This is a genomic window from Kingella potus, from assembly GCF_900451175.1.
GTDB classification, from domain to species: Bacteria; Pseudomonadota; Gammaproteobacteria; order Burkholderiales; family Neisseriaceae; genus Neisseria; species Neisseria potus.
In genome coordinates this window covers 1,317,024-1,369,878 of sequence record NZ_UGJJ01000001.1, presented here as the reverse complement: position 1 = coordinate 1,369,878, position 52,855 = coordinate 1,317,024, and the positions used below count along the sequence as shown (strand labels likewise).

Below are 52,855 nucleotides of genomic sequence, written 5' to 3'. Positions count from 1 at the left end.
CGGCATGTTCGATTTCAACGTCGGCTTCATCACCAGCGCGGTACTCGCCGTCGTCTTCCTCGCATTGGGCGCATACGTCCAATACGGCAACGGCGAAGCCGTACAAATGAAAGGCGGCCAATACGTCGGCCAGCTCATCAGCATGTACACCTCCCACCATCGGCGGCTGGTCGCGCCCCCTGGTCGGCTTCATCGCCTTTGCCTGTATGTTCGGCACCACCATCACCGTCATCGACGGCTACGCCCGCGCCGTTGCCGAATCCGTCCGCCTCGTACGCGGGCGCGACCGCTTCCGCACACTCGAACTTTTCGGCTGGATCGCCTGGATTTCCTGCACCGGCCTCGCCCTGATTTTATGGTTTGACAGCGCACTGGCCGAACTCCTGAAATTCGCCATGATCTCCGCCTTCCTCGCCGCCCCCGTATTCGCCTGGCTCAACTACCGGCTGGTGCGCCATGACGACAAACACAAAATCACGCCCGCCATGAACGCCCTCTCGCTGGCAGGCCTCGCCTACCTCATCGGCTTCGCCGTACTGTTCGTCTTAAACTACGCCGGCATACTGGCCTGAAAAAACAGCTTTCCGCCGCGCACACATTGGCCGAAAGTCCGGACAGCCGGCCGGCAAACGCAAACCGCCTGCGCCGCTGTACGGCAGCCTGCGCCAAAGGCCGTCTGAAACCGATTTTCAGACGGCCTGTTTTGTACTCCGACTCCCATGAATCAAAAGTAGGGTGTGTCGCCCAAAGGCGACGCACGCACCCCCATCGTTTGCAGGCCGTCTGAAATCTGCCATGCCGTTTTGCTTAGCCAATATCCTATTTTCAGACGGCCTGTTTTATATTCCGACTCCCATGAATCAAAAGTAGGGTGTGTCGCCCAAAGGCGACGCACGCGCTCCCCATCGTTTGCAGGCCGTCTGAAATCTGCCATGCCGTTTTGCTTAGCCAATATCCTGTTTTCAGACGGCCTGTTGCTCTTTCAATCCATTTAGCAGGAGCCAATCCATAGCAAACAAGAAACGCGTGCGTCGCTGCGCTACACACCCCACTTGCGGCATTGGGACGGTATAAAAAACAGGAGGCCGTCTGAAAGCGCAAAACCACAGCTTTCAGACGGCCTTATATCCCGTCTTCCAATTGACGCACAAACAGCCACGACCGCACGTGCCGACGCGCCGCACCCTGCCTAAACGGCAGAGGCCGTCTGAAAAAAGATTTTTCAGACGGCCTCCCGTATGTATGTCATGCGTGATATACGCCGTTTACGACGGACGCTGCGTCAGCACCCAGCTTTGGATGGTACGCGCGTCGTTTACGCGCGTGGTGGTGGTGGGCGAGTTGAGCAGGACGATGGTAACGGGTTCGCTGCCGATTCTGGCTTTGACTACCATCGAGCGGCCGGGATTCGCGGATATAGCCCCGTTTTCTGCAATTCGATGTCCCAAGTGCCTTCCGCGCACCAGGGTGTTGGAGTTTTTTAAAGTTCTGCTGCCTGCCCGCACTGGTGTACACCGAGCCGTAAGTAGACGTGCTGTTGCTGCGGGATTTGCGGATATTTGGCGGCAGCGGCAACCATTTTGCTCAAATCGCCGGCTGTGGAAACATTGCGGTAATCGAGGCCGGTCGGTTCGTAAAAGCGGCTGTCCGCCATGCCCAAACTCTGGGCTTTGGCATTCATCGCGGCAACAAATGCGTCCATACCGCCCGGATAGGTGCGCCCGAGCGCGTGTGTGGCGCGGTTTTCACTCGACATCAGGCTCAGGTGCAGGAGCTCGGCGCGTGTCAGTTGCGTGCCGATGGAAAGACGGCTGCCGGTGCCTTTGATGCGGTCGATTTCATCTGCGGTAATCGTGATGACTTCGTTCATGTTCAGCCGCGCATCCAGCACAACCATGGCCGACATCAGCTTGGAAATCGAAGCTATCGGCATAACTCTATTCATGTTTTTCTGATACAGCACTTCACCTGTACGGTTGTTCATAATCAGGGCAGATTGGGAGGAAAGCAGCGGCCCGGCAATTGCGGCCTGCGCTTCGAGCATATCGATCGGATTGTTGGCAATGAATGTCCCCAAAGGGTCTTGCTCGGTAGGAAGGTTTTGTTGCAGAAATTGGCCGAGTACGTCTATGTCGTCGGCACAAACAGGCTGGGAGAATAAAAACAGGCCGCAAAAAACAGCGGCGGCTTTCTTGTAATATGAAATTTGAAACATGGGAAAATCCGTAAAACGTCGGTTGGCAGGGTGTTTTTTGGCGAAAGGCCGTCTGAATAAACCATGCGACGCGCAAAGCGCATTCCGCACGGCAGTAAAAATTTTTTATTCCGCTTCATTGTGTTAGCAGCAGAAATTTTGCATATTGTCGGTTAAAGTAAGGTTTTCTGTAAAGCCTGAGGGCAAATTTTTGCATGAGTTTTCATTTTCCCGCGCCGTGTTTCCGGTAGGTTTCGGGACAAGCCCGCTGAAAGGCCGTCTGAAAAACGCGGGAATACCGCAGGCCGTAGCTTCATTTGTCTGTTTCACTATATAATCGCCGCTTTTTTCAGACGGCCTGTCCGTTGCCATCATAGGGTAGAATCCATGACTACAGAAAACCGCCACTGCTCCTTTTGCGGCAAGTCCGAACAGGAAGTAAAACACCTGATTGAAGGAGAATCCGATGCGTGCATCTGCAACGAATGCGTGGAAACCTGCGGCGTAATGCTGAATACGGACGAGCCGCCGCCTTCAAGCCCGGACAGCACGTCCGACAACAAACTCCCCTCCCCCGCAGAAATCGTAGCCAACCTCAACGATCATGTTATCGGCCAGGAACAGGCGAAAAAGGCTCTCGCTGTGGCCGTGTACAACCATTACAAACGCCTGCGCCACCCGAAAGCCTCGGACAATGTCGAGCTGTCGAAATCCAATATTCTGCTTGTCGGCCCGACCGGATCGGGAAAAACCCTGCTGGCACAATCTTTGGCACGCAAGTTGGATGTACCGTTTGTCATGGCCGATGCCACCACGCTTACCGAAGCGGGCTATGTCGGCGAAGATGTGGAGCAGATTATTACCAAGCTCTTGGGAAAATGCGATTTCGACGTAGAAAAAGCACAGCGCGGCATTGTTTACATTGATGAAATAGACAAGATCTCACGCAAAAGCGACAACCCTTCCATTACCCGTGACGTATCCGGCGAAGGCGTGCAGCAGGCATTGCTGAAACTAATCGAAGGAACTGTAGCCAGCGTTCCCCCGCAAGGCGGACGCAAACACCCAAACCAGGATTTTATCCAAGTCGATACTACCAATATCCTGTTTGTCTGCGGCGGCGCATTTGCCGGTTTGGAAAAAGTGATCCGCCAACGTACTGAAAAAGGCGGTATCGGCTTTGGCGCATCGGTTCACAGCAAAGACGAAAATGCCGACATCAGCGAATTATTTGCAATCATCGAACCCGAAGATTTAATCAAATTCGGCCTTATTCCGGAACTGATCGGCCGCCTTCCCGTTATTGCCACATTGTCCGAATTGGATGAAGATGCCCTAGTCAATATTCTGACCGAACCCAAAACGCTTTGGTAAAACAGTATCAGGCTCTAATCCGCATGGAAGGCGCAGAACTCGAATTTGAAGAAGCAGCCCTGCGCAGTATCGCCAAACTGGCGATGACCCGAAAAACAGGTGCGCGCGGCCTGCGCTCAATAGTCGAACGCGCCCTGCTCGAAACAATGTACCGCCTGCCGGAACTGCCCCAAATAAAAAAAGTGGTTGTTACAGCAGAAGTAATCGAAGGAAAACGATCACCTCTACTGCTTACCGAAGACGGCAAAGAATATGCTATTGCCGCCGATTCGACCTGTTAGCAATTTCTTGCCTAAACCAACTTAGATTTAGTACAAACTCAATCATTCTACAGTTTGAGAAACTGACATACTTCCAACCGAAATTTAACCGTTTTAGCTGCAAAAAACGTGGCAACTTTGGTTTTTTGAAACCAACTTAACGGCAACATACTTTCCTTACTTCCGATAGAGCAACTTCTTTGACGGGGTGCCGGCAGGCCGTTGTGCCGGATTACGGGGCAGGTTGGAGGCGCAGTAAAACCGGCCGGCAGTATTTGGTCTGCCGGCCGGTTTTGTCTTTACGGTATGGTGTTATGCGCTTTTACGGTTTTTTGGCGGCCGGGACGGCGGCCTGTGCCGGTTTTGCCGGTTTGGCGGCGGGAGCCGCACCAACCGTTGCCTGATCCTTCAATTTGCCCAAAATACCGTCGCCTATTCCTTTGACCTTTTTCAAATCGTCCACCGATTTGAACGCACCGTTTTCCTTACGGTAATCCACAATCGCCTGCGCCTTCGCCTGACCGATACCCGGCAGGGCCTTCAACTCCTCCGCTGTGGCCGTATTGATGTTGACTGCAGCCGAAACCAAAGCCGCTGCGGCATACGCCAAAAGACCGAACAAAGATTTTTTCAGATTCATCACTCACCTTTCAATCAAAATAAAAAAACGAGAGCCATCATAATCAAGAACCCGTATCAGGCAAGCCTGTCTCACCGACCCCGGTTTGCTTCCGTCCCTGCACGCAAACAAAAACCCCGCCGTTAAAGGGCGGGGTTTGCAATAAGTGCCTGGCAGTGACCTACTTTCACATGGGAATCCACACTATCATCGGCGCTGGTTCGTTTCACTGTCCTGTTCGGGATGGGAAGGAGTGGGACCAAACCGCTATGGCCGCCAGACTAAAACTGTCAAATCGGTAAAGCCGGGGTCGGAAGGCATCTGCCTGTCCAACCGCAATCAACTGTGATGAAATATATCGGAACAAGTCCTATGTAGGCTTTGTCATCAAAGGATACAAAGTCCTTCAAATGATAGAGTCAAGCCTCACGAGCAATTAGTATCGGTCAGCTTCACGCGTTACCGCGCTTCCACACCCGACCTATCAACGTCCTGGTCTCGAACGGCTCTTTAGGAGGATTAAATCCTCAGGGAAGTCTCATCTTCAGGCGAGTTTCGCGCTTAGATGCTTTCAGCGCTTATCTCTTCCGAACTTAGCTACCCGGCGATGCGACTGGCGTCACAACCGGTACACCAGAGGTTCGTCCACTCCGGTCCTCTCGTACTAGGAGCAGCCCCCGTCAAACTTCCAACGCCCACTGCAGATAGGGACCAAACTGTCTCACGACGTTTTAAACCCAGCTCACGTACCACTTTAAATGGCGAACAGCCATACCCTTGGGACCGACTACAGCCCCAGGATGTGATGAGCCGACATCGAGGTGCCAAACTCCGCCGTCGATATGGACTCTTGGGCGGAATCAGCCTGTTATCCCCGGAGTACCTTTTATCCGTTGAGCGATGGCCCTTCCATTCAGAACCACCGGATCACTATGTCCTGCTTTCGCACCTGCTCGACTTGTCGGTCTCGCAGTTAAGCTACCTTTTGCCATTGCACTATCAGTCCGATTTCCGACCGGACCTAGGTAACCTTCGAACTCCTCCGTTACTCTTTGGGAGGAGACCGCCCCAGTCAAACTGCCTACCATGCACGGTCCCCGACCCGGATTACGGGTCTGGGTTAGAACCTCAAAGTCACCAGGGTGGTATTTCAAGGACGGCTCCACAAGAACTGGCGTTCCTGCTTCTAAGCCTCCCACCTATCCTACACAAGTGACTTCAAAGTCCAATGCAAAGCTACAGTAAAGGTTCACGGGGTCTTTCCGTCTAGCAGCGGGTAGATTGCATCTTCACAACCACTTCAACTTCGCTGAGTCTCGGGAGGAGACAGTGTGGCCATCGTTACGCCATTCGTGCGGGTCGGAACTTACCCGACAAGGAATTTCGCTACCTTAGGACCGTTATAGTTACGGCCGCCGTTTACTGGGGCTTCGATCCGATGCGCTAACATCTTCAATTAACCTTCCAGCACCGGGCAGGCGTCACACCCTATACGTCCACTTTCGTGTTAGCAGAGTGCTGTGTTTTTAATAAACAGTCGCAGCCACCGATTCTCTGCGACCCTCCTATGCTTACGGAGCAAGTCCTTAACATTAGAGGGTATACCTTCTCCCGAAGTTACGGTATCAATTTGCCGAGTTCCTTCTCCCGAGTTCTCTCAAGCGCCTTAGAATTCTCATCCTGCCCACCTGTGTCGGTTTGCGGTACGGTTCTGATTCAACTGAAGCTTAGTGGCTTTTCCTGGAAGCGTGGTATCGGTTACTTCGTGTCCGTAGACACTCGTTATCACTTCTCGGTGTTAAAAAGACCCGGATTTGCCTAAGTCTTACACCTACCGGCTTGAACAAACTATTCCAACAGTTTGCTAACCTAACCTTCTCCGTCCCCACATCGCATTGAATCAAAGTACGGGAATATTAACCCGTTTCCCATCGACTACGCATTTCTGCCTCGCCTTAGGGGCCGACTCACCCTACGCCGATGAACGTTGCGTAGGAAACCTTGGGCTTTCGGCGAGCGGGCTTTTCACCCGCTTTATCGCTACTCATGTCAACATTCGCACTTCTGATACCTCCAGCATACCTTACGATACACCTTCTTCGGCCTACAGAACGCTCCCCTACCATGCCTTGCGGCATCCGCGGCTTCGGTTACAGATTTGAGCCCCGTTACATCTTCCGCGCAGGACGACTCGACCAGTGAGCTATTACGCTTTCTTTAAATGATGGCTGCTTCTAAGCCAACATCCTGGCTGTCTGGGCCTTCCCACTTCGTTTACCACTTAATCTGTCATTTGGGACCTTAGCCGGCGGTCTGGGTTGTTTCCCTCTTGACAACGGACGTTAGCACCCGCTGTCTGTCTCCCGAGGAACCACTTGATGGTATTCTTAGTTTGCCATGGGTTGGTAAGTCGCAATGACCCCCTAGCCATAACAGTGCTTTACCCCCATCAGTGTCTAGCTCGAGGCACTACCTAAATAGTTTTCGGGGAGAACCAGCTATCTCCGAGTTTGTTTAGCCTTTCACCCCTATCCACAGCTCATCCCCGCATTTTGCAACATGCGTGGGTTCGGACCTCCAGTACCTGTTACGGCACCTTCATCCTGGCCATGGATAGATCACTCGGTTTCGGGTCTACACCCAGCAACTAGTCGCCCTATTAAGACTCGGTTTCCCTACGCCTCCCCTATCCGGTTAAGCTCGCTACTGAATGTAAGTCGTTGACCCATTATACAAAAGGTACGCAGTCACCCCTTACAGGGCTCCCACTGTTTGTATGCATCAGGTTTCAGGTTCTATTTCACTCCCCTCCCGGGGTTCTTTTCGCCTTTCCCTCACGGTACTGGTTCACTATCGGTCGATGATGAGTATTTAGCCTTGGAGGATGGTCCCCCCATCTTCAGACAGGATTTCTCGTGTCCCGCCCTACTTGTCGTATACCTAGTACCACCAACGAAATTTCGAATACGGGACTATCACCCACTATGGTCAAGCTTCCCAGCTTGTTCTTCTATCTCATCGGCTATCGTATACAGGCTCCTCCGCGTTCGCTCGCCACTACTTGCGGAATCTCGGTTGATTTCTTTTCCTCCGGGTACTTAGATGGTTCAGTTCTCCGGGTTCGCTTCTCTTGTCCTATGTATTCAAACAAGGATACCGTACAGAATACGGTGGGTTTCCCCATTCGGACATCACCGGATCATAGCTTTATTGCCAGCTCCCCGATGCTTTTCGCAGGCTTACACGTCCTTCGTCGCCTATCATCGCCAAGGCATCCACCTGATGCACTTATTCACTTGACTCTATCATTTGAAGTACCTTTCTGACTTCGGTGCTTTGCCGTTGACTAACTCGGCACCTTCAGGCCTCTACTTTGATACAGCCTACTGCTTGTTGTGTCCCGATCCTGCCTTTTGTGCTTCAGAATCGGGTCGATACAATCACCACCCAAATTTTACCGTCTGATTCTTTGATGCTTAAACCATGATTGCAACAATGATTTAAACCAAATCAAACGACTTTGTCTTTGTTTGTTGATTTCGGCTTTCCAATTTGTTAAAGATCAATGCGTTGTTTTCGCAAATTAAAACAGTCTGTCTTTCTTTCAGACTGCTTTGATTTGGGAAATCCTGGTGGAGGCAAACGGGATCGAACCGATGACCCCCTGCTTGCAAAGCAGGTGCTCTACCAACTGAGCTATGCCCCCAGTCTAGCTTGGTGGGTCTGGTAGGACTTGAACCTACGACCCCACGCTTATCAAGCGTGTGCTCTAACCACCTGAGCTACAAACCCTTTGTAACGCTCTCTACGATTACCGATAAGTGTGGATGCACCCGCCCCTTTCTCTAGAAAGGAGGTGATCCAGCCGCAGGTTCCCCTACGGCTACCTTGTTACGACTTCACCCCAGTCATGAAGCATACCGTGGCAAGCGGCCTCCTTGCGGTTAGCCTACCTGCTTCTGGTATCCCCCACTCCCATGGTGTGACGGGCGGTGTGTACAAGACCCGGGAACGTATTCACCGCAGTATGCTGACCTGCGATTACTAGCGATTCCGACTTCATGCACTCGAGTTGCAGAGTGCAATCCGGACTACGATCGGTTTTGTGGGATTGGCTCCGCCTCGCGGCTTGGCTACCCTCTGTACCGACCATTGTATGACGTGTGAAGCCCTGGTCATAAGGGCCATGAGGACTTGACGTCATCCCCACCTTCCTCCGGTTTGTCACCGGCAGTCTCATTAGAGTGCCCAACTTAATGATGGCAACTAATGACAAGGGTTGCGCTCGTTGCGGGACTTAACCCAACATCTCACGACACGAGCTGACGACAGCCATGCAGCACCTGTGTTACGGCTCCCGAAGGCACCCTTCCGTCTCTGGAAGGTTCCGTACATGTCAAGACCAGGTAAGGTTCTTCGCGTTGCATCGAATTAATCCACATCATCCACCGCTTGTGCGGGTCCCCGTCAATTCCTTTGAGTTTTAATCTTGCGACCGTACTCCCCAGGCGGTCGATTTCACGCGTTAGCTACGCTACTAAGCAATCAAGTTGCCCAACAGCTAATCGACATCGTTTAGGGCGTGGACTACCAGGGTATCTAATCCTGTTTGCTACCCACGCTTTCGGGCATGAACGTCAGTGTTATCCCAGGGGGCTGCCTTCGCCATCGGTATTCCTCCACATCTCTACGCATTTCACTGCTACACGTGGAATTCTACCCCCCTCTGACACACTCTAGCCTGCCAGTTCAGAACGCAGTTCCCAGGTTGAGCCCGGGGATTTCACATCCTGCTTAACAAACCGTCTGCGCCCGCTTTACGCCCAGTAATTCCGATTAACGCTCGCACCCTACGTATTACCGCGGCTGCTGGCACGTAGTTAGCCGGTGCTTATTCTTCAGGTACCGTCATAAGTTCATGGTATTAGCACAAACCCTTTCTTCCCTAACAAAAGTCCTTTACAACCCGAAGGCCTTCTTCAGACACGCGGCATGGCTGGATCAGGCTTGCGCCCATTGTCCAAAATTCCCCACTGCTGCCTCCCGTAGGAGTCTGGGCCGTGTCTCAGTCCCAGTGTGGCGGATCGTCCTCTCAGACCCGCTACTGATCGTCGCCTTGGTAGGCCTTTACCCCACCAACTAGCTAATCAGACATCGGCCGCTCGGATAACGCGAGGCCCAAAGGTCCCCCGCTTTCCCCCTCAGGGAATATGCGGTATTAGCCTTCCTTTCGGAAAGTTATCCCCCATTATCCGGTACGTTCCGATGCATTACTCACCCGTTCGCCACTCGCCGGCAGTAGTGCAAGCACTACCCCGCTGCCGTCCGACTTGCATGTGTAAAGCATGCCGCCAGCGTTCAATCTGAGCCAGGATCAAACTCTTATGTTCAATCTCTAACTTACTTAACTTCTGGTCCGCTTCAAAGAAACCGACAGGAAATAAAAATATTCCTTGTCTGTTTTTCGTCGCAGTATGGGGCCAAACGCACCCACACTTATCGGTAATCATCTTGTTAAAGAACTGCGCCGCCGAAGCAGCAAAGACGCACACTATACCCAACAGAAAAAAAACAGTCAAGCAGTAAAACCAAATGCCTCTGCCAAAATACGCCATGTACACGGAAAAAAAGAAAATTTTTTATCAAAGGAAATCCGGCTTATTATGCGTATAATCGGTTTTTCCGTAATTCCGCATCTCCCGCTTTCAATCAAAAAACTTTAATGAAAGGAAATTTGCCATGAACTTTCCACCGCGCCATGTGCCTGCCGCCCGTTTGCGCCGTATGCGCAAAGACGGTTTTTCACGCCGCCTGATGCGCGAACACTCGCTTACTGCCGACGATTTGATTTATCCCGTTTTCGTTTTGGAGGGGCGGAATCACGAAGAAGACGTGCCTTCAATGCCGGGCGTGAAACGCCAAAGCCTCGACAAGCTGCTGTTTACCGCCGAAGAGGCTGTAAAACTCGGTATTCCCATGCTTGCACTGTTTCCCGTAGTTACGCAAAACAAAACCGAGCTGGCCGAAGAGGCATACAACCCCGAAGGTTTGGTGCCGACTGTTGTCCGCAAGCTGCGCGAAACTTTCCCCGAGTTGGGCATTATGACCGATGTCGCACTCGATCCCTATACCGTTCACGGGCAAGACGGCCTTACCGATAAAACCGGTTATGTTTTAAACGACGAAACCGTCGAAGTTTTGGTTAAACAGGCTTTGTGCCACGCCGACGCGGGTGCGCAGGTGCTGGCACCTTCCGATATGATGGACGGGCGCATTGCCGCCATCCGCGAGGCTCTCGAAGAGGCAGGCCACATCCATACGCGCATTATGGCCTATTCCGCCAAATACGCTTCTGCGTTTTACGGCCCGTTCCGCGATGCGGTGGGCAGCTCGGGCAACTTGGGCAAAGCCGACAAGAAAACCTACCAGATGGATCCGGCCAACACCAATGAAGCCCTGCACGAAGTCGCACTCGACATTCAGGAAGGAGCGGACATGGTTATGGTCAAACCCGGCCTGCCGTATTTGGATGTGGTGCGTCGCGTAAAAGACGAGTTCGGCGTACCGACCTATGCCTATCAAGTATCAGGGGAATATGCAATGTTGCAGGCTGCTATTCAAAACGGCTGGCTCGACGGCGGGAAAGTCATTTTGGAAAGCCTGCTTGCATTCAAGCGCGCGGGCGCGGACGGCATTCTTACTTATTACGCACTCGAAGCGGCCAGACTGCTGCGCAAATAATCCGTCAAGCCGTTTCCATACAAACAGGCCGTCTGAAAACCTTGTAAAACGGGTTTTCAGACGGCCTGTTGCCATTGCGGCAAAACAGTCAGCGGATGCCGCTGCCGATGCGGCTTAGTTCGCCGAGATTCATCCAAATGAAGAAGGCTTTGCCGACAACCAGTTTGTCTTCGACGAATCCCCAATAGCGGGAATCCGCGCTGTGGTCGCGGTTGTCGCCCATCATGAAATAGCTGCCCGCCGGCACTTTGCAGGTAAAACCGCTGCCGTCGGCTTCGTATGTACAATTTTGATGCAAAGTGTCGGTTTGGGCGGACAGGCCTTTGTCGGCGGCGGTTTTGGCATAGTAGCCGAGCGATCCGGTGTGTACGGCGGGATCGCCTTCCGTTTTCAATACGTCGAATCTGCGTCCGGAAAAGTCCGCGCCGAAGCGTTGCGTATCGATTTGGATTTGGGGCTTTTCGTCGTCGGGGTAGGCATAGCTGCCTGCTTCCGTATCGATCTCTACAATATTACCGTTTACTTTCAATATCTTGTCCTTGTATTCCACAATATCGCCCGGCAGGCCGACGGCCCGTTTGATGTAGTTTGTGTCGTCGAGCGGATAGGCGAACACCACCACGTCGCCGCGTTCCACTTTGCCGGTGTCAATCAATACATTGTTGATTACAGGCAGGCGTATGCCGTAGGAAAACTTGCTGACAAGAATAAAGTCGCCTTTTACCAGCCCCGGCCGCATCGAGCTGGACGGGATTTGGAAAGGCTCGGCCACAAAGGTGCGCAGCACGAATATCACAAGAATAATGGGGAAAAAACCGCCCATGTAGTCGCGGAAATGGTTGTCGTCGTCCAGCGAACCGCTAAGGACTTTCTGGCCTTTTTCATCGGTGGCGATACTGCGCTCGGGCTTGAACGAGAGCTTGCGCCACAGCCACACCGCGCCGGTGAAAACCACGAATATCAGCAGCACGGCAGTGAAGCTGAGCTTGATGGCCAGCACGCCGAACACGCCGACCATAATCAGCAGATAGCCCCATTGCAGGCCGTCGCCCCATTCGCCTTTTTCGTTGCGCTCCTTGCTGCTGACGGCAAACAGGCCGATGCCCGCCACCAGGGCGACAACGGCGAGATAGACAAATTGGTTCATGTTTTTTCCTTTGCTGTTGTGTTTTTTCAGACGGCCTAAACAGAATAAAGGCCGTCTGAAAATATAAATCTTAAAACGCGAGCGCGGATTACCCCGCACACCCTGCGTTTACTGAATGAATAGGCGTTTGTAGGCAATATGGTTGCGGATGTTTTCTGCTGTGTCTTTTTCATCCCAAATTTGCAGTTCCCACGGGTAGTAGTCGGGTTCAAAATAAATATGTAAACCGATATAGCCGTCCACATCGCGCAGATACCAGTTTTTCAAGCCATATTGCGTTTTCCAGTCGTCCAGCCGCTGCATGATTTCGGCAACGTTTTCCGATGGCAGGATAACGCGTGCGCCGAAAATATCGTTCAGGATAGCGTTTACGGGATATTGGTTTTCACGCTCGGTGTAGCGGCGGATTTTGTCGGCGATGCTTTCGGCGGTTTTAACGCGGTAGAAAAAATCAATGCCGCGCGTGTCGGCAAATGCCAGATAATCGTTAATTGCTTCGTGCAGGTTCAAACGATACGACAAAATATGCTCGGTTGGCACATGAGCGAGCGTGCGGCTTAAATTGACTTTCGCCACTTTGCCCGTTTCAAAATAATCCTGCGAATATTGGGCATGGATGCGGTTGATTTCGCGGATTAGGCGTTCGGTTTTTTGGGTGGGGGTTTCCATAGATTTTCAGGCTACCTGAAAAAATAATTCATGGTTTATAAATAAATTACAATTTCCGGATTGTTACCGTAACCAACTCTCCACATTCAATATGATCACTAAAATCAGAAACCTTAGTTTCTCCTCCTGACGTGGTTTGAGTAACAACAGCCTTACTGCCTTTTGCCGAGGCTACTTCAATAACTAAATTATGGCTATCTATATCCTCTAACATTCCTAAAATTTCTCTAATTGGCTTAATAACGGTTATGGATTTTTGTTTATTTTGCACATTTGTAACAAATTTAATTTCAACTACATTCATTTTTATTCCTCAATATTTAGACTAACTTTTTCAGGCAGCCTGAAACCCTACTTCTCCCCAATCTCCAAAATCGCCAAAAACGCGCTCTGCGGTATCTCCACATTCCCCACCTGCTTCATGCGCTTCTTGCCGGCCTTTTGTTTTTCCAGCAGTTTTTTCTTGCGCGTAATATCGCCGCCGTAGCATTTTGCCAATACGTTTTTGCGTAAGGCTTTCACGTTTTCGCGGGCGATGATTTGTCCGCCGATGGCAGCCTGAACGGCGATGTCAAACATTTGGCGCGGGATTAGTTCGCGCATTTTGCCGGCGAGTTCGCGCCCGCGCTGCACGGCGGTTTGGCGGTGGACAATCAGGCTCAATGCGTCCACTTTGTCGCCGTTTACCATAATGTCCAGCTTCACCAAATCGGCGGGCTGGAATTCTTTGAACTCGTAGTCCAGCGATGCGTAGCCGCGCGAGGTGGATTTGAGTTTGTCAAAAAAATCCATCACCACTTCGTTCATCGGCAAATCATAGGTCAGCATCACCTGCCGCCCCAGATACTGCATATTGCGCTGCACGCCGCGTTTTTGGTTGCACAGCGTCATCACGTTGCCCACATAATCCTGCGGCACAAGTATGGTGGCGGTGATAATCGGCTCCAAAATGGTTTCTATCGTGCCGATGTCGGGCAGCTTGGACGGGTTTTCCACTTCAAGCTGCTCGCCGTTTTTCATAACCACTTGATACACCACGGTTGGCGCGGTGGTAATCAAGTCCATGTCAAACTCGCGTTCCAGCCGCTCCTGCACGATTTCCAAATGCAGCAGCCCCAAGAAGCCGCAGCGGAAGCCGAAGCCCAACGCCTGCGACACTTCCGGCTCAAATTTCAACGATGCGTCATTCAGTTGCAGCTTTTCCAGCGCATCGCGCAGGGCTTCGTAGTCGTGGCTTTCCACGGGATACAGCCCTGCGAACACTTGGCTTTGCACTTCTTTGAAGCCTGCCAGCGGCTCGGCGGCGGGGTTGGCGGCGAGCGTTACCGTGTCGCCCACTTTCGCCTGCCCCAGCTCTTTCACACCGGTAATCAGAAAGCCCACTTCGCCCGCGCAAAGCTCGGTTTTATTGACGGATTTCGGCGTGAACACGCCGAGCTGCTCCACCTGCGATTCGGCGCGGGTGGACATAAAGCGCACTTTGTCTTTCAGTTTCAGACGGCCGTTTTTCACGCGCACCAGCATCACCACACCGACATAGTTGTCAAACCACGAATCGATAATCACGGCTTGCAGCGGCGCATCGGCATCGCCCTCGGGCGCAGGCACTTTGGCAACGATTTCTTCCAGCACGTCTTCCACGCCCAAACCGCTTTTGGCGGAACAGGTTACCGCGCCCACGGCATCAATGCCGATGATGTCTTCGATTTCTTGGGCGACGCGGTCGGGGTCGGCGGCGGGCAGGTCTATTTTGTTTAAAACGGGCACGACTTCCACGCCCAAATCAATCGCGGTGTAGCAGTTGGCAACGGTTTGCGCTTCCACGCCCTGCGATGCGTCCACCACCAACAGCGCGCCCTCGCAGGCGGAGAGCGAGCGCGATACTTCGTAGGAAAAGTCAACGTGCCCCGGGGTGTCAATCAGGTTCAGCAGATAGGTTTCGCCGTTTTTGGCTTTGTAGTTGAGCGCGGCGGTCTGCGCTTTGATGGTGATGCCGCGCTCTTTTTCAATGTCCATAGAATCAAGCACCTGCGAACTCATTTCGCGGTTTTCCAAGCCGCCGCAGTATTGGATGAAGCGGTCGGCAAGGGTGGATTTTCCGTGGTCGATGTGGGCGATGATGGAGAAATTGCGGATGTTTTTCATAGCAGCGTTTTACAGTGTTGGAGGCCGTCTGAAAAAACGTTTTTCAGACGGCCTGAAAATGGCGGGAAACGGACAGCGGCGCATTCTAACGGAAAAAACGGGATTCTGCGCGGGAAAACGGCGGCAGCGGCAGCGAAAAAACTTAACCGTAACACTCCCTTTGGGCTACAATGCGCCCCGTTTTTTCCGCCACCTCCATCCGACTTGAGGAATATAAAAGCATGACAAAAGAAACTGCCTTGGGCGCGGCACTTGCTTCCGCCGTGAAGAGCATGAGCAAAACGAAGCAGACCGACATGATTACCGACTATATATACGGCAAATATATAGTGTTCAAGCATTTCAAGCCCCTTGCGCTGGGCATCGACCAGGATTTGGCCGCCGACCTGCCGCAGTTTGACAGCGCACTGGTCATGCGCGCCCTGTCGAACCATTGCCGCCGTCCGCGCTATCTCAAATCGCTGGTGCGCGGCGGCAAACGTTACGATCTGAACAACCGCGTCAAAGGGGAAGTGAGTGCGGAAGAACAGGCCGTCGCAGCGCAAAACCCGATAATGAAGGCCATGCTCGAAAAACAGGCCGCCGCTGCCGCGCAGCCTGATGCAGAAGCAGCGGAAACAAACCCCGCCCGGACGCAGGAAGCGGAACCGGCATCCGACCCCGCCGCAGAATAGAATAAGGCGGGAATACAAACGACAGGCCGTCTGAAAACCGTTTTACGGTTTTCAGACGGCCTGTTCCGTATCTCCACGGCTGGACGGATGGCAGACAGAAACAATACACAGCGGTTCGGGGCGGCAGGTCATGCCTCCGCCCCGTGTGTTTTCAATTTACCGGCCAAACTCTTAAATACGCAATACGGAGCAGTAGCACGTGCGCCGCTTGGCGGCATTCCCGCGTTTCTCCTGTTTCCCGATTCAAATCGTACAGCACAAGGCAGCATTTGAGGCCGTCTGAACGCGCGGTTTTCCCGCTTTCAGACGGCCTCTTCATTCCGCCGCATCCGCGCTGCTCCCGCCCTACCCTGCCCCGTCTCCGTCTTTGCCTTCCGGCGCAGACGCGTCAGGCGGCGGGGCGGCTTCGGGCAGAACCAGTTCGCCCAACTCGGCCAGCGGCGGCAGGCTTTCCAGCGATTCGAGCTGCAAATCGGCGAGAAAGGCGGCTGTGGTGGCCCACAGGGCGGGGCGGCCGACGGTGTCGCGGCAGCCGACGGTTTCTATCCAGCCCCGTTCGAGCAGGGTCTGCATCACGTTTTGCGACACGGCCACGCCGCGTATGTCTTCGATGTCGCCGCGCGTAACCGGCTGGCGGTAGGCGATGACGGCCAGCGTTTCCATCACGGCGCGGGAATAACGCGGGCTGCGCTGTTCGTGCAGGCTGCCCAGCCGCGCAACGGCGGCAGGCGCGATTTGGAAACGCCAGCCCTCTGCGGTGTGTACCAATTGCAGGGCGCGGCCGTGCCAGCGGGCTTTGAGGCTGCCGAGCACGTCGATGAGCTTGTCCTGCGACAGCGGCGGGTCGCACAGTTGGCGCAGGGCTTTTTCGCCGAGGGCTTCGGCGCGGGTCAGCAGCGCGGCTTCAATCAGCGCGTCGGGTGCGGGTTTGTCGTTCATAGCGGCGTTTTCCTGTTTTCAGACGGCCTTGCCGTATTGTCAGGCCGTCTGAAAAACATGGTTAGGCAATACGTGGGCGGATTCGGCGGTGCAGCCGCGCCCTATCCTTCTGCAAGCGCAGGCGGCGCGAAACGCTGCATCTGCTGCAAAACGTGTCGGGAGCGTATGCCTTCGGGCAGGTAGAAATCGAGCAGCATACGGGTAATTTTGAGTGCCTGACGCAGACTTTCGCCATTGTCGAACACGCCTTCGCGCAGCGCGGCCAAGTCGGCTCCGTCGGCTGTCAGCACGCCTTGCGGGATGCTGCCGTCCGCACAGGGCTGCGGCGGCTGTTCGGCCTCAATCAGGTAACGTCGTCCGGCGGACACCGGATCGCCGTTGATGTCGGTATGCAGATCGGGGGCGTAACCCAGCTCGGTCAGCAGCCGCCACTCGAAGCGGCGCAGCGCGGCGGCGTGGGCCGTATTCGTGCAGAGGCTGCGGAGTGCTTGGGCGAGCGCGTCGTAAACGGCAGGCTGCGCGTCTTCGCGCGGCGTGAGTTTCAGCACCAGCTCGTTGAGATACAGGCCGCTGAGCAAAACCCTGCCCTGCGGCTGCGGCCAGCCGCCCAGCCATTCGGCGCGGTGCAGGGTTTTGGTTTCGCCGCTGCCATACCACGACACGCTGACGGGAACAAAAGGCACCAGTACGCCGCGCAGCTCGCTTTGGCGTTTGCGCGCGCTGCGTGCCAAGAGCGAAACGCGGCCGTAGCTGCGGCTGTACATTTCCAGCCGCAGGCTGCTTTCGCGCCAGGGCACGGCGGCCAGCAGAAAGGCGGGTTCGTGGTTGATTCTTCGGCTTTTTTCGGACATGGCGGAAAAGAAAGGGGGAGGCGGACGCGGCAGGCCGTCTGAAAACGGTTTTTTCAGACGGCCTCTTGGTTTGCCCGCACGACGGATTCGCGCTTATTTCTTGCTGTATCTGGCATCGTATTTCAATTCGTTCAGCACGTTTTTCAGATTGTAGTCGAGCACGTCCTTTACCAGCGCGGGCATTTCCGACTGCACGGCCTGATAAAGCTGCATATTGAGATGGGCGGCCTGGCGCGAAATGGTGGTGCGCACCAGGCCGTTTACCGCGTCGGTCAGATGCGGCATCAGCCGCGCCATCAGCCGCGCCACCAGCTCCTGCTCCGACAGGCAGAATACCGGGCGGCCGACGGGTACGCCCTGCGGATCGAGCACGTTTACGCTGACGGGGACATCCTGCGGACAGAAAGCCGCTTCGGCCTGCTCCGCGCCGCTTCCGCCTCCGCTGCCGGCATCCGTTGCGGCGACGGGTTTCGGGCTGAACCAAACCGTCTGCTTTGCCAAAACCTCTTCTGTTTTCATACCCTGCAAAGCGTTTTGCGCGTTCAGCCAGTCTTCTTCCAGCAGCACGGCGGCATCGGCATCCGTCAGCTCGCCCGCCAGCGCGGCATTGTGGCGGTTTTGCCAGTTTTGCAGATAGTTTTGCATAATCTGCTTCCTGTATCCGTCATGGATGCGGCGGTTGTGCGGCGGCGCGGCGGCTTCGGCGGTGCTGGATCCGGCGGGCTGCGCGTCGCGTTTTTCACGCAGCTTTTGCAGTTTCTTTTCCCATTCCGGTTGTTTGTTCGACATGGTTATCTTCGGCTGGACGGCTTATAATGCCCGCCATTTTAACAGAATTCACGAAAGGTTCGGACGATGGACGGCACGGAACAACGCCTGGAATATCTCGAAGAAGCGGTGGAAATGCTGCGTATGCAGAACCGCGTGCTCGGCGCGGCTTTCAACGGCCTGCTGCGCGGACTGCCGGCAGACACCGCGCAAGACGTAACCGAAGCCGTGCGGCAGGCGTTTGAAGACACCCTGGCCGAATTGGAATATGCCGACAGCGCACATGCCGACTTATTCCACGATGCGACTTACACATTCTTCCGTGAAAAAGAGTAAATTTGTGATAAAATCACGCCTTGTACAAGCAAACGTTCCGCGCCGCCCGCGCTGCGGAACGCGTGATTAATTAAAGGATAAAACATGAATATCAAACAATGGATTGCCACTGCCGCTGCCGCCACGCTCCTCGCCGCCTGCGGCGGCCAGGGCCAGTCTGAAAACACCGCCGCCCCGGCCGCTTCCGCCGCGCCGCAGGCGGACAAAGTTTACCGCGTTGCCGCCAATGCCGAATTTGCCCCGTTCGAGTTTTTGGACACCAATAACAATATGCAGGGCTTCGATGTGGACCTGGTCAACGCCATGGCTGCGGCGGGCGGCTTCAAAGTCGAATTCAAACACCAGCCGTGGGACAGCCTGTTTGCCGCACTGGGCAACGGCGACGTAGACATTCTCGCTTCCGCCGTAACCATCACCGACGACCGCAAGCAGTCGATGGACTTCTCCGACCCCTACTACAAAATCACCCAAGTCATCCTCGTGCCGCAGGGCAAAGACATCAAATCGGCCGACGACCTGAAAAACGCCAACAAAATCGGTGTGGTAACCGGCACCACCGGCGACTTTGCCGCCGGCAAACTCCTCGGCGCGGACAACGGCAAAATCGCCCGCTTCGAAAACATTACCCTCGTTACCAAAGAGCTGGAAAACGGCGGCCTGGACGCGGTAATCAGCGACAGCGCGGTGGTGGCGAACTATGTGAAAAACAACGGCAGCAAAGGCTTCAGCATGGTCAGCGTGCCCGATTTCCCCGAAGAAAACTACGGCTTCGCGGTGCGCAAAGGCAATACCGAAACCCAAGCCATGCTCAATGACGCGCTGAAAAAAGTACGCGAATCCGGCGAATACGACAAAATCGCCGACAAATACTTCGCCAAGAGCGAATAATCCCGCCGCATCGTGTAAAAGGCCGTCTGAAAACCTGTTTTGCGGGTTTTCAGACGGCCTCTGCCGTTTAGGTAGGTGTGTGGCTGCCGCGCACTCGGTTGCAAATGTCGGTGTTTTCAGACGGCCGCACGCGTTTATGAGGCGGTCGGCAAAATCCGTTATGCGGCGGGGAACGCGTGCGTCGCTGTGCGACACACCCTACGCGGGTTGCGGCAGGACATATGAAAAATAAGGCCGTCTGAAAACACAGATTCCGGATGTCGCAATTCCGTTTGCGGGTTTCAGACGGCCTCTGCCGTTTAAAGTAGGGTGTGGCTGCCGCGCACGCGGTTTCAAATGTTGGTGTTTTCAGACGGCCGCCTGTGTTTGTGCGGCGGTTGGCAAAATCCGTTATGCGGCGGGGAACGCGTGCGTCGCTGTGCGACACACCCTACGCGGGTTGCGGCAGGACATATGAAAAATAAGGCCGTCTGAAAACACAGATTCAGGATGCCGCAATTCCGTTTGCAGTTTTCAGACGGCCTCTGCCGTTTAAAGTAGGGTGTGTGGCTCTGCCGCGCACGCGGTTGCGGAAATTGGTGTTTTCAGACGGCCGCCCGTGTTTGTGCGGCGGTCGGCACAATCCGTTATGCGGCGGGGAACGCGTGCGTCGCTGTGCGACACACCCTACACGAACTTTCGGCAGACCCGTGCGAGGCGGTGCCACACACGCTGCGCGGATACAGAGGCCGTCTGAAAATCACGCAAAACGGTTTTGCAGACGGCCTCATTTTCCGAAAGCCGTGAAAAGCGCGTGCATCGCTTTTGGGCGGCACACCCTGCGCGGGATTTGTGTAGGGTGTGTGGCAGAGCCACGCACGCGGTTTATGCCTTTCAGACGGCCTCTGTTCCCTCCCGCTGCGTGCAGACAAAGTGGGCAGCATATTTTTCGGCAAAACTGAAAACGTTATTCCCTCCCCCGCCTGCGGGGGAGGGACAGGGTGGGGATTTGCCGTTGCATAACAAAGATTGGGGCCGTCTGAAAACTGTGTTTTCAGACGGCCTTTTCATACACCGGCCAAAGGCGTGTTTAGAACTTGTAGTTCACGGAGAAACGTACGTCGCGGCCGACTTCGGGCAGGGAGTTGCCTGTCGCGGAAGAGCTGCGCTGGCTGTGTGAGTAGTAATACTTGTTGGCCACGTTATTCACGGCAAAGTTGATGTTGAGGTTGTCTTTGCCGGTCGGCTTCCAGTTGGCATAGAGGTCGTTTACGCCGAAGCCTGCGCGGCGTTCGGTGGTGTTGGACGACGATCCGCGGTCGGGCGTGCCGGTGCGGGCTTGGACGAAGCGGCCGCGCCAGCCGATTTCCAGATTCGGCTTGTCGAAGCGGTAGGCCAGGCCTGCCGTCCAGGTGCGGCCGACGGCATGGGCTTTGGTGTTGAGGTCGTAGGACTCTCTTTCCGCGTGGTGTTTCGGGTTGCTGTATGCCACGCCGAAACGGGCGGTCAGCCCCTGCCAGCGGTAGTTTGCGCCCAGCTCGTAGCCTTTGTTTTTGATGTAGCCGTTGTTGGTGGACTGGGTTACGCCGGATGTGTAGGTGGAGCGGCCGCCGGCGCAGCTTCCGCGCAGGCAGACGAAGTCGTGCACGTTGCTGATGTGCTGCCAGAAGTAGCTGCCGGTGAGCGACAGGTCGCGGATCGGGCGGTAGTTGAAGCCGATTTCGGTGGTGCGCGAGCGTTCGGCTTTCAGGTCGGGATCGACGACGATGTTGCGGGCGTTGGCCAGCATGGCTTCATACAGGCGCGGGCTGCGGGTGGCGTAGTTCATGCTGGCTTTGAGCGACAGGTTGTCCATCACGTCGTAAATCACGCCGATACTCGGGTTGAGGTTGCCTTTGGAGGCGGAGGTGTGGCCGCTGGTATTGACTTTGAAATGGTCGTAGCGCAGGCCGGTGGTCAGGGTAACGGGGCGGAAGTCCCAGATGCCTTCGAGATACACGCCGTAGTCGGTTTTGTTTTCTTTGGCGGCCGCGCTGCCGTTGTCTTCGGGCAGGTTTTTCTGTTTGCGCCAGTTCACGCCGTATTTGAGGGTGTGGCGGTCGAAAATGCGGCTGTCGAGATTGACGTTCGCGCCGGTGGCTTTGCTTTTCACCGCGCCGTCGTCGCCGTCTTCGCGTTTGGTTTCCAAATGGTAGATGTTGGTTTTGATTTTGCTCACGAAGCCCAAATCCGCGCCCTGGTATTCGAGGTTGGTGGCATCCTGGGTGTAGCGGCGGTAGGAGGCGGGGTTGCGGGCAAAGTCGATAAATTCTTCGCGCATGGTGCGCGGTCCGTAGGTTTTTTCCTGGCGGCGGCTCAATTCGATGCGGTTGTCGGGGTTGAAGCTGTAGCCGATTTTCGCCAGCAGGCCGCGTTCGCCCAATGCGCTGTACGGCACGCGCTCGCCGCCGGTTACGCCGGGGTTGGTGTAGCCTTTGCCGGCTTTGTAGTCTTTTTCGGTGTTCCAGTTGCCGGCTACGAGGCCGTCGAAGCCTGCGGCGCGGCCGTAAACGGACACGCCTTTGTTCCAGCCTTTGTTGGAGGATACGCCGGCGTTTACTTTGAAACCGAAATCCTGATCGGGACGCAGCAGGTCGGACGGATCGACGGTTTCGGCGATGATCGCGCCGGAGCTGGCACCGATGCCGGCAGAAGCCGAACCGGAGCCTTTCTGCACGGCCACGACTTTTACCAGCGAGGGGTCGAGCAGGAAGCGGCTCTGGTGGTGGAAGGTGGAGGTGTCCATGTAGGCATCGTCCACTTTGTAGTCGATCTGGTCTTGGCCGAGGCCGCGGATGTTTACCCACTGCGAGGTGCCGTTGCCGCCGCCGAAGCCGATGGAAGGCTCGCCGGAGAGGAGCTCTTTCAGGCTGGTGTCGGTGGATTCGTCGATTTTCTGGGTGCTGATGCGGTGGGTGGAGAGGTTTGAGCCTTTGACGACAACGGTTTCGAGGCTGTCGGCGGCGGCGGAGGGATCTTCGGCACGGGCAAAACCGGCGGCGAGGGCGAGTGTGAGCAGGCTCAGTCTGACGGGTAAGGACGATGCGGTCATATAATACCTTTTTGCTTGTTTTCGTTGGATAAAGTTAAAACTACCGAGTAAAACGGCGCGTATTGTAAACGATTTTAATCATGTGTCCGCAAAAATTACGATTTATTTTTATTTGTTTTCCTGTCGGAACGTGCCGTGCCGCAATATGCGGACGCTATCGCGCCGTCAAACGGCTGCCGCCGCGTTCAAAAGCCCTGCCTGCGTCTGCCCTCTGCCCGCAAATACGCCGCCCGCCGCAATGCGGCACCGGTTTGCCCGATTTGCCGTCCGTATGCGCAAGAGGCCGTCTGAAAACACGGATTGTGTGTTTTCAGACGGCCTCTTGCGCCGTTTTCCGTTTCAGGCAAAGGCAATGGGGGCGGGGTAGCCGTTGAGGGCGATGCCGCTGCCGGCAAGGTGGGGGGCGTGGATGAGGTTGTCGGGCAGGTGCGCCAGCTCGGGCAGACGGCTGCGGATAAAGCGGCCGCCGGGGTCGGCGTTTTGCGATTCGGCAAACGGGTTTTTCAGACGGCCTGACGCGGCCTGCTGCCAGCCGGTGCGGTTGGGGGCGTGGTCGTAGTCGGTCAGGGTGCGGGCGAAATAATGCTCGCCTGCCGCAGCGGGCAGTTTGAGGGCGGACACGGCAAAGGCGGCGGCGAGCGGGCGCAGGCGCGGATGCAGCCAGCCGCTCCCCGCCAGCGTGCGCATGGCCGCGTCGATAATGGGCACGCCGGTCATGCCCTGCCGCCAACGTTCAAAGGCAGCGGCTCGGGTGCTGTCCAATGCGGGCATCTCAGGCGGGGCGGCGGAGCGGCAGATTTCGTGCAGCGCGCCGTTTTGCCATGTCCACAGGCCGTCTGAAAACGGCAGAAGGCGGCGGCAGTAGTCGCCGTAAAACACGCTGTCCAGCCACGGCTCGGGCGTTTCGCCGCCGATACCTGCACACGCCAACTGCCGCACCGGCAGCAGGCCGAAACGCAGGGCGGCGGAAAGCTGGGAAGTGCCTTTTTGCGCGGGAAAATCCTTCATCAGCGCGTAATGCGGCAGCTTGGGCGCAAACGCCTGCCAGGCCGCCTGCGCCGCCGTTTCGCCGCCTGCCTGCGACAGGATTTGTGCGGGCGCGGCGGGCAGCGGCGGCGCGTTGCGCCATTGCTGCGGCAGGCCGTGCTGCGCTCTGCGCACCGCCGCCCAGTCGGGCGTTTGGCCGCCCTCCTCCGCGTCCTGCCGCACGCGGCGCAGCCATGCCTGGCGGTACACGGCAAAATCGGGCGGCGGCGCGTTTTCGAGGGAGTAGCGCGTTACGGGCAGGGCAAGCGGCTCTTCCTGCACATACCGTACGCGCTCCGCACCGTCCGTGCCCGCAAGGCGGATGTGCTGCGCGGTGAGCAGGAGGGCAGACGGGTAACGCGCCATCAGGGCGTTTAGCTGCCGCACGGCGTTGCCGCAGAAAACGTGCAGCGGGATGCCGTATTCGGACAGGCCGTCTGAAAGCTCCGCCAGCGTCTGCCGCAGGAAAAACTGCTGGCGCGGGTTGGCATATTCCGGCAGGAAATACAGGGCGGCGGCGGGCAGGCCGTATTGCGCGGCAGCCTGCAAGAGCGGGTTGGCGGCGAGGCGCAGGTTGCGGGTGAAGTGGATGAGGAGCAGGTTTGGCGGCGGAGACATATCGGGAAAAAAACTTTATCCGCTTGCGCGGGACGGGGGCGGGATGCGGACAGGAACAGGCCGTCTGAAAACGGAGTCCGGCGGTGTTTTCAGACGGCCTTTACGGTTCAGGCCGTCTGCACGACAGGCGGGCGGAGCGTTTCGCCGCTGCGTGCCAGCAAAACGACGGCTTGGGCTTCTATGGCTTCGACGCGCCCGAGATAGCCGAGTTTTTCGTTGGTTTTGCCTTTGATGTTGACGCAGGCTTCGGGCAGGCCGAGGTCGGCGGCGATGTTGGCACGCATGGCGGGGATGTGCGGGGCGAGCTTGGGCTGCTGGGCGATGACGGTGGTGTCGGCATTTATGATGCGCCAGCCCGCTTCCCGCAGGCTTTTGCAGACGGCGCGCAAAAGGACGCGGCTGTCCGCGTCTTTAAACTCGGCGGCGGTGTCGGGGAAGTGGCTGCCGATGTCGCCGAGTCCGGCCGCGCCCAGCAGCGCGTCGGTCAGGGCGTGCAGCAGCGCGTCGGCATCGGAATGGCCGAGCAGGCCTTGGTCAAACGGGACGGCGACGCCGCCGAGTATGAGCGGGCGGCCGGCAACGAGCCGGTGTACGTCGTAGCCTTGGCCGATGCGCAAATCCATGGTTTTTCCTTTCTTTTTGGCGTTCGGGATGCCGTCCGGGTGTTCGGACGGCCTGTTCCGCGTATCGGAGGCCGTCTGAAAACAAGGCTGCGCGGCATTTTTTGCGTTTGTGCGGCACGCCTTGCGGCAGGCTTGTTGTTTTGCCGGAACGCGTGCGCCGCCTTCGGACGACACACCCTATATAGGCACCCGTGCAGGGTGTGTGGTACAGCCACGCACGCGGTCTTTGTTTTTCAGACGGCCTTTTGATATTTTCAGACGGCCTCACAGGCTGCAATCGAGCCCCATCTGCCAAAAGGCGGCCTCCATGCGGACGGCGGTGCGGAACACGGCGGACAGCGCGGCCAGACGGGCTGCGCTCTCGCCCGCGCAGACGGCATCCAGCGCGTCGGCAAAGGCGGCGGCGGCCTCTTGGAAGGCGGGGTCGGCATAGGTGTCTATCCATGCCTGATAGGGATTGCCCGGCCTGCTTTCCAGCGCGGCACGGCGGCCGATTTCGGCATAACCGATCACGCAGGGGGCAAGGGCGGCGTAGAGGTCGGCCAATGTACCCTTCATGCCGCAGTCGAGCACATAGCGGGTGTAGGCGACGCAGGCGGCGGATTCGGGTTCGCGCAGCAGCTCGTCTTCGCCCAAACCCCACTCGGCGCAAAAGCCGACGTGCAGCAGGGTTTCCTCGAGAATGGCGTTCAGGCTCTGCTGCAAGGCGCGGATTTCGCCGAAGCTGCCGCTTTTGTACATACCTAGCGCAAGGGCGCGTGCGTATTGGTGCAGAAAAAGGTAATCCTGTTTGAGATAGTGGCGGAAGCACTCGGGCGGCAGCGTGCCGTCGGTCAGGGCGCGGACGAATCCGTGTTCGGTGTAGGCGCGCCATTCGGCGGCGGATTCGGCGGTGAAGCGTTGCAGGGCGGACATGGGTTTCTCCTGTTTGGCCTGTTGCGGAACGGAAAGGCCGTCTGAAAAACAAACGGCGCGGCAATTATAACGGCGGCATCGGCGGGCGGGCAAACGGGCGGACGGCGGCGGCACCGTTTGCAAAAACACGCAGCCGCGCCGCCTTTGCCAACATTTCTTACCGGTTTCCGGCATTTTCACTGCATAAGGCATGATTTTGTAATAAAATTGTAACGCTTTGATTTTCTATTAACGGCTAAACGCACATTTTATTAGGAGAAATCATGAAAACACCGTTCCGCCTCTCACTCATCGCCCTGGCCCTGCTGCCGCTTTCCGCCCGCGCCGACACCGCCGCACAGGATGTCTCCGGCCTCGACACCGTAACCGTAACCGGCAGCAAGCCCGCCTCACTCAACCAAGGCTATTCCACCGACGGCACTTATGCCCCGCTGGGCATTGCCATGACCCTGCGCGAAACGCCGCAGAGCGTGAGCGTAACCACGTCCAAACAAATGGAAGACTGGAAGCTCGACAGCCTGCGCAAAGTGATGGAGCAGACCAACGGCGTAACCGTGAAAAGCGGCAGCGGCGGCAGCGACCGCTATGCCGGTCTGCACGCGCGCGGCATGGAAGTGAAAAACTTCCAAATCGACGGCGTGCCTTTACGCAGCTCCGGCTTCAGCAAAGACTCGTGGACGGGCTGGAGCGGTGTCGACACCCACGCGCTCGACCGCGTGGAAGTGCTGCGCGGCGCGTCCGCACTTTTGGGCGGCACGGGCGACCCTTCGGCGCAAGTGAGCCTGGTACGCAAACGCCCCACCAAAGACTTTAAGGCCGAAATCGGCACCGAAGCCGGCAACCACAGCCGCTGGGGCGTAAGCGGCGACGTTTCAGGCAGCCTGAACCCAAGCGGCAGCCTGCGCGGGCGCATTGTGGCGGGACACGACCGCAGCGGCTATCAGGTTGACGACGCGAAAATGCGCAACAGCAGCCTGTATGCCGTTGCCGAATGGGATGCCGCGCCCTCGACCACCCTTTCCGTCGGCACCCAGCTGCAAAACCGCCGCGAAACCGACACCCCGATTTTCCTGCCCATCGCCTACGACAGCGAAGGCTATCCGCTGAAAGACGAAATCAGCCGCCACGCCAACACTTCGCCCAAAGGCACATCCTACACATACAGCAGCCGCAACGTGTTTGCCGAACTGCGCCACCGCTTCTCGCCCGACTGGAAAAGCAAGTTCGAATACAACTGGCTGCGCAACACCATCCACGACCGCCAAGGCTACGCGGCGATGAAGGTTGACCACGACACCCGCGAAATCGACCTGCTGGAAACCGATTCAAAAGAGAAAAGCACCAGCCACAGCTTCGCCGCCTCGGTGGACGGCAAATACAGCCTGCTCGGCCGCAAACACGACATCATGTTCGGCATCAGCGGCTTCAACACCAAAAACCGTATGCCCAGCAGCTTTGTGCGTTACGACAACGCCTTCGGCCTGCACGATTTCTTAAACGACCGCAGCCTGCGCCCCGCCAACCCCGTGCCTGATGCCGAATACACCGCCGACGACGACGTCCGCGCCCGCCAGATCGGCGGCTACTTCGCCACCCGTTTCCGCCCCACCGAAAAACTCGCCCTCATCGGCGGCGCACGCTACAGCCGCATCACCATGCGCCAGGCCGAACACATCGGCGAAACCGACGAACAAGTAACCCGCAGCAAAGTCACGCCCTACATCGGCGCGGTGTACGACCTCACCGACAACCTTTCCGCCTACACCAGCTACGGCACATCGTTCGAGCCGGTGTTCGAGCGCGGCGAGGACGGGCGTTTCCTCAAGCCCACCACCGGCCGCAACGTTGAAGTCGGCCTAAAAGGCGAATTTTTCGACCAACGCCTCAACGCCTCCGCCGCCTTCTTCGACACCCGCAAAAACGGCATGGTCAAATACGTTGAAACCGGCGACTACTACGTTTCCGAAGACCACATCCGCACACGCGGCTTTGAAGCCGAAGTAGCAGGACGCATCAACGACAACTGGTTTGTCAGCGCGGGCTACACCCTGCAAAACCGTCGTGGCGGCGAAGACTCCTACGAAGCCGATTTGCCCAGACACCAAATCAAGCTCGCCACCACCTACGACTTCAACGAACGCTTTACCGTAGGCGGCAGCCTGCGCTGGCAGAGCAAAATGTCCAACATCAACAAAGGTGCGCTCACCGACGACACCGATGCCGAAGCCCTCGCCCGCGCCAGAAAAGCCGCCACGCAGAAAGCCTATGCACTGGTTGACCTGATGGGCGCATGGCGCATCAACAAAAACGCCGAGCTGACGCTCAACGTCAACAACGTCTTCAACACCCGCTACCGCACCCTCTCCACCTTCCTCTCCTACGGCGAAGGGCGCAACGCGGTGTTAGGCTTCAAATACCGCTTCTAAACCTCAAAGCAGCCTGAAAGCCGAGCAAAACGGTTTTCAGGCTGCCTCATTTCCATTGTCCGCACATTAAGGAGCGCACCATGTCCCGCACCCTGATTGTTTACGACCATCCCTACGAAAAAAGTTTCAACCACGCCGTTTTGCAAACCGTAACCGCCGCGCTGGCCGCCAAAAACCGCGCCCATGACGTAATCGATTTGCACGCCGACGGCTTCGACCCCGTGTACAGCAAAGAAGAACTCGCCCTGTTCGGCAAAGGCCAGACCTTAGACCCGCTGGTGGAAAAATACCAGGCCCTCATCCGCGCCGCCGACGAAATCATCTTTATCTGCCCGATTTGGTGGAGCAGCCTGCCCGCCATGAGCAAAGGCTTTCTCGACAAAGTGATGAAACAGCAGTTTGCCTACCTGCCCACAAAACACAGCACCAAAGGGCTGCTCACCCACATCAAAACCGCCACCCTCATCACCACCTCCACCGCCCCCAATTTTGCCTTTGCGCTGGTACTCGGCAACCCCATCAAGCGCGTGTTTGTCAAAGTGGTGATGAAACAGTTCGGCTTCCAAAAACGCCAATGGCTGAACTTCGGCGGCATCACCGCTTCCACCGCCGCCCAACGCGAAGCGTTTCTGCACAAAGTGCGGCAACGGTTTGCCTGAGCACAAGGCAGCCTGAAAACCGCGCCAACAGGTTTCAGGCAGCTTTTGAGGCCGTCTGAAACGGTTTTTCAGACGGCCTGACACAGCAAAACAGGCAGCCTGAAAACCCAAAAGCCAACGGCAGAAAACACAGCAGGCAGACAAACTTTCCAACCGATCCCGCCGCCCGCACAATGCATACCGCCAAACGAAAACAGGCCGTCTGAAAACCCGAAAGACGCTTCACCAAAACAGGCAGGCAATATGCGTGGGATACCGCAAACCCGTTTGTAGCAAAATCGGAACAACGCCTGAACACGCGGGCAGAGCCGGCGGGCGGTTTGGCGTTTGAATAACGGCTGGACGGCTTTGATGCCGTCTGAAAGCGGGTTTACGCGCTTCTGCAAAGCTAAAGCCCTATGGCAAGCGATTGGCAAGCCGAAAGCGTTTTAGCTTCGCTGAAACCCGCTGCGCCCGTTTTCAGGCTGCCTTTCAGACGGCATCAGGGCAGCCTGAAAACGAACACGGCAAATTCGGCAAAACCCAAACACACCAGCCCCGAAAACCCCATGCAAACCACCGTTACCTTCCGCTCCAACGCCTTTGCGCCCGTAGAAAACGACACCGTCAATGCCCCGCAATGCTACGGCAAAAAACTCGCCCAATGGCTTGCCGCCGAACTGCCCGCGCACGGCTTGGCGGTAACCGACTGCTACGCAGAAGACTGGGGTTGGGAAATCGCCTTTGCCAACGCCGATTTCCCGCTCTATCTCGGCTGCGGCAATATGGACGACGGCGGAGAGCCGGCATTCCGCTGCTTTATCACGCCCGACCGCCCAGCCGTCCGCCCGCTCAAACGCCTGTTCCGCGCGGTGGACACCCGCCCCGCCGTAGGCAGACTCGCCGCCGCGCTGGACAGCGTGTTACGCGCCCATCCGCACATCAGCGGCATCGAATGGGAAAACGGATAGGCAGCCTGAAACCCCGTCCGTCACGCCAACAAGGAAACCGCCGTGAACATCCCCTTTTTTGCCGCCGCCGTCCTCATCACGCTGGCACTGGCCGCCCACTTTTTTATCGGCACGCGCGAAACCGCCGCGCTGCGCCCCCATGCGCCAAACCCGCAAACAGAGCGGCACTGGTTGCAGGCCGCCTGCGTGTTCCAGCTCGCCAGCATCGATTTGCTGCTGCTAGCCGCCGCATCATGGCTGCTCGCCTTTACCGACATCATTGCCGACAAACAGACCGCCGCCTGTCTGCTTGCCGCCTACCTTACCGCGTGGAGCATCGCATGGCTGGCGCAGCTCGCAGCCGCCCGCGCCCAAAAGAACAAACTATCTGCTGCTCGGACAATGGATACTCTTCCTCATCTGCGCCGCGCTGATGCTGTGGGGTGCGCGGCAGGCATAAGCACCGTGCCGAAGCAGGCAGGCAGAGGCAGCCTGAAACCCTGACGCAAGCCGAGCAACGGCGGCCATAAGCAAGACCGTCCCTGCCGTTTGGGCGGAGGCGGGCAAACCGATGCGGTTTTTTGGCTGTTGTTTTGCCAACCGTGCGGCAGTTGCGGTTTGACGCGGCACGACCCCTTGGCACGTTCGTGAAAATACTTTGTAAAAAACACAAGGAGACGGAATGGTTAAGCTCTATGTCCTGCTGTGCTTGGTCGGCGCGGTGCTGCCCCTAACCCCGTTTTGCCTGTTTGTTGTGGAAAACGGGCTTGATGCGGGCTTGTTTTTCAAAGAATTGTTTGACAGCCGCACCAGCACCTTCTTTGCCCTCGATGTTATTATTTCGGCCTTGGTTTTTATTGCTTTTGCGGTGTCGGAGTCGTTCAGGCTGGGGAAAAAACAGATGATGTGGTCGGTTTTGGGCTTGGCGGTCGGCGTTTCTTTCGCGCTGCCGCTGTTTCTGCTGTTGCGTGAGACGGCAATCCGCCAAGAGAAGGGCTGAACAGTATTACCTAAACGCGGCTTGGGGATGGCGGGGCAGCCCAAGCCAGCCACCCGTCCCGCAAAACATTCAAACCATATACAGGCCGTCTGAAAAACTTTCAGACGGCCGCACAGAAAGGAAAGCCATGAATCTTGCCAAACAGAAAATCCTGATAACCGGCGGCACGTCCGGCATCGGCGCGGCACTTGCCGCACAGCTCCAAAGCCGTGGCGCAAGCGTCATCACCTGCGCCCGCAGCCGCCCCGAACACCCGCTGCACGGTGTCGTTTACTACCGTTGCGACCTCGCCTCGCCCGCCGAACGCGCCGACCTCGTCAGCCGGATACGCAACGAACACCCCGATACCTCCGTCCTGATTAACAATGCCGCCATACAGCATCCGCTCGACTTCATCGGCGGCGAAGCACAATCCCTGCAAACCACGCTCGCACAAGAGTTGGCGCTGAACCTCGAAGCCCCCGTCGCGCTTGCCGCCGCCCTGCTGCCCCTTATCGCCAAACAGCAGCAGGGCGCAATCGTCAACATCACCACCGCGCTGGCACTGGCACCGAAAAAAAGCGCACCGGTGTACTGCGCCGCCAAAGCTGGTCTGCACAACTTCACCCGCGCCCTGCGCTATCAGACCGAAACTGCCGCACCGCATGTCAAAATACAGGAAATCGTCCCGCCGCTGGTAGCCACCCGCATGACCGACGGACGCGGTTCGGGCAAAATAACGCCCGAAGAGGCCGCTGCCGCCATCATCCGCGCCATTGAAAACGGCCGCAACGAATGCTATATCGGCAAAACCCGCCTGCTCAAACAACTGCTGCGCATCGCACCGAATCTTGCCTACCGTATTTTGCGTAACGGCTAAACCCCGCTTTTCAGACGGCCTCAAAGCAAGGCAGCCTGAAAGCACCGACATGGAGCCAATCCCATGAAAAAAACCCTCACCGCCCTCATCCTCGCCGCCCTTCTGCCCGCCGCCCAAGCCGACCCCATAGACGACTACGTCCGCGCCGAACAGCAACGCCGCCACATCCCCGGCATCGCGCTGGGCATCTACCAAAACGGCAACATCGTCAAACAGCAGGGCTACGGGCTGGCAAACGTGGAACACCAAGTCCCCGTAAGCCCCGACACCGTATTTCAGGCAGCCTCCATCGGCAAAATGTTCACCGCCGCCGCCGTGATGCTGCTGGCGGAAGACGGCAAAATCCGCCTCGACCAATCCGTGCGCACCTACCTGCCCGAAGCCCCCAAAAGCTGGCAGCCGGTTACCGTGCGCCACCTGCTCAACCACACCGGCGGCATCGGCAGCACCGAAACCGACTGGCAGCAAAACAGCAGCGAAAAACAAATGCTGCGCCGCATCTACGCCGCACCGCTGCAATTCAAAGCCGGCAGCCGCTGGGCATACAGCAACAACGGCTACGCCCTATTGGGCGCAATCATCACCCGCGTATCCGGCAAACACTACGGCGAAATCCTGCGCGAACGCGTATTCGCACCGCTGGGCATGACCTCCGCCCGCGTCATCAGCGAGCGCGACATCGTGCCAAACCGCGCCGCAGGCTACGAGCTGGACGACAACGACGGCAGCCTGAAAAACCAAGAATGGGTCGCCCCCTACCACAACCAAACCGCCGACGGCTCGCTCTACCTCACCCTCAACGACTACCGCCGCTGGCTCGAAGCCGTGCGCCGGCGCAAAATCCTGCGCCCCGAGTCATGGCGCGAAATCTTCACCCCCGCCCGCCTCAGCAACGGCGACACCTACCCCTACGGCTTCGGCTGGTCGCTCGTACCCGCCCCCGACGGCAGCCCCATGAGCGGCCACCCCGGCGCATGGCAGGGCTTCAGCACCGAGTTGCGCCGCTACGAAGGCGACGGCACCGACATCGTCATCCTCACCAACCTCGCCGGCACAGACACCGAAGCCCTGATCGAAGGCATCGCCGAACGCGCCAACCCCCGCTACAAAAAAACCAACGCCGCCATCGCCGACCGCTACCCCGCCCTTACCCGCGACTTCGAGCGCGTGTTGCAGCGCATCAGACAAGGCAAACCCCACCCCGCCGTCCCCAAAGGCCGTCTGAAAGATTTGCACGCCAAATTCGCCGACGCAGGCCGCTGCCGCGCCGAACCCACCCGCCACCAAAACAACGGCCCGGTCAAAGAACGCGACTACCGCGTCATCTGCGAACACCGCACCTTTGAAGGCAACGCCGATTTTAAAAACGGCAAAACCGTGCGCCTGTGGCTGGAAGAAACGGCGGGCGGCAGGTAGCGTGTGTCGCCAAAAGCGACGCACGCGTCCGACAAGCAGCAACGGATTTGAACTGCCGCAAAAACCGCGTGCGTGGCTGCACCACACACCCTACGCAGATTGGCCTTATGTAAGGTGTGTCGCCCAAGCGACGCACGCGTCCCAAAAAACCGGCGAGCAGCAAACCCGCCGCAAAATATGCCGCCCAAACGCAAAAAAGCTGCCGCGCAGCTTTTTTTGTTTTCAGACGGCCTCCGATGCAAAGAGGCCGTCTGAAAAACAACAGCCGCGTGCGTGGCTGCGCCACACACCCTACGCAGATTGACCCTTGTGTAGGGTGTGTCGCCAAAGGCAACGCACGCGTTCTTTGGTTTACAGGTATTCTGAAACCGCGTAAGCCGCTAGGGCGACGCACCCTGCCCCATCATCCGCTGCGCCCTTCTCGGCACAAGTGCCCGCTTTTATTTTGTCTCACGACAAACCGAAACAAACCGTTTGCAGGTTTGCCAAAGCCGCCCGCCGCAAGCCACGTGCCAAACAGCAAAAGGCCGTCTGAAAACTTTTCAGACGGCCTCAATGCTTTCAAGGAAGCAGGCTTAATGGCGGTGTGCCTGCATACCTGCGGGGGCTTCCGCACCGGCGGGCAGGCCGAAAGTCTCGCGCAGCACCACCTTATAGAAGGCAAACGCCTCTTTCGCACCCTCGATCGCCTCGGCCTGCGCCGCTTCGTCCAGCGGCAGCGCGTTTAAAAGCTCCACAAAAGCCCGCCAGTGTTTGCCGCGCCCTGCGGGATGCGGAGCCAGATGGCGCGCGCCTTTTTCGCCGTCGAAATCGAGTTTCTGCGCGTGTTTGAACAAAAATGCCGCGCCCAGATTCGAGCCTTCGGCGCAATAAAGCCAGCCGATGGCCTTATTGCCGCTTTCGTGCGGCAGCTCTTTGTCGTAGGCATAAGGCTGCTCGCCCAAATCCGCCAAATCCTTCACCACCGCATCATAACGCGCCATGTATTCCAGCTCGGGAATCGCCTTGTTCAGCTCCGCATCTTTATAGATATGGTCCACCGCTTTGTGGAACACCGATTGCAGTTTCAAAAACTTGATGTAATTGGCATTGTTTGCAAACGGCTCGACCGACATCACCAAATTGTCCACGCTGTCGTGGATGGTGGTGGTCTGCTCTTTCAGTTTTTTGGCGAAAGTCAGTTCGCTACGGGTGTCGCTGCTCATAATATTTCCTTTATTTGACGGGTTGTGAAACAGGTTGGCGCAGACGGAAAAGGCCGTCTGAAAAATCAGAAAAAAACGTATTGCTGCAAAAACGGCAGTAATGCAAACGTTTATCCGAACACGGACGGATTATGCCCGACAAAATCCGGAAAGGCAAATATTTTATAATTTCAAGATATTGAAACTTCACGATTTTTTAGTATCACGAAAACATGAAGCAAGAGCCGCGCCACAGAAGTCAGGCCGTCTGAAAATACCGTCGGACAGCATAAAACGCGTGCGTGGCTGCGCCACACACCCTACGCAGATTGGCCTTGTGTAGAGTGTGCCACCCAAAGGCGACGCACGCGTTCTAAAAAAGCGGCAAGCAGCAAACCCGCCGCAGGATGTGCCGCCCAAACGCAAAAAAGCTGCCGCGCAGCTTTTTCTTATTTTCAGACGGCCTCCGATACAGAAAAGGCCGCCTGAAAAAACAACAGCCGCGTGCGTGGCTGCGCCACACACCCTACGCAGATTACCTTGTGTAGGGTGTGTCGCCCAAAGGCGACGCACGCGTCCCAAAAAACCGGCAAGCAGCAAACCCGCCGCAGGCTGTGCCGCCCAAACGCAAAAAAAGCTGCTGCGCAGCTTTTTCTTGTTTTCAGACGGCCTCCGATATAGAAGAGGCCGTCTGAAAAGCCGCACAAGCGGCTTTCTTTCTGTTTGTCAGAACTTCCATTCCAGCGACACGGCATAGTTGCGGCCGGGGGCGTAGAAGCGTTCGAGGCCGGGATAGCCGCCGTAGGTGCGGTTGGGGCCTACGCCTACGGAATTGACTAGGCCGCCGGTGATGTTCAGGCCGCGCAGGCTGTCCCATGTGTGGTATTTGCGGTCAAACAGGTTGTACACGCCCGCACGGAAAGTGAGGGTTTTGATCGGTTTGTAATAGCCGAATATATCGAATATCCAAGCCGATTTGTTCAGATGCGGCCATGTGTCGTAGGTGCACACGCCTTCATCACGCCTTGCGCCGTTACAGTTTTTGTATTTCGCATCGCCCGCGTGTTTCGCTCCCTGATGGGTCAGGCGGGAGAACACGCCCCATTTGCCTGCGGGCTGTTCGTAATCGATTCCGACCACGGTTTTAAAGGGCTGGATGGAGAGCAAATCCGCGTCTCCCGCCAAGCTGCCCCTGCTGTATCCGAGTGTGCCAAACAGTTTCAAGCCCTCGGGCAGCGGCGTAAAGCTGTTCAAATTCAGACGGCCTGTCAGTTCGATGCCGTAGATTTTGGCCTTGTCCATATTCTGCATTTGTTGGAAAGGTTTGTAGCGGTAGGGGTTGGGGCTGTACCAGGGATAGGACGGGTTAGCCTCACGCACCAGCACTTCCTGCTCATAGAGGAAATCTTTGTAACGGGTGTAGTGCAGGTTGGCCGCCAGATTGCCCGCTGCGCCGCTGCCTTGCAGGTTGAGGTTTTGCGTCAGGCTGCGCTCGGCTTTCAGATTGGGATTGGACAGCCATTCTCCTGCCGCGTTGCCCCGGTAGTCGAAGTACATTTCCGAAGCATTGGGGATGCGGAAGCCCGTGCCGATGCTGTATCCGAGTTTCCATGCGTCGTTCAGTTTCGCATCTGCTCCGAGTACCCAGCTCCAGCCTTTGAATGTGCTGTCGGCCGGCTTGGGGGTCAGACAGTTGCGGCAGCTTAGGCCGTTCAAGTCCTGCGGCTGCACTTTGGTGTGGTCGTAGCGGAGGCCGGCATAGCCGGAAAAGGTTTTATTGAACGTAACGCGGTCGTGCAGCGAAAAATTGTATTGCGAGGTTTTGACCGGATACATCATGCTGGACTCTTGGTAGGGAGTCCATGCGCCGCTGACGAAGAATCTGTCTCTGTGCAGAATGTCGAAATCGCGGCGGGAGGCGGCCGCTTTCAGCGAAAACGTGTGCTGTGTTTTCCACAAATCCAAAGGCTGGCTGTCGGCACGCAGCGACAGGCGTTTCAAGCGGGTGGTGAAAATGCGGATGTTGTCGTCGCTGGGCTCGCGTTCGATATATTGGCCACGCCAATCGTATCTCGCGCGGTAGCCTTCGTAGTTGTAGGCGGAAGTAACTGCCTTCTGATAATCGAAATCCGCTTTTACCAAAGCCAGCCAGTCGGAATCGGGGGTAAATTCGTAGAAAGTGTTCCAAGTGCGGCGTTTGAAACGGTCGTCGGATTCGCGGTATGCGCTCTGACTCCAAACGCCGGAATCTTCAATAATGTAATTGCTGCCCTGCTGGCCGCTTACCGACAGGCCTGCATGGTGACTGTCGCTGAAACGCCACGACCATTTGGCAAGAAAGCTGTGGTTTTTATGCTCGGATGCGTCGGGAATCTGGCGGCTGTTGCCGTATTCGCGGGTTTTGCGGCTGTCATCCGGCAGGGTAAATCCGCCATTGCTTTTCATCTCGTGCCCGCGCCTTTGCGAATACATCAGCACCGCCTCGGCTTTCTCACCCTGGTAACCCGTGCCCAATGTATTGACCCATTCGCGGTTTTTGCTGGCAAAGCCGCTGCGCAGCAGGAAACCCAGTTTGTTGTCGGGCTGGACGATGTCGGCGGCGGCAAGGGTGCGGTAATTAACCCCCCCCCCTAAATTTCCGCTGCCCTGGTTGAACGAATCCGCACCTTTGACGATTTCAACGGTGCGTGCAAGCTCGGGATCGATGCTTTGGCGCGAAGTGTTCAGGTTGCCATAGCGTTTGTAGAGCGAATTTTCCTCGGAATCGGGCAGACCCACGCCGTCGATGCTCACGCCGACACGGTTGTCTTCCACGCCGCGAATGGCAAAGCCTTTCTGATGGCGGCCTTGGTCGGCCACGCCCACATCGGGCGAATAGCGCACCAAATCGCGGTTGTCGCGCACCATCTGTTCCTGAATGGTCTCGGCGTTTACCCGCTCCGTCGCCGCAGGCGCGTGGCGGCGGCCTTTCACTTTAACCTGTTCGAGCGTGCCGCTTTGTTCGGCCGGATTGGCCGCGCTGTCGGCAGCGGCATCGGGGGCATCGGCGGCGTAAAGCGTGCCGCTGAAAAGCAGGCCGACTGCGAGCGCGAGCGGCGTGAGTGTGTTGTGGTGTTTCATGGGGTTTCCTTATCAAAACGAATGATTGACGAATAACGGTCTGCACCGGCGCATCCGCCCATTGCGGAACGGTATGCGCCCGGGTGGCACACAGGTAAAAATCCGTCCGGCAATGCCGCTCATTTCAGGGAGGAAGACAAAGGCACACCGGCAAACCGCGTGCCGCTTCGGAAGCACAGCGGAGCAGCCGCTCCGGCCGTTTTCCCGCAAATGCGGCTCCATCCCCGAACGCCGCTTTGCAGACCAAACGGCCCGAATGCGCGGCAGGATTTTCTTTTATGTAATTGTGTTCGTTATTATTTATAATAATGCGGATTATCTACGAAAAGATTACAGAAGACAATTTATTTTTTACAAGGCATAACAAAATATCCGCCCATACTGCAAACGGGTGTGCAGAAAAGGCAAAAGGCCGTCTGAAAACAACATTTGTGCTTTCAGACGGCCTTTGCGCTGCGGTGATTTGAGCTGCGGCAGGGAACGCGTGCGTCGCGGTGCGACACACCCTGCATCGGCAATCCGGATAAGGTGTGCGTGCAAGCCACGCACGCGGTTTTGAATATTAAGCGACGGCTTGTACGGCGGACAATTTGCAAAACGGAGAAAAGGCCGTCTGAAAATCCTGATTCCTCGTGTGCAAAATTCCGTTTGCGGTTTTCAGACGGCCTCTGCGCTGCGGTGATTTGAGCTGCGGCAGGGAACGCGTGCGTCGCGGTGCGACACACCCTACATCGGCAATCCGGATAGGGTGTGTGGGCAAGACACGCACGCGGTTTTGAATATTAAGCGACGGCTTATACGGCGGGCAGTTTGCAAAACGGAAAAAAGGCCGTCTGAAAACCGCAATTTCAGATTTTCAGACGGCCTATTGCTTTGTTTCCCGTCGTTGCCGTGGTGTGGCAAAGATGGTGCCGTGCGAACGGGTCCGGCGCAGATTCCGCGCCGTTTTCACGGCTGGTTTTGCCAAAAAACAAATCCCCCGAATCGTCGGGGGATTGTGTAATGCTTGGCGGAGTAAGAGGGATTCGAACCCTCGATGCAGGTTGACCCCACATGCTTCCTTAGCAGGGAAGTGCCTTCAGCCTCTCAGCCATTACTCCGTGCAGAAAGCGCGGACTATACGCAGGCGCGTCTGCGCTGTCAATCCCGTGGCGGCGGTTTTGCCGGATGCATCCGGTAAGGCAATGACGGAAAAAAGATTAAATATCCGGCATTTTGGAAATCCGCCCGGGCTGCGTCCTGGCCGCGCTGCCCGGGCGGCTCTGTGTTTCGCGAACGGTGTTTCAGAAGGAATAGCCGCGCCCTTCGTAGCTTTGGCGGATGTCTCCGCTGCCGCCTTCGATGCGGTATACGCCGCGCGGCGGCGGGTTGTGCGGTATGCAGCGGCGGCGGTTGTAGCGGTCGTAGTAGCAGTCGTAGCCTGCATAGGCGGAAGCGGGGGTGGCATCGCCGTAGATGACGGTGGTGCCGGGCGGCGCGTTGACGGTAACGGTTTTGTTGATGACGGTGCGGCTTTCTACGGGCAGGTCGATGCGGGCGTAACGGCCGTAGGGTGTGTCGCTGTATTCGCAGGCGGCGCAAGCCAGCGGTAGCAGCAGGGCGGCAATGCGGACGGGATTCATGTTGTTGCTCCAGATTTGGTTTTCAGACGGCCTCTATCCGAAATCAAAGCCTTGCTGCCCGGTGTTTTCCGGGAAACTTTGGCTGTGTATCGGACGGGGTTGCCCGTTTTTTCTGCGGCGGGCGGCAATCAGGCGCATGACTTGGTGTTTTTGTCCGTCGGTCATTTTCAGCCAGTAGAGCCGCTCTTCGCGGCTGCGCAGGCAGCCGACGCAGTAGCCTTTGCTGTCGGTGCGGCATACGCCGATGCAGGGGCTGGGAATGTCGAAGAAATCTGGCTGTTCCATGCGGTGTCTTGTTTGCGTTACGCCGAATAGGGGTTTTCAGACGGCCTGTGCGGCAAGGCACAGTTATGCCTTAAATTTTGATTTTGTCCCTGTATTCTGACATTGTGCGGCAGGCGGGACAACAGGCCGTCTGAAAAAAGCGGGCATAAAAAAGGAACGGCGGCACAGGCTTCCGTTCCAATATATCAATTACCGCCCGCCGTTCAGTTCAGGCATTTCTGTATCCACTCGCGCTGCTGGTCGGGATTGAGCAGTTGGTAGAATTTGTATTGGATGCCCAGCTCGTCTTCGGCAAACTGCAAACCGGTTTCGTAACGTTCGCCGATATAGCGGTGTGCCAGCCGCTCGTCAAACTGGGAATTGGACAGGATGCGCAGCAGGTGGTCGCGGCGGGTGCGTTCGTTGTGGCGGCTTTGCACGTTGTGGCGTTCGACGGCCTGTTTGTATTCGGCGCGCAGGGTGCGCAGCTCTTCGTATTGTTCGTGTGTCAGGCGCAGCTGGCGGATGTCGCAGTTGGGCTGGAAATCCTGAATGGTCAGGGCGGCGGCGGGAAGGAATGGCTGGCAGCACAGCAGGCCGGAAACGGCGGCGGCCCGCAGGAAGCGGCATTGTTTGGGATTAAGCACTTTGTTCTTTCTCGGCTTTGTCGTCAGCGGTTGGAGCATTCGGAAATATACGGGAGCGGCCTGATAAACACAGTATAATAGCCGTAAACTTGGGTAAAACAAACTTCGATTGGCCCGATATGGCGCAATCCTGCTCCCGACACAGCCTCAAAACGGGGATTTTATGTTGCAAAAACGCAATAAATCCTGTTTTTATGCCGTTTGGAACACCCGCAGGCATCCAACCGTTTCCGAAAGAATCCGTATGCAGAAATTCCGTATCGCCCCCAGCATCCTGTCCGCCGATTTCGCCCGACTGGGCGAAGAAGTCAGCCGCGTTATCGAAGCGGGCGCGGATCTGATCCACTTTGACGTGATGGACAACCATTATGTGCCCAACCTCACGTTCGGCCCGATGGTGTGCGCCGCGCTGAAACCCTACGCCTCCGTGCCGATAGACGTACATCTGATGGTCGAACCGGTAGACAGCCTGATCGCCGCCTTTGCCGACGCGGGGGCGGACATCATTACCTTCCACCCCGAAGCCAGCCGCCACATCGACCGCAGCCTCGCCCTCATCCGCGAACGCGGCTGCCAGGCCGGCTTGGTGCTGAACCCCGCCACCTCCGTTTCCGTTTTGGAAAACGTGCTCGACCGTCTCGACATGGTGCTGCTGATGTCGGTAAATCCCGGCTTCGGCGGACAAAGCTTCATCCCGCACACCTTCGCCAAGCTGCGCCAAACCCGCGCCCTGCTTGACGCATACGAAGCACAAAGCGGGCGGCGCATCGCTTTGGAGGTGGACGGCGGCATCAAGGCCGGCAATATCGCCCAAGCCGCCGCCGCCGGTGCGGACACCTTCGTTGCCGGCTCCGCCATCTTCGGCCAAGCCGACTACCGCGCCGTCATCACACAAATGCGCGAAGCCCTCGCGAAATCCGTCTGAAATTAAAGAGAGGCCGTCTGAAAAGCCCCAAAAGGTTTTCAGACGGCCTCAATGACAAATACAAACACGTCCACAGGCAACAGAAAGCAAGCTATGAAATCCCTCGGCCAATGGCTCGCCCACCTCGAAACCGCCCACAGCGGCGGCCTTATCGATATGGGATTGGAACGCGTCGGCGAAGTAAAGCGGCGCATGAACCTCACCCCCGCCTGCCCCGTCATCATTGTCGGCGGCACCAACGGCAAAGGCTCCGTCTGCGCCTTCCTCACCCGCATTTATAAAGAAGCAGGCTTCAAAACCGGCACCCTCACCAGCCCCCACCTGCTGCGCTACAACGAACGCATCGCCCTCAACGCCGAACCCGTTTCAGACGGCCTCATCACCGAATCCTTCGAACGCATCGAAGCCGCACGCGGCGACATCTCGCTGACCTATTTCGAATTCAACACCCTGGCCGCTGCCGACATCTTCATCCGTGCCGGAGTGGATGTCATGATTCTCGAAGTCGGCCTCGGCGGGCGGCTGGACGCGGTAAACGCATTCGACGGCGACGTATCCGTCATCACCAGTATCGACCTCGACCACCAAACCTTTCTCGGCGACACCATAGAACAAATCGGCTACGAAAAAGCCGGCATCTTCCGCAGCGGCCGCCCCGCCGTCTGCGGCCAGAACCCGCCGCCGCAAAGCCTTGCTGCCCACGCACAGGCAATCGGTGCGGATCTGCTCCTGTACAAGCGCGACTACAGCCTCTCCAAACTGGAAAACCGGCAATGGTCGTTCCGCTTCCACCCCGAACACAGCGCCACCTTTTCAGACGGCCTCAAACGCAACCGCAACGCCCTGCCCATGCCCGCCCTGCGCGGCAGCTACCAGCTCGGCAACGCCGCCGCCGCCCTCGCCGCCGTCGAATGCCTCAACGCCAAACTTCCCGTGGACGCAGGCGCAATCAAACGCGGCCTGCTGGCAGCCGAAAATCCCGGCCGCTTCCAAGTGCTGCCCGGCCGCCCCCTCGCCGTATGGGATGTCGGACACAACCCGCACGCCGCCCGCGCCCTGCGCCAAAACCTCATCGGCCTGCCCTTCGCCCAAAAGCGCACCGCCGTATTCAGCATCCTTGCCGACAAAGACATAGACGGCGTGGTTTCCATCCTCAAAGACCAATTCGACATCTGGTACGTCGCCCCCCTGCACCTGCCGCGCGGCATGAGCGGCGAAGCGATAAAAGCCAAACTCGAAGCACACGGCATCAGCGGAATCCGCCTCTTTCCCAGCGTTGCCCAAGCCTACCGCACCGCTTTGGCGGACAGCGGCGAAAATGATAGAATCGCCGCTTTCGGCTCCTTCCACACCATAGCCGAAGTCATGACGGTAACCGACAAACCCACCGGACACCACGCGGCGGGATAAACACATAACGGGCAACAAAATGGCAGACAAACGACTCGATTCCCTCAATGAATACGAACAACTCAAACGCAAAAACCGCCGCCGCCTCGTCGGCGCATCCGCCATGGTGGCCGCCGCAGGCATCGTCTTCGGCCTGACCGTCAACAGCGGCGAAGAAGAAAAAAACCCGCCCGCAGCCGTCGTCCAAACGGAAAACCTCCCCGCACAGAGGCCGTCTGAAAACCCCGTCCGCGAAGCCCGCAGCAGCACAGACAATGCCATCAGCGACGAGGAAGCAGCCGACATCTACCCCATCGCCTCCGAAATAGCCGACATCATCCCGCCCGAAACACCGGAGCCGGCACAGCGCAAAAAAGAAGCCAAACCCGTTTACGAACTCAAAGAAGGCCAGGAAACCGTCGAACAAACCGACGAAGACGGATCCGTACGCACCATCGTCAGAAAAGCCGAACCCCGCACCACCCGCGAACCAAGCCTGCCCGCCGTAACCATCAACAACACCGACAAACAAGCCCAAGAACGCGCCCGCCGCAAAGCCGCCGAAAAACAAGCGCAGGAAAAACGCCTCGCCGCCGAAAAAGCACGCGAAGAAGCACAGCGCAAAGCCGACGAAGCCCGCATCAAAGAAGTCGAACGGCTTGCCGAAGAAAAACGCGCCGACGAAGCCGAACGCCGCGCCGCTGCCCGCGAAAAACGCCTGCGCGAAATCCGGGAAGAAGGGGAAAGGCTGGAAAAACAACGCGCGGAAGCCCAAACCGCCCGCGAAAAACGCAGCGCGGAACGCAAACAGGCCGAAGCACAAAAACAGGCGCTGGCCGAGAAACATGCCGAAGAACGCAGAAAGCTCAAAGAACAGCAGCAGCGCGAAGCCGAAGAAAAACGTGCCGCCGAGTTGAAAAAACAGCAGGAAATCAAAAAGCAGCAGGCAGAAGAACGCAAAGCAGCAGAAGAAAAACGCGCCGCCGAATTGAAAAAACGCCAGGAAATCAGAAAACAACAGGCAGAAGAACGCAAAGCAGCAGAAGAAAAACGCGCCGCCGAATTGAAAAAACAGCAGGAAGCCAAAAAGCAGCAGGCCGAAGAACGCAAAGCAGCAGAGGAAAAACGTGCTGCCGAGTTGAAAAAACAGCAGGAAGCCAAAAAGCAGCAGGCAGCAGAAAAACGCGCGGCCGAACAGAAAACACAGGAAGCCGCACGATTGCAGGCTTTGGCAGAAAAGCACGCCGCCGAGCGCAAACAGCTTGAAGAACGCCAAAAAGCCGAGCTGCGCAAAGCCGCAGAAAAAAAACGTGCGGACGAACTGAAAAAACAGGAAGCCAAAAAGCAGGCAGACGAGAAAAAAGCCGCCGCCCTGAAAAAACAGCAGGAAGCCGCCAAACAGAAAGAAAAAAACACCGACAAAGCCAACCGCGCACAGCAGGCTCTGGAAAACAAGAGCAAGCCCTCCAAGCCCGACCCGCAGGCGATACTCGAAAACCAAAAAGGCCGCCGCGCCATGATACAGACCGGCGCATACCGTTCGCAGGAGCAGGCGAAAAAGGTTCAGCAGCGTCTGGCCGATGCCGGATACAGCGCCGTCGTCCGCGAAGTGGACACGGGAAGCGGCAAAGTCTACCGCGTGCGCACCGGCAGCTTCCCCAATCGGGACGAAGCGGAGAAAGCCCTCTCCCGCCTGAAAACACAAGGCATGGACGGCACCGTCGTTCTCGGCAAATAGGCAACAGGCCGTCTGAAAAAGGCAAACCCGTTTTCAGACGGCCTCCGAACAACTGCAACACAAGGAAGGCTAGGGCATGACCTTATTCGATATTTCCGCCCTCGCGGTCATCGTACTTTCTACCGTGTTCGGCGCGATGCGCGGCATGATAGGCGAAGTGCTGTCGCTGGTTTCCTGGCTGTTTGCCCTGTCAGTAGCCAAACTCGCCGCCGCACCACTGGGTGCAACCCTGCTGTCTTCCGTAAACCCGCCGATACTGGCCACCGCCGCCGGCTTCGTTGCCGCCTTTGCCGCCGTGCTGCTGGCCATGTCCCTGCTGCGCCCCCTGCTGACCGGCGGCGCGAAAGCCGTCGGACTCGGCGGCATCAACCGCCTGCTCGGCGCGCTATACGGCATTGTGCGCGGCGCGGCGGCGGTTACGCTGGCCGTACTGATCTGCGCCTTCACCGACCTGCCCCAAAGCGAAGACTGGCGCCAGTCGTACAGTGCGCCCTTTTTTGAAGGCGCGGCCGAAGCCGCCGTACCCTACCTCCCCGCCTATCTGGCGGAAAAAATTACCCGCAGCGGCGGCTGAACCGCCGGCACAAACCATCCCCTGCCCCGACGGGCGTTTCAACCCTTTTTGGAGATTATCCCATGTGCGGAGTTTTCGGCCTTGCCGCCCACGAACCGGTCAACCAGCTTCTGTATGACGGTCTGCAAATGCTGCAACACAGAGGCCAGGACGCGGCCGGCATCGCCACCCTCAACGGTTCCACCTTCCATATGCACAAAGGCAAAGGCATGGTGCGCGAAGTATTCCGTACCCGCAATATGCGCGAGCTGGCAGGCAACACCGGCATCGGCCACGTCCGCTACCCCACGGCGGGCAATGCCGGCAGCACCGCCGAAGCCCAGCCGTTTTACGTCAGCTCCCCCTTCGGCATCATGCTGGCGCACAACGGCAACCTCACCAACACCGACGAACTCTACCGCAGCGTCTGCGACAAACACCTGCGCCACGTCAACACCGGCTCCGACTCCGAAGTGCTGCTCAACGTGCTCGCTCACGAGCTGCACCGCGAAATCTCGCTTTCAGACGGCCATACCCTCAGCCCCGAACACATCTTCAACGCCGTCGCCCGCCTGCACAAACTCGTGCGCGGCGCATACGGCGTGGTTGCGCTGATTGCCGGCTACGGCCTCCTCGCCTTCCGCGACCCCTACGGCATCCGTCCGCTGGTACTGGGCAAAAACGTCCGCGACAACGGCGAAACCGATTGGGGCGTGGCCTCCGAATCCGTCGTTTTCAACAGCCTTGCCTACGAAACCGTGCGCGACCTCGCTCCCGGCGAAGCCGTCTTCATCTCCGCAGGCGGCCGCCTGCACAGCCGCCAATGCGCGGAAAAGCCCAAACTCGCCCCCTGCCTCTTCGAATACGTCTATTTCGCCCGCCCCGATTCCGTCATCGACGGCGTGTCCGTCTACCAGGCGCGCGTCAATATGGGCGTAACCCTGGCCGAAAAAGTCAGAAGCGAAATCGGTTTGGACGAAATCGACGTTGTCATGCCCATCCCCGACACCAGCCGCCCCAGCGCAATGGAGCTTGCCGCCCATCTGGGCAAACCCTACCGCGAAGGCTTCATCAAAAACCGCTACATCGGCCGCACCTTCATCATGCCCGGACAGGCCACCCGCAAAAAATCCGTGCGCCAAAAGCTCAATCCGATGGACAGCGAATTCAAAGGCAAAAACATCCTGTTGGTAGACGACTCCATCGTGCGCGGCACCACCAGCCGCGAAATCGTCGAGATGGCCAAAGCCGCAGGCGCAAAAAAAGTCTTCTTCGCCTCCGCCGCCCCCGAAGTCCGCTATCCCAACGTATACGGCATCGATATGCCCACCCGTGAAGAGCTGATTGCCAACGGCCGCACAGCCGCCGAAATCGCCGCCGAAGTCGGAGCCGACGGCTGCGTCTTCCAAGACCTTGCCGCCCTCGAAAACGTCATCCGCGCCATGAATCCCGCCATCGAAGCCTTCGACGACTCCTGCTTCAGCGGCTGCTACCTTACCGGCGACATCGACGAGCCCTATCTGCAACGCCTCTCCGCAGGCAAATCCTCCGGTGCCGCCGCCTTCGTCCTCCCCGGCCTGATTGATCACAGCGTCCGCATCGAAGAACACGAAGAATAGGCCGTCTGAAAACGCCGTGCCGGCAACGGATACGGCCCGCTCCGGTTTCCCGCAACAAAAAACAGAAAGAAAACAATGAAACAAACCTCCTGCCTTACCGCCCTCCTCTGCGCAGCCGCCCTCGCGGCCTGCGGCTCGGAAAGCCAAACGCCCGCCGCAGCATCCGCCACGCCCGAAGCCCGCACCGCAGCGGCATCCGCCGCCTCTGTGCCGCAGCAGGAAGCTCCCGCCCATCCTGCTTCTGCCGCCTCTGCCTCCGCTTCCCAAGAAGATCCGGCCTTTAAAGCCGATGCCCTGGCCCTGCTGAAACAAATCGAAGAAATCGGCACGCAAAGCTCCGCCTACCTCGATTCCGAAGAGATGCGTAAAAAAGTCGAAGAAATCAAAACCAGCAAAGACACCGCCCGCAAAAACAGCCTCAGCGTCGAAATCTACCGCAGCAACATCAAAGCCTATCAGGATGCCGTGGCCAAACTGGACACATTCAAGGCAAACGACAAAGAAGTCCTTGCCCTGCGCGACCTATGGATCAAAAAATTCCAAACCGACATCAAGCTCTTTGAAATACAGATCAAAGAAATCGACAGCGGCCTGAGCGACGATCAGATTCAGGAAAAATACAAAGACCTCTACCGCCAAAACCGCGAAATGGCGCAAGATGCGGCCGAACAAAACATGGCATTCTACAAACGCACCCGCTGAATATCAGACAAAAAGGCCGTCTGAAAACGCCGCTTCGGCAATACGGCGTTTTCAGACGGCCTCTCCGTTTGTGCGGCGGTTGGCAAAATCCGTTATACAGCGGGAAACGCGTGCACCGCTATGCGGCACACCCTACATTGGTTCGGCATGGCGGGCAGGCAGCGCACAAGGCGCAAATGCGCCGCAAACCGGCGTTTTGCAGAAGTCTCCGAATACAAACAGGGTGGCACAGGCAAATCATTGCGGATCGATACACCCGCACACGGCAGACATTCCTATATATCAAGACGCACGCTGCCTATATTCCCCATATTTACCGCTGCCGCACGGATAACAGCGCCTGACAAAAAAAGGCCGTCTGAAAATATTTTCAGACGGCCTTTCTGCCTGTGCGGACTAACAGCAGCGTCCGCCGTTTACGCCGCAGCGGCGTTTGCGGCAATAGTCCTGGAACTGCTGCTCGCTCATCACGGGGGCGTTGGGATTATGCCTGCGCTGCCGTGCAACGTAGTTTTCATAATCCGGCACACCCGCCATCAGATTCGCAGTAAGCCTTGCGGTTTTCCACAGGGAGGCAAGCCTGCGTTTCAACGCGGCCTTATGCCTCACTCTGCGCCTCCGCAGGCTGTGTGCCGTCGCGGTAGACCGCCGGGATTTCTTTGGCGGTCGGCCAGCCGACTTTGCGCGCCTTCATGGCAGTACGCAAGCCGTATGCGGCCACAATCACAACCACCGACAGGAACAGGACGGTCAGGCCGGAGTTGACGTAGTCGTTGAGAATCACCTGCGACATTTCGCCCAAGTCTTTGGCCGGTGCAAGCACTTCGCCTTTTTCCAAAGCGGCCTGATATTTGGCGGCATGGGCAAGGAAGCTCACGCGCGGGCTGGAATCAAACAGCTTCTGCAAGCCGGCCCAGCAGGTTACGAACAATACGCCGCACGCGGGTACCAGCGTTACCCACATATAGCGTTCGCGTTTCATCTTCACGAGAACGACGGTACACATAATCAGCGCTACGCCCGCCAGCATCTGGTTGGCAATGCCGAACAACGGCCAGAGCGAGTTGATGCCGCCCAGAGGGTCGGTAACGCCGGTGTAGAGGAAGTAGCCCCACAGCGAAACGGCGATAAAGGTGGCAACGAGGTTGGCGGGAATGGAATCGGTGTTGCCGAAGGGTTTGAAGAAGATGCTGCCCAAATCCTGAATCATGAAGCGGGCAACGCGGGTGCCGGCATCGACGGCGGTGAGGATGAACAGGGCTTCAAACAGCAGGGCAAAGTGGTACCAGAAGGCCATCATGGCTTCGCCGGGAATCAACTGGCTCATGATGTGCGCCATGCCCACAGCCAGCGTGGGCGCGCCGCCTGCACGGGAAAGAATGGTGTTTTCGCCCACTTCTTTGGCGGTGTGCAGCAGCGTGTCGGCTGTAACGGGGAACTTCAACTGCTCGGTAATGACCTGCGCGGCATTGGCAGCATCCGTACCAATCAGCGCGGCGGGGCTGTTCATGGCGAAGTACACGCCCGGGTCAAGCGAAGCGGCGGCGGCCAAAGCCATAATCGCCACAAAGCTCTCCATCAGCATACCGCCGTAACCGATCATGCGCACATGGGTTTCGTTTTCGACCATTTTGGGCGTGGTGCCAGAAGAAATCAGCGCGTGGAAACCGGATACCGCGCCACAGGCGATGGTGATGAACAAGAAGGGGAACAGATGGCCGGAGAACACGGGACCCGAGCCGTCGATAAAATGCGTTACCGCAGGCATTTGCAGCGCGGGATTGACAATCACGATGCCCAAGGCCAGCGCGACTATCGTACCGATTTTCAGGAAAGTGGACAGATAATCGCGCGGCGTGAGCAGCAGCCATACCGGCAAGACCGAGGCGATAAAGCCGTAGATCATAATCGCCCAAGTGAGCTGGATGCCGTCGAGATCAAACCAATGGGCGTAAGAGCTGTGCGCCACGTCTTCGCCGTAGATTACCGCCAGCATCAGCAAAATAAAGCCGACGATGGAAATCTCGCCGATTTTGCCCGGGCGGATATAGCGGGTGTAAATGCCCATAAAGAGCGCAATCGGCATGGTGGCGGCGATGGTAAACGTACCCCACGGGCTGTGGACGAGGGCTTTCACCACAATCAGCGCGAGCACGGCCATGATGATCACCATAATCATCAGAATGCCGATGGAAGCAATCACGCCGGGCACCGTGCCCAATTCCTGTTTCACAATATCGCCCAAAGACTTACCGTCGCGGCGCATGGAAACAAACAACACCATCATGTCCTGCACCGCGCCGGCAAACACCACGCCGAAGATAATCCACAGCGTGCCGGGCAGATAGCCCATCTGTGCCGCCAGCACCGGGCCGACCAACGGCCCCGCGCCCGCAATCGCGGCAAAATGGTGGCCGAACAGCACGCCCTTGTGCGTAGGCACATAGTCCAAGCCGTCGTTGTGCCGCTCGGCGGGGGTAAGGCGGTTCGGGTCGAGCTGCATCACGTTTTTGGCGATATACAGACTATAAAAGCGATAGGCGATACAGTACACCGCGATGGCGGCGGTAACCATCCATATCGCGCTGACCTGCTCGCCCCTGCTGAGTGCAAGTGTGGTAAAGGAGGCCAGGCCGACCAGAACCACAGTGCCCCAAATAAGGAAGGCTTTTAGCAATTTCATGGTTAAATCCTTAAATTTAAAAGAAAATGAAAAAGGTCGGTATGTCGCTCGGCGTGCTGCATCTGCCGGGGCTTTCTTGACGAAGCGGTATTTTCAGATGGTAGTGTGCCGACCCGAACGCAAGATTAACACAAAGCGACATAAGGTGTAGGAAATCGTCGCATTGTTTACACAAAAGGCCGGAACTGGGGCATAACGGACGGATACGGTATGGCAAACGCCGACGGCAGGCCGCTTTCCAAGCGTCGTTTTGAAAAACCGTCGGCGCAAGGCTGCCGCAATAATCAGGAGGCCGTCTGAAAACTGCGTTTTCAGACGGCCTCCTGCTTGAAGACGCTGCTGCCTGCCCTACTGCACGAGCAGGGCGGTTTCGCGGCCGCCGTTTTTGGGACGCAGACGCACGCCGCTGCCCCGGCTGCCGGTTACGGCCAGCACTACGCCGTCGTATTCGCTCAGATGGACGGCGAGGGCGGCATCGCCGTATTCGTTGTAGCGGACAACGCCGCAGTCGGGTGCGCAGTCGGCAGGATTCCAGCGCAGATAGTAGGTTTTGCCGGATTCGACAGCGAGGTTTTCGCCGCCGCTGAGTTTGAAATAGGGGTAGTCGGGTTTGCGGGTGCGGAAACGCCATTCGGCGGTTTTTTCCTGTGCTTTGCCCTTTTCCCAATCGGTTTCGCGGTAGCGGAAGACGGCGCGGTATTCGGTGTCGTAGTCGAGCGGGTCGAGGGGGAAGAGGGCAAACTGCTGTTCGGACAACTGTTTGTTGGGATCGGTGGCGGCGGTGAGGAGGCGGGTGTTGGTGATTTTGCGTTTGCCTTGGAAGAGTTCGAAGGAATGCATTTCGATGAGTACGTCGCGGCCGTTGAAGGAGATGCTGACAGGGTTGCCGCTATATTCGCGGTCGGGCAGGGGGTTGGGGGTTTCGTTGGAGAAAACGGGGTGGGCGAGGCTGCCGACGGGGTATACGGTGTATTCGGGCAAATCGAAGCGGATTTCGTCGCTGTAAAACACCGCCTTGTTGGCACACAGATCGTCGTAGTAGAGGCGTTCTTCTTCAACGCGGGTGCGGCCTTTGCGGCAAAGGCGGTCGCCGTCGCGGTTGCCCTGGTTGACAACGAGGGCATGGCGGTTGTTGCGGCTGGAAAAGCCGATTCCGGCTTCGTTTGCGGCGGGGTCGAGCAGGGAAAAACGGTGGTAGATGGCGGTCATCAGGCCGTCGAGATATTGTTGTTGCAGACGGTGTGCGCCCAGGGGAATTTCGTGTTCGCCGGTGCTGAGGTTTTCCTGTACGCCGAGGTAGAGATAGCCTGCTTTGGCTACCCGCTGATCCGGCTCTTTGCCGCGAAAATAGGGATGGTCGGCATGCTTTTCGTCGTGCATATCGTCGGGGTAGTCGTTGAGATAGCGGGCGTGGTCGGCGGCGGAACGGGCAAGCAGCGGGGAGAGTGAAAAGGGGGCAAGGCCTGCTTCGCGGCGCAGGTGGTTGAGGTAGCCCAGTGCGTCGGTGTGGGCGAAGGGGGCGGCATCCTGTCCGGGACGGGGATAGACGAGCTTCGGCGGATCGCGTTTGAGCAGAAAGGCAGCGGCGGCACAAAGGAGAGCCAGCAGAGCCAGCCAAACCAGCAGGGCTTTGAGCCAGCCGAAGCTGCCGTTTCCTTGCAGTCGGGTGTGTGCCATATCATTCGAGAATATAGAGTCCCACCGCCAGTGTGATAACGGTGAGGCAAAAGAGGAGGACGACGGAGATGACGAATCGTTTCATATGTGTATCCGCAGGCCGTCTGAAAACACCGCACGGCGTTTTTCAGACGGCCTCTGCCTGTCAGCGGTCGGCAAACATATTTTTAAACCAGAGTTTGACGCTGTCCCACAGGCGGCCGAAAAAGCCGGCTTCCTCCACGGCTTCGAGGGCGACGACGGGGCGTTCGGCCAGCACTTTGCCGTCGTAGGAGATTTTGAGTTTGCCCAGCACCTGGCCTTTTTCGATGGGGGCGACAACGGGCTGGACGGTTTCCAATACGGTTTTGACTTTGCTGCCTTCGCCGTGCGGAATGGTTACGTACACCGGTTCGGAAAAACCGACGCTGACGTTGTCCGCCCTGCCTTTGTAAACCTTGGCGGAAGAAACGTTTTTGCCCGCATCGTAGGCTTTCGGGGTGTCGAAGGCCTGCAATGCCCAGTTGAGCAGCCGGCTGCTCTCGCCCGCCCGCGCTTCGATGCTTTCGGTGCCGACCACAACGGAAACGACGCGGCGGCCGTTGCGCTTGCTCGAAGCCACAAGATTGTAGCCCGCGCTGTTGGTATGGCCGGTTTTCAGCCCGTCCACATTCGGATCGCGGTAGAGCAGCAGGTTGCGGTTGGGCTGCTCGATGTTATTGTATTTGAACGACTGCATCGAATAGATGGGGTAATACTTGGGATAGTCTTTGATGATGGCGGCGGAGAGGATGGCGAGATCGCGCACGGTGGTAAGGTGGCCGTCGTCCGGCAGGCCGGTGGCATTGGTAAAACGGGTGCCGTTCATGCCCAGCCGCTTGGCTTCGTCGTTCATCATGGCGGCAAAGCCGGATTCGCTGCCGCCCAGGGCTTCGGCCAGCGTAATGGCGGCATCATTGCCCGACTGGACAATCAGGCCTTTGAGCAGATCGCCCACGGAAACGGGTTTGCCGGCATTGAGAAACATACGCGAACCTTCGGCGCGCCAGGCGTTTTCAGACGGCGTGAGCATATCGTCGGCTTTGAGCTTGCCGCTTTCCAGGGCTTTAAACGCGAGATAGGCAGTCATCAGCTTGGTCAGCGAAGCGGGCTCGACGGGCTTGTCCAAATCCTTGCCCGTGAGAATCTGCCCGCTTTGCAGGTCCTGCACCAGATAGGCGGCGGCGGCGATTTCCGGTGCAGACGAAGCCTGCGGCTTGGGTTCGGCGGGCAGGATGTCTTCCGGCGCGGACGCAGCCTGCTCCGGCGCGGCAGCGGCAGCCGCCGCACCTGCCGCAGCGGGGGCAGCGGCAACGGCGCGTTTTTTATAGCGGTGGTGGCGTTTTTTGTAATTGGCGGCGGAGGCCGTCTGAAAAACGAGGGCGGCGGCAATTGCCGTCAGAACGAGGTATTTCTTCATCATGCTGGGGAAACCGTACGGATTGCGGGTGGGAGAAAGCGGCACGGACACATTGGAGGCCGTCTGAAAACACGCCCTGCGGCAGAGGCCGGGCGGCGCAGCCGTCGCGTGCGCGAAAATCGGGCATTATACCCACAGCCCCCGTATT

General features: G+C 57.4%; 39 protein-coding genes, 3 tRNA genes, 3 rRNA genes and 4 pseudogenes. 20 read left to right on the top strand and 29 right to left on the bottom strand.

Annotated elements, in window-relative coordinates; all coding sequences use genetic code 11:
- Positions 1 to 572: pseudogene (locus tag DYE40_RS06335) on the top strand (divalent metal cation transporter); the annotation flags it as partial.
- 152 nt (positions 573 to 724) lie between these two features.
- Here the strand turns inward: DYE40_RS06335 and DYE40_RS12275 are convergent.
- Positions 725 to 952 carry a hypothetical protein gene (locus tag DYE40_RS12275; protein WP_147286563.1) on the bottom strand — a complete coding sequence of 76 codons (228 nt, stop codon included), beginning with the start codon at positions 950 to 952 and terminating at the stop codon, positions 725 to 727.
- A 313-nt stretch (positions 953 to 1,265) separates the two neighbouring features.
- A pseudogene (locus DYE40_RS06330) lies at positions 1,266 to 2,215 on the bottom strand (serine hydrolase).
- Positions 2,216 to 2,581: 366 nt separating this feature from the next.
- Here DYE40_RS06330 and clpX point away from each other — a divergent pair.
- A pseudogene (clpX, locus tag DYE40_RS06320) lies at positions 2,582 to 3,849 on the top strand (ATP-dependent Clp protease ATP-binding subunit ClpX).
- Positions 3,850 to 4,150: 301 nt separating this feature from the next.
- Here clpX and DYE40_RS06315 read toward each other — a convergent pair.
- The 6 genes from DYE40_RS06315 to DYE40_RS06290 all read right to left on the bottom strand — a co-directional run bounded on the left by DYE40_RS06315 (position 4,151) and on the right by DYE40_RS06290 (position 9,837).
- Positions 4,151 to 4,468 carry a ComEA family DNA-binding protein gene (locus DYE40_RS06315; protein ID WP_115307676.1) on the bottom strand — a complete coding sequence of 106 codons (318 nt, stop codon included), beginning with the start codon at positions 4,466 to 4,468 and terminating at the stop codon, positions 4,151 to 4,153.
- A 147-nt stretch (positions 4,469 to 4,615) separates the two neighbouring features.
- Positions 4,616 to 4,728 (bottom strand): 5S ribosomal RNA (rrf, locus tag DYE40_RS06310).
- A 134-nt stretch (positions 4,729 to 4,862) separates the two neighbouring features.
- A 23S ribosomal RNA gene (locus DYE40_RS06305) occupies positions 4,863 to 7,749 on the bottom strand.
- 328 nt (positions 7,750 to 8,077) lie between these two features.
- Positions 8,078 to 8,153, bottom strand: a tRNA-Ala gene (locus DYE40_RS06300).
- A 9-nt stretch (positions 8,154 to 8,162) separates the two neighbouring features.
- A tRNA-Ile gene (locus tag DYE40_RS06295) sits at positions 8,163 to 8,239 on the bottom strand.
- 57 nt (positions 8,240 to 8,296) lie between these two features.
- A 16S ribosomal RNA gene (locus tag DYE40_RS06290) occupies positions 8,297 to 9,837 on the bottom strand.
- The 16S, 23S and 5S rRNA genes sit together here with 2 tRNA genes alongside, the layout of an rRNA operon.
- 349 nt (positions 9,838 to 10,186) lie before the next feature.
- On the opposite strand from DYE40_RS06290, the gene hemB reads away from it, so the two are divergent.
- Complete coding sequence (gene hemB, locus DYE40_RS06280; protein ID WP_115308206.1) at positions 10,187 to 11,188, top strand: porphobilinogen synthase; 1,002 nt, start codon at positions 10,187 to 10,189, stop codon at positions 11,186 to 11,188.
- A gap of 88 nt (positions 11,189 to 11,276) precedes the next feature.
- Here hemB and lepB read toward each other — a convergent pair whose 3' ends face one another.
- The 4 genes from lepB to lepA all read right to left on the bottom strand — a co-directional run bounded on the left by lepB (position 11,277) and on the right by lepA (position 15,149).
- Entirely contained in the window at positions 11,277 to 12,335 is a 1,059-nt protein-coding gene (gene lepB / locus DYE40_RS06275; RefSeq protein ID WP_115308205.1) for a signal peptidase I, read from the bottom strand.
- Positions 12,336 to 12,443: 108 nt separating this feature from the next.
- Positions 12,444 to 13,004, bottom strand: coding sequence for a nucleotidyltransferase family protein (locus DYE40_RS06270; RefSeq protein WP_115308204.1), 561 nt, complete (start codon positions 13,002 to 13,004; stop codon positions 12,444 to 12,446).
- Positions 13,005 to 13,050: 46 nt separating this feature from the next.
- Positions 13,051 to 13,308, bottom strand: a complete 258-nt coding sequence (locus DYE40_RS12270) for a hypothetical protein (protein ID WP_147286599.1) — start codon at positions 13,306 to 13,308, stop codon at positions 13,051 to 13,053.
- A 47-nt stretch (positions 13,309 to 13,355) separates the two neighbouring features.
- Positions 13,356 to 15,149, bottom strand: a complete 1,794-nt coding sequence (gene lepA / locus DYE40_RS06265; protein ID WP_115308203.1) for a translation elongation factor 4 — start codon at positions 15,147 to 15,149, stop codon at positions 13,356 to 13,358.
- Between the two features lie 221 nt (positions 15,150 to 15,370).
- Between lepA and DYE40_RS06260 the strand changes: the two genes are divergently transcribed.
- Positions 15,371 to 15,823, top strand: a complete 453-nt coding sequence (locus tag DYE40_RS06260) for a ProQ/FINO family protein (RefSeq protein ID WP_115308202.1) — start codon at positions 15,371 to 15,373, stop codon at positions 15,821 to 15,823.
- Positions 15,824 to 16,168: 345 nt separating this feature from the next.
- On the opposite strand, the gene scpB is transcribed toward DYE40_RS06260, so the two are convergent.
- The 3 genes from scpB to DYE40_RS06245 form a co-directional block, all read right to left on the bottom strand.
- The gene (gene scpB / locus DYE40_RS06255; protein WP_115308201.1) at positions 16,169 to 16,762 is read right to left on the bottom strand and encodes an SMC-Scp complex subunit ScpB; all 594 of its coding nucleotides are present in this window, start codon (positions 16,760 to 16,762) and stop codon (positions 16,169 to 16,171) included.
- Positions 16,763 to 16,863: 101 nt separating this feature from the next.
- Positions 16,864 to 17,613: a DNA repair protein RecO gene (recO, locus tag DYE40_RS06250; RefSeq protein WP_115308200.1), complete on the bottom strand. Its 750-nt coding sequence runs from the start codon at positions 17,611 to 17,613 to the stop codon at positions 16,864 to 16,866.
- A 93-nt stretch (positions 17,614 to 17,706) separates the two neighbouring features.
- Positions 17,707 to 18,402 (bottom strand): hypothetical protein, encoded by a 696-nt coding sequence (locus DYE40_RS06245; protein WP_115308199.1) that lies wholly within the window; start codon positions 18,400 to 18,402, stop codon positions 17,707 to 17,709.
- Positions 18,403 to 18,468: 66 nt separating this feature from the next.
- Here DYE40_RS06245 and DYE40_RS06240 point away from each other — a divergent pair, with 66 nt between their 5' ends.
- On the top strand, positions 18,469 to 18,717 hold the full coding sequence (locus tag DYE40_RS06240) for an NGO1151 family protein (protein ID WP_115308198.1): 249 nt from the start codon (positions 18,469 to 18,471) through the stop codon (positions 18,715 to 18,717).
- 84 nt (positions 18,718 to 18,801) lie between these two features.
- Positions 18,802 to 19,605, top strand: a complete 804-nt coding sequence (locus DYE40_RS06235; RefSeq protein ID WP_115308197.1) for a basic amino acid ABC transporter substrate-binding protein — start codon at positions 18,802 to 18,804, stop codon at positions 19,603 to 19,605.
- Between the two features lie 1,069 nt (positions 19,606 to 20,674).
- Here DYE40_RS06235 and DYE40_RS06230 read toward each other — a convergent pair.
- From DYE40_RS06230 to DYE40_RS06215, 4 genes are all read right to left on the bottom strand, one after another.
- Positions 20,675 to 22,675 carry a TonB-dependent receptor domain-containing protein gene (locus DYE40_RS06230; protein WP_115308196.1) on the bottom strand — a complete coding sequence of 667 codons (2,001 nt, stop codon included), beginning with the start codon at positions 22,673 to 22,675 and terminating at the stop codon, positions 20,675 to 20,677.
- 339 nt (positions 22,676 to 23,014) lie between these two features.
- Complete coding sequence (locus DYE40_RS06225) at positions 23,015 to 24,319, bottom strand: FAD-binding domain-containing protein (protein ID WP_115308195.1); 1,305 nt, start codon at positions 24,317 to 24,319, stop codon at positions 23,015 to 23,017.
- Between the two features lie 107 nt (positions 24,320 to 24,426).
- On the bottom strand, positions 24,427 to 24,942 hold the full coding sequence (gene ispF / locus DYE40_RS06220; RefSeq protein WP_115308332.1) for a 2-C-methyl-D-erythritol 2,4-cyclodiphosphate synthase: 516 nt from the start codon (positions 24,940 to 24,942) through the stop codon (positions 24,427 to 24,429).
- Positions 24,943 to 25,206: 264 nt separating this feature from the next.
- Positions 25,207 to 25,857, bottom strand: coding sequence for a TenA family protein (locus DYE40_RS06215; protein WP_115308331.1), 651 nt, complete (start codon positions 25,855 to 25,857; stop codon positions 25,207 to 25,209).
- A gap of 263 nt (positions 25,858 to 26,120) precedes the next feature.
- Between DYE40_RS06215 and DYE40_RS06210 the strand changes: the two genes are divergently transcribed.
- From DYE40_RS06210 to DYE40_RS06175, 8 genes and pseudogenes are all read left to right on the top strand, one after another.
- Entirely contained in the window at positions 26,121 to 28,283 is a 2,163-nt protein-coding gene (locus DYE40_RS06210) for a TonB-dependent siderophore receptor (RefSeq protein WP_115308194.1), read from the top strand.
- A gap of 80 nt (positions 28,284 to 28,363) precedes the next feature.
- Positions 28,364 to 28,942 carry an NAD(P)H-dependent oxidoreductase gene (locus DYE40_RS06205; RefSeq protein ID WP_115308193.1) on the top strand — a complete coding sequence of 193 codons (579 nt, stop codon included), beginning with the start codon at positions 28,364 to 28,366 and terminating at the stop codon, positions 28,940 to 28,942.
- Positions 28,943 to 29,184: 242 nt separating this feature from the next.
- Positions 29,185 to 29,277 (top strand): annotated as a pseudogene (locus DYE40_RS13275) (NAD(P)/FAD-dependent oxidoreductase); the annotation flags it as partial.
- 63 nt (positions 29,278 to 29,340) lie between these two features.
- Positions 29,341 to 29,892, top strand: a complete 552-nt coding sequence (locus DYE40_RS06195) for a hypothetical protein (RefSeq protein ID WP_115308192.1) — start codon at positions 29,341 to 29,343, stop codon at positions 29,890 to 29,892.
- A 42-nt stretch (positions 29,893 to 29,934) separates the two neighbouring features.
- Positions 29,935 to 30,375, top strand: coding sequence for a hypothetical protein (locus DYE40_RS06190; protein ID WP_244732331.1), 441 nt, complete (start codon positions 29,935 to 29,937; stop codon positions 30,373 to 30,375).
- A gap of 178 nt (positions 30,376 to 30,553) precedes the next feature.
- Positions 30,554 to 30,871 carry a DUF2834 domain-containing protein gene (locus DYE40_RS06185; RefSeq protein WP_115308191.1) on the top strand — a complete coding sequence of 106 codons (318 nt, stop codon included), beginning with the start codon at positions 30,554 to 30,556 and terminating at the stop codon, positions 30,869 to 30,871.
- Between the two features lie 127 nt (positions 30,872 to 30,998).
- Positions 30,999 to 31,730 carry an SDR family NAD(P)-dependent oxidoreductase gene (locus DYE40_RS06180; protein ID WP_115308190.1) on the top strand — a complete coding sequence of 244 codons (732 nt, stop codon included), beginning with the start codon at positions 30,999 to 31,001 and terminating at the stop codon, positions 31,728 to 31,730.
- A gap of 63 nt (positions 31,731 to 31,793) precedes the next feature.
- Entirely contained in the window at positions 31,794 to 33,146 is a 1,353-nt protein-coding gene (locus DYE40_RS06175) for a serine hydrolase domain-containing protein (protein WP_115308189.1), read from the top strand.
- A gap of 575 nt (positions 33,147 to 33,721) precedes the next feature.
- Here the strand turns inward: DYE40_RS06175 and DYE40_RS06170 are convergent.
- The 6 genes from DYE40_RS06170 to DYE40_RS06140 all read right to left on the bottom strand — a co-directional run bounded on the left by DYE40_RS06170 (position 33,722) and on the right by DYE40_RS06140 (position 39,983).
- Positions 33,722 to 34,351, bottom strand: coding sequence for a biliverdin-producing heme oxygenase (locus DYE40_RS06170; RefSeq protein ID WP_115308188.1), 630 nt, complete (start codon positions 34,349 to 34,351; stop codon positions 33,722 to 33,724).
- Positions 34,352 to 35,056: 705 nt separating this feature from the next.
- Positions 35,057 to 37,450, bottom strand: coding sequence for a TonB-dependent hemoglobin/transferrin/lactoferrin family receptor (locus tag DYE40_RS06160; protein ID WP_115308186.1), 2,394 nt, complete (start codon positions 37,448 to 37,450; stop codon positions 35,057 to 35,059).
- A 1,007-nt stretch (positions 37,451 to 38,457) separates the two neighbouring features.
- Positions 38,458 to 38,550: transfer RNA gene (locus DYE40_RS06155), tRNA-Ser, on the bottom strand.
- 183 nt (positions 38,551 to 38,733) lie between these two features.
- Entirely contained in the window at positions 38,734 to 39,072 is a 339-nt protein-coding gene (locus DYE40_RS13270; RefSeq protein ID WP_425451177.1) for a hypothetical protein, read from the bottom strand.
- A gap of 33 nt (positions 39,073 to 39,105) precedes the next feature.
- On the bottom strand, positions 39,106 to 39,357 hold the full coding sequence (locus tag DYE40_RS06145; protein WP_115308185.1) for a DUF1289 domain-containing protein: 252 nt from the start codon (positions 39,355 to 39,357) through the stop codon (positions 39,106 to 39,108).
- A gap of 203 nt (positions 39,358 to 39,560) precedes the next feature.
- Complete coding sequence (locus tag DYE40_RS06140) at positions 39,561 to 39,983, bottom strand: Spy/CpxP family protein refolding chaperone (RefSeq protein ID WP_115308330.1); 423 nt, start codon at positions 39,981 to 39,983, stop codon at positions 39,561 to 39,563.
- A gap of 244 nt (positions 39,984 to 40,227) precedes the next feature.
- Between DYE40_RS06140 and rpe the strand changes: the two genes are divergently transcribed.
- The 6 genes from rpe to DYE40_RS06110 all read left to right on the top strand — a co-directional run bounded on the left by rpe (position 40,228) and on the right by DYE40_RS06110 (position 46,909).
- Positions 40,228 to 40,908, top strand: a complete 681-nt coding sequence (gene rpe / locus DYE40_RS06135; RefSeq protein ID WP_115308329.1) for a ribulose-phosphate 3-epimerase — start codon at positions 40,228 to 40,230, stop codon at positions 40,906 to 40,908.
- A 93-nt stretch (positions 40,909 to 41,001) separates the two neighbouring features.
- On the top strand, positions 41,002 to 42,318 hold the full coding sequence (gene folC / locus DYE40_RS06130) for a bifunctional tetrahydrofolate synthase/dihydrofolate synthase (protein ID WP_115308328.1): 1,317 nt from the start codon (positions 41,002 to 41,004) through the stop codon (positions 42,316 to 42,318).
- A gap of 19 nt (positions 42,319 to 42,337) precedes the next feature.
- The gene (locus DYE40_RS06125) at positions 42,338 to 44,035 is read left to right on the top strand and encodes an SPOR domain-containing protein (RefSeq protein WP_115308184.1); all 1,698 of its coding nucleotides are present in this window, start codon (positions 42,338 to 42,340) and stop codon (positions 44,033 to 44,035) included.
- A 76-nt stretch (positions 44,036 to 44,111) separates the two neighbouring features.
- Positions 44,112 to 44,609: a CvpA family protein gene (locus DYE40_RS06120; RefSeq protein ID WP_115308183.1), complete on the top strand. Its 498-nt coding sequence runs from the start codon at positions 44,112 to 44,114 to the stop codon at positions 44,607 to 44,609.
- 62 nt (positions 44,610 to 44,671) lie between these two features.
- Positions 44,672 to 46,207 carry an amidophosphoribosyltransferase gene (gene purF, locus DYE40_RS06115; RefSeq protein WP_115308182.1) on the top strand — a complete coding sequence of 512 codons (1,536 nt, stop codon included), beginning with the start codon at positions 44,672 to 44,674 and terminating at the stop codon, positions 46,205 to 46,207.
- Positions 46,208 to 46,282: 75 nt separating this feature from the next.
- Complete coding sequence (locus tag DYE40_RS06110; RefSeq protein WP_115308181.1) at positions 46,283 to 46,909, top strand: hypothetical protein; 627 nt, start codon at positions 46,283 to 46,285, stop codon at positions 46,907 to 46,909.
- A 396-nt stretch (positions 46,910 to 47,305) separates the two neighbouring features.
- On the opposite strand, the gene DYE40_RS06105 is transcribed toward DYE40_RS06110, so the two are convergent.
- The 4 genes from DYE40_RS06105 to DYE40_RS06090 form a co-directional block, all read right to left on the bottom strand.
- On the bottom strand, positions 47,306 to 47,500 hold the full coding sequence (locus DYE40_RS06105) for a YbdD/YjiX family protein (RefSeq protein WP_115308180.1): 195 nt from the start codon (positions 47,498 to 47,500) through the stop codon (positions 47,306 to 47,308).
- Positions 47,501 to 47,507: 7 nt separating this feature from the next.
- The gene (locus DYE40_RS06100) at positions 47,508 to 49,592 is read right to left on the bottom strand and encodes a carbon starvation CstA family protein (protein ID WP_115308179.1); all 2,085 of its coding nucleotides are present in this window, start codon (positions 49,590 to 49,592) and stop codon (positions 47,508 to 47,510) included.
- Between the two features lie 348 nt (positions 49,593 to 49,940).
- The gene (locus DYE40_RS06095) at positions 49,941 to 51,269 is read right to left on the bottom strand and encodes a CAP domain-containing protein (protein ID WP_115308178.1); all 1,329 of its coding nucleotides are present in this window, start codon (positions 51,267 to 51,269) and stop codon (positions 49,941 to 49,943) included.
- Between the two features lie 145 nt (positions 51,270 to 51,414).
- Positions 51,415 to 52,710, bottom strand: coding sequence for a D-alanyl-D-alanine carboxypeptidase family protein (locus DYE40_RS06090; protein ID WP_115308327.1), 1,296 nt, complete (start codon positions 52,708 to 52,710; stop codon positions 51,415 to 51,417).
- Positions 52,711 to 52,855: the final 145 nt, after the last annotated feature.

Excerpts from the sequence above, each read along its gene's own strand:
- DYE40_RS06315 (WP_115307676.1), bottom strand. The coding sequence starts at position 4,468 with ATGAATCTGAAAAAATCTTTGTTCGGTCTTTTGGCGTATGCCGCAGCG.
- hemB (WP_115308206.1), top strand. The coding sequence starts at position 10,187 with ATGAACTTTCCACCGCGCCATGTGCCTGCCGCCCGTTTGCGCCGTATG.
- lepB (WP_115308205.1), bottom strand. The coding sequence starts at position 12,335 with ATGAACCAATTTGTCTATCTCGCCGTTGTCGCCCTGGTGGCGGGCATC.
- DYE40_RS06270 (WP_115308204.1), bottom strand. The coding sequence starts at position 13,004 with ATGGAAACCCCCACCCAAAAAACCGAACGCCTAATCCGCGAAATCAAC.
- DYE40_RS12270 (WP_147286599.1), bottom strand. The coding sequence starts at position 13,308 with ATGAATGTAGTTGAAATTAAATTTGTTACAAATGTGCAAAATAAACAA.
- lepA (WP_115308203.1), bottom strand. The coding sequence starts at position 15,149 with ATGAAAAACATCCGCAATTTCTCCATCATCGCCCACATCGACCACGGA.
- DYE40_RS06260 (WP_115308202.1), top strand. The coding sequence starts at position 15,371 with ATGACAAAAGAAACTGCCTTGGGCGCGGCACTTGCTTCCGCCGTGAAG.
- scpB (WP_115308201.1), bottom strand. The coding sequence starts at position 16,762 with ATGAACGACAAACCCGCACCCGACGCGCTGATTGAAGCCGCGCTGCTG.
- recO (WP_115308200.1), bottom strand. The coding sequence starts at position 17,613 with ATGTCCGAAAAAAGCCGAAGAATCAACCACGAACCCGCCTTTCTGCTG.
- DYE40_RS06245 (WP_115308199.1), bottom strand. The coding sequence starts at position 18,402 with ATGTCGAACAAACAACCGGAATGGGAAAAGAAACTGCAAAAGCTGCGT.
- DYE40_RS06240 (WP_115308198.1), top strand. The coding sequence starts at position 18,469 with ATGGACGGCACGGAACAACGCCTGGAATATCTCGAAGAAGCGGTGGAA.
- DYE40_RS06235 (WP_115308197.1), top strand. The coding sequence starts at position 18,802 with ATGAATATCAAACAATGGATTGCCACTGCCGCTGCCGCCACGCTCCTC.
- DYE40_RS06230 (WP_115308196.1), bottom strand. The coding sequence starts at position 22,675 with ATGACCGCATCGTCCTTACCCGTCAGACTGAGCCTGCTCACACTCGCC.
- DYE40_RS06225 (WP_115308195.1), bottom strand. The coding sequence starts at position 24,319 with ATGTCTCCGCCGCCAAACCTGCTCCTCATCCACTTCACCCGCAACCTG.
- ispF (WP_115308332.1), bottom strand. The coding sequence starts at position 24,942 with ATGGATTTGCGCATCGGCCAAGGCTACGACGTACACCGGCTCGTTGCC.
- DYE40_RS06215 (WP_115308331.1), bottom strand. The coding sequence starts at position 25,857 with ATGTCCGCCCTGCAACGCTTCACCGCCGAATCCGCCGCCGAATGGCGC.
- DYE40_RS06210 (WP_115308194.1), top strand. The coding sequence starts at position 26,121 with ATGAAAACACCGTTCCGCCTCTCACTCATCGCCCTGGCCCTGCTGCCG.
- DYE40_RS06205 (WP_115308193.1), top strand. The coding sequence starts at position 28,364 with ATGTCCCGCACCCTGATTGTTTACGACCATCCCTACGAAAAAAGTTTC.
- DYE40_RS06195 (WP_115308192.1), top strand. The coding sequence starts at position 29,341 with ATGGCAAGCGATTGGCAAGCCGAAAGCGTTTTAGCTTCGCTGAAACCC.
- DYE40_RS06185 (WP_115308191.1), top strand. The coding sequence starts at position 30,554 with ATGGTTAAGCTCTATGTCCTGCTGTGCTTGGTCGGCGCGGTGCTGCCC.
- DYE40_RS06180 (WP_115308190.1), top strand. The coding sequence starts at position 30,999 with ATGAATCTTGCCAAACAGAAAATCCTGATAACCGGCGGCACGTCCGGC.
- DYE40_RS06175 (WP_115308189.1), top strand. The coding sequence starts at position 31,794 with ATGAAAAAAACCCTCACCGCCCTCATCCTCGCCGCCCTTCTGCCCGCC.
- DYE40_RS06170 (WP_115308188.1), bottom strand. The coding sequence starts at position 34,351 with ATGAGCAGCGACACCCGTAGCGAACTGACTTTCGCCAAAAAACTGAAA.
- DYE40_RS06160 (WP_115308186.1), bottom strand. The coding sequence starts at position 37,450 with ATGAAACACCACAACACACTCACGCCGCTCGCGCTCGCAGTCGGCCTG.
- DYE40_RS13270 (WP_425451177.1), bottom strand. The coding sequence starts at position 39,072 with ATGAATCCCGTCCGCATTGCCGCCCTGCTGCTACCGCTGGCTTGCGCC.
- DYE40_RS06145 (WP_115308185.1), bottom strand. The coding sequence starts at position 39,357 with ATGGAACAGCCAGATTTCTTCGACATTCCCAGCCCCTGCATCGGCGTA.
- rpe (WP_115308329.1), top strand. The coding sequence starts at position 40,228 with ATGCAGAAATTCCGTATCGCCCCCAGCATCCTGTCCGCCGATTTCGCC.
- folC (WP_115308328.1), top strand. The coding sequence starts at position 41,002 with ATGAAATCCCTCGGCCAATGGCTCGCCCACCTCGAAACCGCCCACAGC.
- DYE40_RS06125 (WP_115308184.1), top strand. The coding sequence starts at position 42,338 with ATGGCAGACAAACGACTCGATTCCCTCAATGAATACGAACAACTCAAA.
- DYE40_RS06120 (WP_115308183.1), top strand. The coding sequence starts at position 44,112 with ATGACCTTATTCGATATTTCCGCCCTCGCGGTCATCGTACTTTCTACC.
- purF (WP_115308182.1), top strand. The coding sequence starts at position 44,672 with ATGTGCGGAGTTTTCGGCCTTGCCGCCCACGAACCGGTCAACCAGCTT.
- DYE40_RS06110 (WP_115308181.1), top strand. The coding sequence starts at position 46,283 with ATGAAACAAACCTCCTGCCTTACCGCCCTCCTCTGCGCAGCCGCCCTC.
- DYE40_RS06100 (WP_115308179.1), bottom strand. The coding sequence starts at position 49,592 with ATGAAATTGCTAAAAGCCTTCCTTATTTGGGGCACTGTGGTTCTGGTC.
- DYE40_RS06095 (WP_115308178.1), bottom strand. The coding sequence starts at position 51,269 with ATGGCACACACCCGACTGCAAGGAAACGGCAGCTTCGGCTGGCTCAAA.
- DYE40_RS06090 (WP_115308327.1), bottom strand. The coding sequence starts at position 52,710 with ATGATGAAGAAATACCTCGTTCTGACGGCAATTGCCGCCGCCCTCGTT.